The organism is Candidatus Glassbacteria bacterium (genome assembly GCA_019456185.1).
GTDB lineage: Bacteria > Gemmatimonadota > Glassbacteria > GWA2-58-10 > GWA2-58-10 > JAJRTS01.
The window spans coordinates 53,750-111,420 of record VRUH01000005.1 but is presented as its reverse complement, the minus strand read 5'-3'; the positions used below and the strand labels follow the sequence as shown (position 1 = coordinate 111,420).

The following is a 57,671-nucleotide window of genomic DNA, read 5'->3' as shown; positions in this document are numbered from 1 at the left end:
TCGACACGTTTTTTGAGGGCGCCGCCTCGCACGGATATCGCAGCATGGTGTGCAAACACTGCTCCACCACTTTTTTCACCCAGAGTGCTGAGCTTGCTCCGGCGGTGGTGTCGGCCGGTATACCCCAGCCGGCTTTTTGCGGCCCGGAGCACGAACTCGTCATGCTGCCGGGCTGATTTTCACCCCGCCTGTGCCGGATCGATAAATCAAGTAAAAGACCGCCGGTTTCCGGCGGTCTTTTCTTGTCCGGCCCCCGGGTTGAACTCTCCTGTCAACTTCCTTCAATCCGCTCCTGCCAAGGTTCTGCAATGCAACACCTGATGTTCCAATCACTTGGCCGCAAACACCGGTAAAACGGGAATTGCCTGCGGCCGCGCTCTGAAAAAAATAGGTTGTCAGCGAGACTGCTTTAGTGTATAACCTAAGAGAGAAAAGAGCCGGGGGAACTTGACAGCAACAATTATCTTAGTATATTAGAATATGGTTGTTGCATTATATATAATTCAGTTGGAGATGCCATGAAGAAGGTCGAGCGGGACATGGCCGACAGCCAGAAAGCGTATCTTGACCTGCAGAAAGCCATGGTCAATCTCGAATCCTCCAAGTACGTGGTCAATTTCAGCGATGACGTCCATGACAAGCTGGCCACGATCCGCCTGCTGTTCGACTATATTTTCACCAAGTACGGCAACTACGAGTTCCGCCGCGACTGTATCGTCGATTTCAAGGTCCGGGAAATCGAAAACATTCTCGAGGCCCTGGACAGCTTTCTCGAAACCTACCAGTCGCTGATCAAGGCCTACCGCGAGAAACCCTCCTCCAAGAATATCGAGCAGACCAAGCAGGCCTGAGCCCCCATCCACTTGTCGGTCAGTTCTTGCGAATAATATTGCGCCCGTCCGCTGCCGCCCCATATTTATACCCACGTCATTCATACCGCTCCAACCCCCAACCCGGGAAGCCGCTTGGGACTTTCGGCAGTCGACATCACGGTGATCTTGATCTACCTGGCGGTCATTACCGGATTCGGCATCTGGCTCAGCCGGTTCCAGACCGACAGCCGGGCCTATTTCCTGGGCAACCGTAACATCCCCTGGTGGGCGATCTGTCTCTCGGTGGTCGCCACCGAAACCAGCGTGCTCACCTTTATCGGCGTGCCCGCGCTCTCTTACGCCGGCGACCTCCAGTTCCTCCAGCTCGCCCTGGGTTTCCTGCTGGCCAGGATTCTGCTGGCCGCCTGGTTCCTGCCCGCGTTTCTGGAACGGGACACGTACACGGTCTACAGTTTCCTCTCCGACAGATTTGGCGGGGCGGTAAGGGGAATCGCTGCCGGGCTGTTCTTTGTCACCCAGGTGCTGGGCAGTGGAGTCAGGCTGTACGCCGGCGCGCTGGTGCTGGCGGCCGTGCTGGGCCTCGAACAGGTTGCCTGGGCGATCGTGGTGCTGGCGGTCGTGACGATAATCTACACCTGGGCCGGCGGGATCAGCGCGGTGATCTGGACCGATGTGCTCCAGGCGGCGATCATGCTCGGCGGCGGCGTGCTGGCGCTGTGGCTGCTGGTCGGAATGTTTCCCGGCGGCGCGGGCGAAGTGTTCACCACGGCGGCGGCCGAGGGCAAGCTGCGCCTGTTCGACCTCCGGTTCGACCCCGGCGACATGTATTCGCTCTGGGCCGGGCTGATCGGCGGGACGGTGCACGGGATGGCTTCCCACGGCACGGACCAGATGCTGGCCCAGCGGCTGCTGACCAGCCGCAGTCTGAGCCAGGGCCGGAAGGCGCTGATCTGCTCGGGGGTGATAATCATCCCCCAGTTCCTGCTGTTCCTGGTGATCGGTGTGCTGCTCTACTACTATTACCAGCTCAATCCCCCGTCGGTCGCCTTCGAAAACCCCGACCGGATTTTCCTGCATTTCATCATCAACCACTTCCCGCCGGTAGCCGCCGGGCTGGTGGTGGCCTCGATGTTCGGGGCGGCGATGTCAACGCTCGACTCGGGAATCCAGGCCCTGAGCAGCACCACCGTGATGGATGTTATCCGGCCGCTGAGCGGCGGCAATCGGCCCCGTGAGAACTACCTGGGGCTCAGCCGGGCGTTCACGGTGTTCTGGGGCGCGGCCCTGGCCGGTGTGGCCCTGATGGCCGGCGGGTGGGGCTCGGTGCTGGAGACCGGCCTGAAAGTAGCCAGCTACACCTACGGCCCCCTGCTGGCTCTGTTCCTGCTCGGCCTGTTCTCCCCGATCAAAGGCCAGCGCCCGGTGATTTTCGGGGCGGCCTGCGGGGTTGCCGGCATAGCGCTTGTGCTGGCGTTCACCTCTCTTGCCTGGACCTGGAACGTGTTCGTCGGCTGCTCGATCACGGTCGCTGCGGCGCTGCTGTTCGACAGGTTTTTTACAGTCAGCTCACGAAACAAAACTGCTTAACGGATCTAACGGGATGAGTCTCGAACTGGACAAACTGCAGAATATATTTTTCAGCGGAATCGGCGGCAGCGGGATGAGTGCGCTGGCCCAGCTGCTGGCCGGCGGCGGGACCAAGGTAAGCGGCAGCGACCGCAACCGCGACCGCGGCGGCAATCCAGCACTGTTCGCCAGACTCGAATCCCAGAATATCGCGCTGTTTCCCCAGGACGGCTCCGGCGTAACCGACAGCCTGGACGCGGTGGTTGTCTCGGCCGCGGTGGAGCCTGATACGCCGGACTTCGCCCGCGCCGCTGAACTCGGCATCCCGGTAATCGTCCGCCCGGAGCTGCTCCAGGCGATTGTCAACTCCCATCGGGGAGTGTGTTTCGCCGGCACGAGCGGGAAATCCACTTCCAGCGGTCTGGCCGCCTGGGTGTTGGCCGAACTCGGTTTCAGTCCCAATTTTATCGGCGGAGCCGCCCCGGTGAACTTTATCGGCGGCCCGACCACTGGCAATTGCCTCGCCGGCGACAGCGATCTTTACGTGGCCGAGACCGACGAGAGCGACGGCACGGTGAGTGGTTACACTCCCGAGGTCGGCGTGGTGCTCAATATCGACCGGGACCACCACGAGCTGGACAAACTTCTGCCGATGTTCCAGGCATTCTGCGCCAATACCTCCGGGGCGCTCGCGCTCAACGCCGACTGCCCCAACACCATGCGGCTCGATCTGTCCGCCGCCCCGGCGGAGAAAATCCTGTTCGGGATCGAAAACGACCGGGCTAATATCCGGGCCACAAATATCTCCCTGCGTACTTTCGGTTCGGAATTCACGGTCGGCGATACCACGGTAAAAAACCCGTTGCCGGGGCTGTACAACGTCTACAACGTGCTGGGCGCGCTGGCCGCGGTCGAGGCGCTGGGAGGGGAGCGTGACAGATTCGCCAGGGCGCTGCCGGAATTCCGCGGGGTCGAGCGCCGGTTCCAGCTCGTGGGTGAGCGCAAGGGAGTGCAAGTGATCGACGATTTCGCGCACAACCCGGCCAAGATCGAGGCGGTCCTGGGCGTATTCGACCAGTGGCCGGAGCTGGGGCGGCTGCTTGTGGTGTTCCAGCCCCACGGCTACGGCCCCACCCGCTTTCACCGCGACGAGCTGATCGAGACGTTCAGCCGCTGCCTTCGCCAGCGCGACCTCCTGATCCTGCCGGAGATCTACTACGCCGGCGGGACAGCAACCAGGGATATTTCCAGCCGCGAGCTCGCCGATGACATACGCACAAATGGCCGCGACGCCCGCTATTTCGAGCGCCGCGCGGATATTTTGCAGCTTATTGCCTCTGAGGCCTCTTCCAGCGATGTTGTTCTGGTTCTCGGCGCCCGCGACAGCAGCCTGCAGGATTTCGCCCGCGAGGTGCTGGAGAGTCTGTAGCTGAAAACCTCCCGGCTGAAACAAATGTACCGGCACTATCTTTTTCCGAATAAGTGACCTCCCATCCAATGGCTCAAAAATCCAACAATTAGATTGAACCCTGACGTCTTGATTTCCGTCTTTTAAATGAAACCATTCCAGGGATAACGCTTGCAAAGAGACCGCCGCACAATTCACAGTGAGCTGCTGGTAATCCGCTTCCGCAAGGGCGACCGGGGAGCTTTCTCCGAACTGGCAGCTCTCTGGGAGGACAAGCTGTTTTATTTCCTGCGGCGGTTTGTGGACAACGAGCAGGACGCCTGGGACCTGTTGCAGCAGACCTGGGTCAAAGTGCTCGGCGGCCTGGGTAAGCTGGAAAACACCGGCACTCTCACGGCCTGGCTCTACCGGGTAGCGCGCAACACTGCCCTGGATCATCTAAGGCGAAACGACAGGGATTTATCAGCCAGGGAAACAGATGGTGATACGGACCCGATTGTGGAGAACGATAACGACCTCCGCTTCGAGAACGCCGAGCTGGTCCACCGGGGGCTGGCCGAGCTGAGCCTGGCTCACCGTGAGGCGCTGACCCTGTTTTTTCTCGAAGAGTTTTCGATAGAAGAAATAGCAGTTATCCTAGGACTGGCGGCGGGTACGATCAAATCTCGCATGCATTATGCAAAGCGGGCGTTGAAGAAAATCCTGGAGCGTGAGGGGGGCGCCGATGGCTGATCGTGAGATGAATTTCGCCGACAGGCTGCTCTCCCAGCAAAGTCTAAACCCCGATCTGCAGGAAAAATACCGGAAGGAGCTGGACGACATGCTGGAAGTTAAAATTGAAGGCGGTAGAAAAGTTTTAGACATCGTTAAAGTTGCAATCCTGTACATAATCGGCCTGAGATGCCTGTTCCAGGTCATTTACAATCCGACCATAGTCGACATATATCGACTTTTTGCAGGTATTCTTGGTGTGGCATTAATTTCACTGAGCATATTGGGGACCATGGTCATCATCAAGGGAGTCTATAAATACAGGACTCATGGCAACATTGCAGCGGGTATCATTTTTTACGGCTGCATCGGAGCCTGGGCTGTGATGCTGACCAGTGGAACGGACAATCCCATTTTTGCCACCTTGGGAACTGCTATACTTGTGCTGGGTATAGCCAAAATGGTAGCCAACCTGATAAAGCAGTCAAAATTGAATTATCGTGAACAGCTTCTTAAACAGGAGTACAGGCTAGCTGAAATGCCGCCAGGACAGTGAAGGTACATAAAGAAACGGTATCTGTTGAAGCATGATCTCAAATTTCTATTATCCTTGCAAGGAGCGATCCGATGTATAAAACGACTGTAATTATCACGTTGGTATTGATCTCACTCCTGTCTCTGCAGTCCCTGATTATCCATGGCAGGATGAAGCCTTTAGTCATCCGGACAGTTACCGCGGAGCACAGCGAAGCAAGTTCAACCAGCAAACCTTATTCACTGGACTTCGTCCGGGATTCCGGCAACTTGTTTTACCGGCTCTCATCCAATTTTAAGCAGGGCAGAGTGGATATTGCACTTTACGATGACAAGGGTAAATACCTAAACACTATGGGTGCGGCGGGTAATTTTACATGCTATTTTCCTGTAAAAGACACTCCTTTCAAAGCGGGAAAATCATTTAAGATCGATGTGATCGAGAAAAGTGTTATCGGCAGTTACAAGTTCGAAGTTTCACAGCTACCGCCTTTTACTATGGGATGGTCGATACATTTTATGCTGTTTGCGGCGTTCATAACATCAAGCGTGGCACTGCTGATTCTCGGCTGGTTGATGTATAGCCGCCGGGGTGAACAGGGACAAGTAACCGCCCAACCTCTTGCATAATTATATTTGTACATCAGACGTAGCGCCTGGTTGAGAGGACTCAACCGGGCGTCAGTACTGAAACTCAACCTGATTAAGCAATCGGAACTGAATACCCGTGATCAGTTACTGGCACAAGATTACTGCAGTGCGGAGATATCAAATTAATGAAGGGAACATCAAATGAAAAAAATATTAAAGAGAACACTGATCGTATTCGCTTCCATCGTTGCTACATTTATTGTTGTAATAGTTGTGGGAGCGTGGTGGGAGTTGTCCCATCCACCCGAATACGGTGCCTATAATGTTGAGCAAAAAATAGTTGTGTTTAATCCAGCCGATTCTGCTTTAACACCTCAAGAATTATATATCCAAATACCTCTAAACAATGTTAGGCAGAAAGCACAGTTGCAAGATATCAAACCAGAGTCCCTGGATGTCGTAACAGCTGGTAACAATCGCTTTAAAGTACGCGGCTTTGAGTCTGTTGCCCCTGGAGAGGAACTTGAAGTCGTATATAGCTATAAATTAAAGATCAGGAAAACAGACAAATGGCGCGATCAGGTTGTAGTTTCCTCAGATTTGCTTCCGGAACCTGAGATCGAGTCCGATAACGCAATGATTCGCGAGACCGCTGAGGGAATCGTTTCAGGGATTGATAACCCGAGGGAAAAGGTGCGAGCTTTATTCAAATATGTATTTAACGAAATAGATTATGCAGGAATCATATCTTCCTCATCCAGGAGCGCACTTGAATGTCTTAAAAATAAATCAGGTGTTTGTGGACATAAAGCAAACCTTCTGACAGCGCTATGTCGTTCAGTCGGAATACCTGCCCGCTCAATTTATGGAATAACACTACCCATATCAGAAAAAGAAAGATTTCAATATTCGATTACTTCACATGGCTGGAATGAAGTATTTATTGAAGGCGAGGGTTGGTATTTTGCCGATCCGACAAATCAATTTAAACTGTTTTTCCTTAGTATACTATACTGGGATGAATATGCCATAAACAGGGCCTGTTTTGGAATAGGTACCAATCTGAGTGTGTTCTCCACTGAAATAGCAAATCTACCTCCAACAGTCCAACCAGATCAAGGCATGTCAGGACCATCTTGCTTCTTATTCACATCCCCAAAAGGATCGGTTACATTTCATACAATTTTTAATAAGTGTAGATCAAAAGCAGTCCGAATCGATGAAGAATGGGAAGACATGTGATACTTTAAGCATCAATCGAAAACTTCTTACACGTACTGCTGACTACATTCGCCATGCTGGACAGCTTGTACGCTGGCAGGTGAGCATACTGCTCAACTGCTCCCCAGCAGCTCCACGGCCCGGTTAAGGTTCTCCTCGCGCACGGCGAAACACAGCCGCAGCCAACTCTGGTCGTGGCCGCCGGAGAAGAAACTCGCCGCCGGCACACTGGCGATCTTGTGTTCGGTGAACAGGCGCTCCATCGCTTCGGTCGAGCTGATATCTCCGTAGATCCCGCCGTAACCGGCCAGCATGAAATAGGTTCCCTGCAACGGCAGGGGCCTGAACCCGGCTTTCTCCAGGGCGCCTGAAAGGAGTCGGCGCTTGGTGTCGTAGGTGGCCAGGGCGCTGAAATAGTCCTTCCCCAGCGCCTCCAGCGCACGCGAGACTCCCTCCTGCAGCGGATGGGGTGCGCAGATATAGAGCAGGTCGCTGATCAGGGCCATCTTGCCGATTACCTCCGCCGGCCCCGAGGCCCAGCCCAGCCGCCAGCCGGTCATCGCCAGGGTCTTGCTGAACCCGGAGACAGTCACCGTGCGCTCGAACATCCCGGGCAGCGAAGCCATGCTCACGTGCTCGTGGCCGTCGAACGTGATATACTCGTAGATCTCGTCGGTGATGACCCAGGCGCCGTATTCAGCACACAACTCGCCAATTTTCAGCAGTTCGTCCCGCGAGAAAACCTTGCCCGAGGGATTGGCCGGGGTGTTGATTACGATCGCCCGGGCGCCGTCGGCCAGCATCTTTTTCAGGCCACCGAAATCGATCTCCCACCCGGGCGGCTCCATGCGGCTGAACACCGGCTCGAACCCCAGGGTGCGCAGCAGGTTGACGTGGTAACCGTAGAACGGCTCGAAATTGATCACCCGCTCCCCGACCTCCAGCAGGGCCAGCAGCGCGCAGGTGTACGCCCCTGTCGCTCCGCTGGTGAGCGTGATTTCGTTCTCCGGGTCTGCGTCGATCCGGTTGAACGTTTTCGCGATCGCCGCGATCTGTTTTCTCAGGGCCGGCTTGCCGTTGAGCGGAGCGTAGGTGTTGCAGTCGTCGCGGATAGCCTGGCAGGCGGCCTCCTTGACCTCATCCGGCGTGGGCAGCTCGCAGAGGCCCTGCGCGAGGTTCACCCCGCCCTGCTCGACAGCCCGGATCGTCATCGCCCTGATCTCAGACTGCTTCAGACTCCGCGCTCTGGCGGCCAGTTGTGTGTTCATGTCACTCCCCTCTCTTTTTCACCGGTCAGGTTGTCGGCCCCATTGAACGCAAATATAACCTGCTCCCCTGCTCCCGGCCAAGACCGGCACCCCTGGAACTCTGTTCCTGCTTGCCGCTCTCAAAAAACTAGCTGCTCATTCAAATTACCGGCTGACAGCGAGGCGGGAAAAACGAGAATACCGCGGGAGGAGGGGGCGGCATGGCCACCGCTGCGGTGATTGCCGAGGAGGTATCTGAGGGCGGCCTTTACCTGCTGATAAACGCCTGATTAAAGGTTATCTCTGCAACAAATTCAACTGAAAAGAGGCGTGCGAATCGCACGTCCCTTGCTGCATCGATGGGGGGAGCCATCAGCCGTAAAGCAATATCAAATTAATTGGAGTGCATTTTTTCCAACGCTGCAATCGCCGGGATACACACGATATACCCGTCCCCCTCTGGTTTTCCGGACCCGCCGTCGGCCAGCCGCACCCCAACCGCGATCTCCCAGCGCACCTCGGGGCACTGCTGATCGCCCAGCCTGTTGGCCGCCATCGCCATCATCGTCAGTTTCATCTCAACCTCCGCCTCTTATGCTTCCGCCAACCGGCTCTCGAACTCCTGTAATTTATGAATAGCATTATCCGTGCCAGAGATCGTCTTGCAACCTATCAGTTTTATTTTCAACAAGTTATGGACATACATAATTTTGACGAGCTGATACCGATGTTATAAAACCGAACATTACGCAGTAACAGCTAAGTGATTTTAAGCTCAGTGGCAGGACCCGGAACGCTCAAACTTGTTGCCGGATTCCGGCCATCCGCGACAGGCAAAAAATAGCCTGCAAACCAAAACGGCGCTCCCGGTTTGTTTCCGAAAGCCGCATGGCTGCCTCATCTCACCGCTTCCCTGCCCGTTGACATATTTGGTACAACTGCCAACAATTCACAGCATTTCTGGCAAGAACTGGCAAGGTGCCGCCCCGCCGGGGTCCTCAGGGGGGTGCCGGGGGGCGTTGTATAAAAATATCAGTCTCGCAGCCCACCATTTTTCTCCGTCTTTATTCTTGACAAAGTTTTCTCATAGCGTATAATTGATATTAAATCCTAACAAAATTAGTTCAGGAATTAATTTGTACCCGTATTGCCATTCAATTAGCGTCTCCTGAATTCTTTTTGATGCAGTCCGCGTTCTAGACCAGACGATGAAATAGACATTGCAGAATAACTTTCTGCAATGCTCCATTGATGACAGATTTTCTCACCCCTTGCGTTTTTCTGCAGCTAGATAATTTGGACCGGGACTGAGCGATCAATCCTAAGGACATTCTGCTCAACATAAATTCAACGACGTATATCATGCCTTGCTCCAAATCAGCCCGGGGTCATTCGATGCTGAAGATTTGGTGCGTAATACGCCCTGAACTTATCACTTAGACCGTAAAGGATAGAGCACGGGGAACTTGTAAACTGCGAGCTGAAAAAAAGGAGGCCCATGAAATATCTTTATCCAACCGCTCTAGAAACAGCTTTTAACCATTTCCGCAATCTATACAGCCCCTATGGTCCGGGATTTATGGCTGTATTGCTTGTAGGATAGTCTTGAGACGATTTGTGAGTTGACAGGATTGCAGCAACGAAAACTGAAAGGGGACAAAAATGAGGCCCGTTATCGTCTGTGCATTAATGACTTTGGTCGCATTCCACCTAAGTGCTACAAATCTCGACGCCCAGACCTATAAAGGGGCGAGCTATTGCCTTAACTGCCACGCAGTTCCCCAGGGTGAGCACCCGGCAGTAGACGGTGCAATCCAGAGTTACCACAATACCTCGTTGAGGGACCCGGACTCAGCATCGGTCTACGGCCCGCCGGGTGTGGTTTCTCATGATCAGTGGGTTGCAGGGTTAGATCTGGCAACCACTTCCAGCTTTGCCCAATACGGTGAAAACGCACCAAAACTTTCTTTGGATCAAACCGTAGACCCCCAGGACCCAACGGATTTCCTCAGCGGCTACCAGGTGACAATCGGCGAGATTACATATCAAGTGAATGGGACCTATGGCGGCCACGGTAAGTGGAAACAGCGCTACATGACAAAGATCGGCGAGAGCCTCTATATCCTCCCTATCCAGTGGAACGAGAAAGACCAGGAATGGGTGACTTACCACACGGATCATTGGTACGATGGGGATGATTTGCCGCTTTACACCGACCAGGCCACCCTGGTGGCGGATGTGGTCCTGAAAAACTCATTCGAACGTCGCTGCATAGGCTGCCACTCCACCGGGATTGAGCTTGCATACGATGATTCCACTGGATACACAGCCACTTATTCAGAATTTAATACTCTTTGCGAGCGTTGCCACGGGGCGGGTGGCCCTAGCGCGGTTTCTTTTCACACTGATGGAACGGGATTGATGACCGGTGATTTAACCCAGGACCAGCGGCTGGAGCTTTGCGGCCAGTGCCATTCGAGAGGTTCGAGCGTGGGTACGGCCGGAGAAAACAAGTTCGATTTCCCGGTCGATGCCGATCTTTCCACCTTTACCGTGGGCGCAAGTTTACCTGATTTCTGGAGCGTCGTTAATCCGGTAGACAACGCGAGCAAGTTCTGGCCCGATGGCGTCCATTCCAAGAGCCATCATCAGCAGATGTTGGATTTCAAGAACAGCGGTCACTACTTAGACCCCGACGCGCAGATGGACTGCACTTTCTGCCACGACGTGCACGAGGCGCCAGGCGACCACCAGGTCAGGGATACGCTGATGATTGCCGTCGAAGGTGGTGATACATTGGCGATCGCCACCAACAATGACAACAATACGCTCTGCCTGGCCTGCCATGCTGCAACGGCAGGGCCTTTCAGCTCCATCAGCAAGGAAATGGTGGCGGATGCCGTAACCAATGTCGATTCTATCGGCACAATCGTTTCTGTCCACACCAACCACGCTTACGATCCGGATGGAAGTGGAGAATCGAGGTGCTCCAAGTGCCATATGCCGAAGACGATGAAGAGCGCAATCCCGCACGACATTCACGCCCATACCTTTCAGACGACCCTGCCGGAGAAGACCCTGAACCTTGCCTATCAGGCCGAGGGCGGGATGTTCAATTCCTGCGCCCTTAGCTGCCACAACAAGAGCAATCCATGGAACATCGTGGACGGTGACAATGCGGTCTGGAATGAGTCCAGCGACATTGAATTGGCAGCCGCGCTGAATGAGTACGCCGTCCAGTGGTGGGGTGAGGAGATTGCCCAGATTTGCGATTTCAATGATGATGGGAAACTGGCGATAAGCGATGTTGTTACTTTTATGATTCTCGCACGAGATAATCCGTTGGACCAGCGCCTGGACAGAAACATTGACGGCAGATACGATCTGGTCGATCTGGTCGCTCTGATTGATGACATCTGGCAGGGTGCCTGTTTTGAGAATGTCGGTAACTCGACAATGTTGGCATCAGCCTTTGGCGGAATAACAGTTGAAAAGGTAGACGGCTTAAACGCCGAGGAGATTGACTACATTGAGACGATCCTGAAACAGCTCGATCTGACGCCGGATCAGCAAGAGGCTTTCCGCATTGCCCTTTACGGCGACGGCACTGCGCGCAGCAGCCTGCCGAAGGATTTCGCCCTGAAGCAGAACTCTCCTAACCCGTTCAACCCGGCCACAACGATCAGCTACAGCGTTCCCGAGGGCCGGTCCGTGGACATCAGCCTCAAGGTTTACGACATCCGCGGCCGCCTGGTCACGACGCTGGTCAGCGAAGTCAAGAATGCCGGCACCTACACCGTCTTCTGGGAAGGCGCCAGCGATTCCGGCCGGAAACTCGCCAGCGGAGTGTATTTCTACCGCCTGCAGGCCGGTGAGTTTATGCAGACCCGCAAGATGGTGCTGCTAAAGTAAAGGGGAGAAGCAGGGTATTTTTAGAGGTGAACGAAGGTACAGCCCGGCCATCAGGTCCGTACGGTTTTCAAATAAGATTGATTTCACGGGAAACCGGGACGTCCTGTGATTTCAGTCTATCGATCCCGGGCTGTACCTTCAATAATTTAAAGCAAACTCAGCTGAAGCATTAATGGAAAAGCGGGCGTTCCCCACGGCTTGCCGCGGAGTTTAGCGAGCGAATAACAATAATTTTGCACCTTACTAATCGGAGACTCCCCGCAGCTTGCTGCGGGGAGTTTTTAGTGGTAAATTCTACTGGTAAAGCCATGGATTTAACATAAGCAGGGAGCCAAAATGTTGTTGAGGATAGGGAAAGTCGCTCGGGAGGTCGAGATGTCTGTAAAGAGGATTATAGAATACGAAAAGGAAGGATTGATAAAGCCGTTAAGGAAAAGATCGAGCAGCCACAGGCTTTTCAGCGAGTTTGAAATTCGCCAGATCAAAAGAATCAGACAACTCATTCACGAAAGAGGATTTACCCTCTCCAGCATTAAACATGTGCTTAACATGGCTCCCTGTTGGGTGGTACTTGATTGCGACAGTTGGGATTCTTGTCCCGCTTACAACAATCCTCATCAAAGATGCTGGGAATTAAAGAATGATGCGAATGAGGAGTGCAGTTGCATGGGTACGTGTGAACGTTGCCCGGTGTACCTTGTCAAAGATGTACAGTCGGAACCGCTTTTTGAAAAAACGCCATAACTATTCAATGATTTGCCAACAATAAGTTTTACCAACCATAGAAATCAAGCCGCCACCGCCTGAATCCGCTTAACCAAATCCTCCGGTATTTTCGCCAGAAAAGTTTTAAATAGAACCTGTTTCATAACTGGAGTTTTAATTCAAACTTTCGCCCATTGGCAGGTAATCCCAAAAACACAACCCCCTGTTTCCCCCTTTTCTAAGGGGGACTAAAACCGGATAACACCATCGGCCGTGCGAAAATGCCTGAGACCGGACAGGATTCCCCTCTTGAGAGGGGTGCCTGCGCAAGCAGGCGGGGTGTGTCCCGTTTTAGGCTATGAAACAACCTCCAGTCTCGGCGGGCCCGCCATTTATTCAAACGCTTAATTGAAGAGGGAGTGGATCAGGTAAATCTTGGGGTGCTGGAATTCTCTTACAATTAGTGGTACAGCTTTTGGAGCTGGTCATGTTGAGCAATGGTGAATTACTTTGCCCTGTCTTTTGGAGTGAACTTCCTGAGATAGTGAACCAGGTAGTTGATTTCGATTGGGCTGAAAGTCTTACCCCAGGCTGGCATTAAAACCGATTTATTTACTCCCGGTCCTCCTTCCCGTATCGCCTCTGCCACCCTGCGATCAGGAAGAGCATCCAGATAGTTACCATCGGTGAAATCTCTGGGCTGCGTTTCCAGGGTGTAAGAGTTAAAACCGTTTCCCTGACCTGTTTCTCCATGGCAGATCTGGCAATAATGCATATATAATTTCTTGCCAACACGACTGGAATATGGCTCTGCTTCAAAAGAGCCGCTATGTTCCCTGCCGGACTCCGCCGATCCAGAGGAAGTGGCCATGGCTTGGCGTGAGTTGGGCTCGAAACCAATCAGAAAAAACAACAGGGCGGCGCAAAGCAGAAATAGCCCGCTCGTTAACTTTCTCCTCTGATATCTTTTCATCGTCAATCACCTTTTGTGGTCAGCAAAAATGCGGTCAAGGCTCTTGCCTCATCATCACTCAAATCAAAATTCGGCTCAAGCACATCCGGATTAAACCGCCGCGGATTTTTAAGTCTTTGATACACCCAGCCTGGTTGCAGCCTTTGGGCCAGGTTATCCAGTGGAGGCCCGACATATCCGCCCTCACCGCCAATTTGATGGCATGCCTGGCAGCCATAGGTATTGAAATAGAGTTTCCGTCCGGATTCAATTTCTGCCACACTGAATTCTAATTCCGAATTCACTTCCAGGGCATCATCTCTTAAAACCATGGAAATGTAATCGCTCAATATTTCTATTTCCTCTTCATGCATGTAGAAATTCGGCATGCGTTCGGTCATTATGGGGCGCAGAGTATAGGGCAGTCGGAAATAGTTCTCGATCCACGCATGAGTCAGCTGGCTGCCGGCTCTCGAAATATCCGGAGCCATTGTCCCTCCGCGGCCGTTAATCCGATGACAGGTGAGGCACCGATACTTGCTCACTAGCATTCCAAATTCTCCCTGTGGCTCCCCCAGCCGGGCTCTTGGTTCTTTAACCCTGAATTTTTCATGCACAGGCAGTTCCTGAAAACTTAGTAGCGCGGTAGTGATTGCCATGATCTCCTGTTCATCAAATGTAAAAGTCGGCATAAGCGCATTGTCCAGAAAGCCGCCCGGATTTTTGATCTTTTCATACACATAATGTTCCCTGGTATGAGGGATGTCTTTCAATCCGAATTCCAGTTGATAAAGCGGCTTTTTTCTCATATTCGAAAGAGAAGGCCCGGTCTGCTCGCCTAATGCGATTCCACTTAGTGAGTGGCAGCCGCCACAGTTGTAGTTTTGAAATAATTTAAGACCCTTCTCATAATAATTCGGATCCGGTTGGTCCGTTGAATCATCGGTCTGTTCGGGTGCGTCCCAATCCACTAACTCCATCGCGATGTAGGCGGTGACGCTCTGGAGTTCCTCATCTGAAAAACTATACTGCGCCATCGGAGTTCCCGGCTGCAGGGCATGTGGATTTCTGAGGAAATTGTAGATCCATTCCAGGCTGGCTTTTGATGCGATCGTTCCAATTTCCGGCGCCACACTCCCGCCTTTCCCGTTGACAAGATGGCAACTGATACACCTCGCAGTGCGGAACAGGGTCTCCCCGGGCTCATAGAGTTCATCCAGGATTTCCTCCTGACGCAGCACCTCCGGAAGAGGTTCAAGCTCGACAGGAGTTGGATACTCTTTGAAAGTGAGCAGAAAATCGGCAAGCAGGTTTATTTCCTCCTCCGTAAGACGGAAATCCGGCATCAGTGTGGAGGCGACCACTTTGGCAGGTTCAGTAAGCCAGCGGACAAGCCATTGGCGGTTTACCTTGGACCCCAGGCCATCCAAGCGAGGTGCAAATTCCTTGTCAAGGCCTTTTATTTCATGGCAGCCTGCGCAATTGTATTCTTCTATCAACTCCAATCCCTCGTTCAACAGCGGAGCCTGGTTGTTCAGATCTTCCTGGTGGCAGGTGCCGCAGGAGGATTCAATAAACGGCCGGGAAAGGATCGGTTCTTCCCAGAATTCAACTTTACCTCCCGCGGATTTCATGTCGGTGGCCAACCCCTGACCCTGATGGCAAGGTGTGCAGCCAAACTCTTCGGGCTGGTGATAAATCTCCGGATGTGTGGCAAAGGGTACTGGAGCATCTTTCAGGGCAGGTTCGGTCGAGCCCAGATGACAGGTGGAGCAACGGTCAATGACACCCAAGTCCGGGATCCAGATTTGTTTCAATCCTTTTTTTACCGGAGAAAGCCGCTGCGGAAGTATTTCAATATACTTATTATATGAACGCTGCATTTGCCTCCACTGCCGGAAATGCTCCTTCACCGGAGAAACGGCCATGATGACCAGAAAGAGCAGGCTGACAAACCCGAACTGTTTTGATAAATCTTTCATAACCACCCAGCCTTAATAATAAATCCCATCGAACCAGGGCCAAACCCAGCGCCATTCCGGGCCACGGAAGAAAACCCCGATAACTGTCAATACTGTGCCGACCAATACAAACCAGATCATAATCCAGTCGGCAAGAGCGAGCCGCTTGAGCCCTGCGGAAATGCCCGTCTTGTGTGGCAAAACGATTGGAAGAAGCATCAAGGAATATATCAACAGACTGCAGATGTAAATCGGTACAGCGGCGGAGAGTAAGAACGGGATGTTTATAATTAGAACCGCCACACTGAGCAAGGTGAATTTCTTCTTCAGATCTCCCGTCCAGAAGGGTTCCCGTATCAGATTGATCTTGAAGTATGGAATAACCACCAGGCAGACGACTACAAGCCCGGGTAGAACTACTCCAGCCACTATCGGCGGGAAATAGTGCAACAATTCCTGTAGGCCAAGGAAGTACCAGGGAGCTTTGGCTGGATTGGGCGAGTGTTCAGGGTCTGCTATGCTCTCGAGCGGTGCGTCGAAAATCAAAGAGCAGATTGCCAGTACGATCATCAGAACCTCGAAGGCCAGCACTTCTCGGACTACCAGGTGAGGAAAGGTCATCACTTCTTCACCCTCTTCGCGCTCCACTATCAGAGATGTATCAGCCTTTACATAAGCCACCCTGGCCGGTGTTGTCCGGGCGTCATCTCCGTACTCGACATGTACCTTGGGTTGGTCGTTCATTCTGACTTGTCTTTAATTGAATGAGAGTTAAATTCAGCTTTTCGAGAAGTGAGAGTGCCTCCCATGATAATATCCCTCGACGCGGGTTCCGACTCTGAATTCGTTCCCAGGCCACCATCTTTGCGAATGCGCCAGAAATGGACCCCGATTAAAAGAGCCATAATCAGTGGCAGAATGACACAGTGGAGGACATAGAACCGCAGAAGAGCGTTTGCGCTGATTATATTCCCCCCGATCAGGAGGAACCGAATCTTTTCGCCGAAAACAGGCACCGCTTTCATCATGTTGGTGCCGACGGACACACCCCAGTAAGCCAACTGGTCCCAGGGCAACAGGTAGCCGGTATAACTGAGCAGCAGAGTAAGGGTCAGCAGGATTACGCCGATAACCCAGTTGAATTCCCTGGGAGGCTTGAAAGCGCGGGCAAAAAAGACCCGGAGCATGTGCAGGCTGACTAACAGCACCATCGCATGAGCCGCCCAGCGGTGCAGGTTGCGCAGGAATTTCCCATTGGAGACTACGAACTCCAGGTCTTTCATGTCCTGGAAAGCCAGGGGGACCGAGGGGTGGTAGTAAAACATTACAAATATCCCGGTGACAGTCAGGATCAGAAAAAGCGCAAAAGATAGACCACCAAGGTAAAAAGTTGTCGTGAATTTGATGGAACTTTTTTTTACTTTTGCTGAATGGATGTGCAGAAAAAAGTTGTTCAAGATCACCAGTGATCGGCGATAATTTGTATCGGGCAGGCCAGTGCGAAATATCGACCGCCAGATTCTTCCCCCGGTTATTTTTTTTAACAGGTTCATGCGGTTACCCAGCTTATACTTTGAGAATTTCGAAAAGATCTACGATTATTTCTTTGTCCACCTCCAGAAAACCTTCCTCGGTCAAATTCATGGCGAAGTGATTCAACGGCTCTGGCGCCGGGCCGTCGATCACCTCACCGATCTTGTTGAAGCGACTCCCGTGACAGGGACAGGCGATAAACTCATCCTGGAGTTTCCAGTTGACTATGCATCCCAGGTGAGTACAGACAGCCGAAAGAGCATAGAAATATCCGGCTTCATCGCGGATAATGAACACTTTAGCTTTAGTGAGATATACAACGGAACCGAGGGAGTATTGATCCGGTGTCCCAACCAGAAATCTGCTCGGTGGCTCGAAAAGCACGTTCGGGGTCAGAAATTCTCCGGTCAGCACCAGCCCTCCTCCCGTGGCAGCGGCCAAGGCTCCACTGCCAAGCGCGACAAAAAACTTGCGCCGGGAGTAAAAGGAGTTTTCTTCCTGAGGTCTATCGGACATCGGCAGTCTCCTCGAAGAATAATGCCTGCATCGTGATGCAACCGACCGGGCACCTTTTAGCGCACAGACCGCAGCGGATACACCGAGTTTCGTCTTTAATGATTACCGCTCCGGGGCCGGCCACGCTTGATTGTCGGTTTTTCCCACCAGGTATTTTCGCCGCGGAAAGCTCCTGCATCAGCTCCTCTTCCCCGCTGACCGCTCTTCCGGGGAGGATCTCAATGCATTTCTCCGGACAGACATCCTCGCAGCCCCCGCAGAGGATACACTCCGTGCCCTTCTCTTCCCTGCCTTCAAAGATTGTATTGATCCAACAGCGGAGGCATCTTTTGCCCTCACGCCTGGCCTGGTTTTCGTTGAATCCAAGTTCAACCTGGGCGATCCCGGTCCGTCTGTCGAGCGGCAGCTTGGGGGCCTTCTGCGGCGGGAGTCTGTCAAAATCCACTGTCGGCCGGTAGGAAAAGGTATCCGGCACGAAAATACGCACATGTTGCCTGGTCGAGGGAGCTGAATTCAACAAATACTGATGGATTGAAGTCGCAGCTCTTTTGCCATCGGCCACGGCGTGTATCACGTTACGCGGTCCGAAAGCCAAATCCCCCCCGGCCCAGATCCCCGGCTCTGAAGTGACCAGGGTTTTCGGATCCACCTGAATTGTACGGTTGGGCCCGATCTGTAGTTCCACCTCGGGAGGGAGGAAAGACAGGTCCGGTTCCTGGCCAATAGCGCAGATGATGGAGTCTGTCTCCAGTGTCTCTTCACTTCCCTCGACAAAAGAAGGGTTGAACTTTCCCTGCTCGTCGAAGACCGATGAGACGGAAAGTACTTCCAATCCTGTTACTTTCCCCTGGCGGGTCAGGACTCGCTTTGGCCCGCGTGAGTAAAGGATGCGGATCCCTTCCTGGGAGGCGTCCTCTATTTCTTCTGCATCAGCAGGGATCTCCTCCTCTGATTCCAGGCAGATCATCTCCACCTGTTTTGCACCGAAACGTATGGCTGAGCGGGCAACATCGAGAGCGCTTACCATATCGGAGACCTGCCGTTCTTCTTTGCCTATGCGTCGGGCGGCTGTACGAGCCACATCGAATGCCACATTGCCACCTCCGATTACCAGAATTTTCTCTCCCATCTGTACGCGGTAGCCGCGATTGGCATTGAGGAGAAAATCCAGGCCCTGGATAACGCCATCGGCATGGATGCCGTCGATTCTCAATTCCCGGCCTCCGTGGGCTCCCAGAGCGAGAAAAATGGCGTTGTAACCGTTTTCCCACAAGTCAGCCAGGGAAAAATCGACCCCCAGTTTTTTCCCAAGGTGGACATCGATCCCCAGATTTATGATAACATTGATTTCAAGACGGATCAGTTCACGCGGCAGGCGGTATTCCGGGATACCCAGGGTCAGCATACCTCCCAGAACATCCTGGGCTTCAAACAGGGAGACCTGATGCCCCAGCAGGGCCAGGTCGTGGGCCGCGGCCAGCCCGGCAGGTCCGCTGCCAATAACGGAGACCCATTTCCCGGTGGAACGTAATCGCTTACTTAAAATGTCCTGAACACTTGCCAGATCCAGCATGCTCTCCACACCGTACCGTTCACAGGTAAAGCGCTTCAAAGCCCGGATGGCGAGAGATGAATCAATTGTTCCCCTGGTGCAGACTTCCTCGCAGGGCGCGGCGCAGATTCTGCCACAGATTGAGGCCAGGGGATTGCTACGCCGGGCTACCCGGTAAGCTTCTTCATATCTCCCCTGGCCGATCAGGGACACATACCTGCCAGCCTCGGTCTGCACCGGGCAGGCCTGCCGGCAGGGGAAATTGGTTTCCCACCAATGGAGATTAATCCTCTCTCTCATCATGACTACCTTTTCAGATTCAGATCGGAAACCACTTTCCCCTCGGCCGGAACATTTACAATCTGTGGCTCGAAGTTCTTGAGTTTCTCATGCCACAACTTAAGAGTGTAGGTTCCCGCCGGTAGATTCTCAATGGAATAGGCACCTGACTTATCGGTTACGGCAAAGTACGGATTCTGCAATACTACTACCCATGCCTCCATTTCCGGGTGGACATTGCAGAGCATTACCGCCGTTCCCTGTTTCTTGAAGGTAAAGGAGCGGCTTTCTCCCTGGGGCCAGGTGCCGAGGTTGAATTTGTCGGCCACCTTGGAGGGAGTAAAAACATTATGCATCACGTTATCACTGTTCAGATAGTCCACGGTCGTACCGAGCAGAACCGGCAGCACATGGGGGATGAATTTCATGCCTTTCTGGTCCATTATGGCATGTTCTTCCGAGACAGAAAACGGACCTTCGGCTTGTTCGACGAACACTACTACATTGGCGCTGTTTCTGGCACCACGAACCGCGACAGTGCCGCTGATCTCCCCCCCCTGCGCCACAGAACTCCAGCCTATCAATAGTGTCACGGCGAGGGTAAAAAGATTCTTTGGATGCATGGTCTCTCGATCCTTTCTCCATCGCAATAATTTCTAAATACAATCTGTGGAGAAAAAGGCACTTACATCGCGAAATCCACCCCGATCACGTACTTATCCTTTTTCTCTCCCGCCTCATCCAGCCGCAGTTGCATCTCGAATGTAACTTTGACATTAGCCCGGATCATCGCGGTTAGCCCCGGGACCACGTATTTCGTTGCTTCTACGCCATCGCCCCGATAACTGTCGATGTAGTCGTAGCGGGCAAAACCGATCAGCCAGGGATAGAGAACAAAGTCGGCTTCGGTGCTGCTGGCCAAGCCTTTTCTTTCCATCAGGCTGTTGGCCTTGGGATTGTCATCGGTGTGGAACTGGGTGGCATTCCAGAGGTTGAGCCGACCGAGCCAGATGTCGGCGAACACTCCGAACACGCTGAAAGAGTTCTCGAACCCGTCGCCGTAAGTACTGTTCCCATTATAGGTATTAATCCCAATGGTGAAAGAGTTGTCTTTCCAAAAGGCAGAACTGGCGCTGGCGGCTTCCGTTCCGCCGGCACGCCCCAATCCGCCGAATTTGTAGGAGAAAATGGAGTAAAAGTCCTTGTCGCTGTCAACATCGTCGTTGCTGTCCGTATTTTGACCATTTACCATCCCAAACTGGTACTTGAAGCCGCCCCGGCCATTCGGTCCGTCCATCGCACCCCATAATTCCAATCCCGACTGGCCGTCACGCAGGCGCCATCCGCTGTCGGAAACACGCATGTTCAGGTAGCCGAAATGTGACGCTGTCAGCCGCATGTGATCCGGGATGGGTGCAGGATCGACCGTACCGACTTTAATGTTGAAACCGGGTTTGGCATTGTACTGCAGGTAAAATCCATAGGCGAATTCATCGGCATGCTCGTATTCCACTTCACCGAAAAAGGAGAACGACTCGCCCAGAGTACCGCCGAAAAGAAACTCGAGCTCATGGGGAAACTCGAAACTCGACTTGGGTTCGACTGGCCGGAAGTTGGTGCGGTTGATCAAACGAAGGCTTACCGGCCCGGTGCCGGGAATGTCTGAGGGCCAGATAGCATCGGGGAATACTTGTTTGTAACTATCCGCACCTAATTTTGTCGGTTCCTCTTTGGTATAGGAAGGGTCCTCTCCTTCAGGATAGCGAAAACCATTGTTCAAGAATGTCCTGCCAAACTTATTCAACTTGGGGTAAGCATAATGGCAGGTGGAACAGGAAGTCTGATACTTCCGTGAAAAAGTGGGGATTGCCGATGCATTGCTGGCAAACCCAAAAATGAAGAGCGTAACCGCGGCTAAAACCCCGCACAATGAACGAGTCACGTCGTCCTCCTTAGTGGAGATAGAGTAGAGAAGGTTTGGGGATTGTGAGAGTGAACGCCTGATCGGAGATTCGCAAAGACCATACCGCGAGGTGCTGCTTAGTTTCGTTTGACGGTCAATGTCACTTAAGTGTTTGGAAGACAACGGGTATGGAGGATTATGAGAAACTTCTGGCGGGAGGAAAAGAAAGGGATGAGTGAAACCAGTTAAGTTTCAGTTCTGTAACCGGGAAGGTGGCATCAGTGTTTAAAGTCCGCGGAAAACAAATGGTGTTTTTTCATGATCCTCTGGAAGCTCTGGCGTTCGATCCCGGCGACATGAGCCGCCTGGGTGACATTACCCCGACTCTGCTGCAAGAGTTCAGTAACAAACTGTTTTTCGAACTGTTGGATCATCTGACGGCGGGCATCCCGCCAGTTCATACTTTTTACTGGAAAAACGAACCTGGCCCGTTCAGGCGAGTCGTAAATATGTTGAGGCAGGCTGCCGGGGCGAAGAAGACCGCTTTTCTCCAGCATTGCCGCTCCTTTGATGATGTTTTCCAGCTCTCTGACATTGCCGGGGTAATCGTACTGAACCAGCAAGTCCTTAACCTTGGGGTCGATGTCAACAATATTATTATCCATCTGATCGGTATAGCGTTGTAAAAAAACGTTGGACAACAGGGGAATATCCGCTTTTCTCTCCCTGAGCGGGGGAAGATGAATGGTGATTGCGTTTAAACGGTAAAACAGGTCCTCGCGAAAACTTCCTTCTACTATCGCTTTAGGCAGGTCCTGATTCGTGGAGGTGATAAACCTGGCCTCAACCGGTATGGAGGTGTTGCTGCCGAGCCGCTCAAAGTTGCGCTCCTGAATCACCCGCAGCAGCTTCTGCTGCAGGTTCGGCGAAAGGTCTCCGATTTCATCCAAAAATATTGTCCCACCCTGGGCCACTTCAAATTTTCCGAGCCGTTTTTCAACCGCCCCAGTAAAAGCGCCTTTCTCATGCCCGAAAATCTCGCTTTCCATCAGGGATTCAGGCAGTACCGTACAGTTGATGGCGATAAACGGCTGGTCACGATTGGGCCCATGGCTATGAATAGCCCTTGCCACCAGTTCTTTCCCAGTTCCACTTTCCCCGTTGATAAGTATGTTAGTAGAGTTGGGCGTGCCGGTCACTGCTCCGATTTTTTTATATATTTCCTGCATCAGGGGGTGATTGCCTACCAGTTCGTATTGCTGCGGAAAAGATTGAATGGTGGATTCAAGCCCCTTCACCCGTTCTTTGAGATGAAATACTTCGATTGCTCTATGGGCAAGGATTCGGATTTTATCAACGTCCAGCGGTTTGGTGATATATTCGTAAGCACCCAGTTGGACAGCTTTAATAGCTGTCTGCATGGTGCCCACTCCGGTGATCATAATAGTCGGAATATCGATCTCCTGCTCTTTCATTGTCTCCATCACGCCAAAACCGTCCAGTTCCGGCATCGAATAATCCAGGAAGATTACCTGTGGATTTTCATTTTTCAATACCTGGATGGCTTCTTTCCCGTTTTGAGCCTGGAGGACAGAAACCTTTTCGGCTTCAAAAGTTTTAACGAAAGCATACCTGATATTAGGGTCGTCGTCGACAATGAGTATTTTATTATTACCCATCATTCACTGGGCGCCTTACTCGGAAGGTAAATAGTGAAAGTCGATCCTTTTTTCAGTTCACTTTGAACTGTTATTATGCCATCGTGGGCGTTGATAATTCGCTTCGTCAGAGAAAGTCCCAAGCCGGAACCCTTTGTTTTTGTAGTATAAAAGGGATCGAAGATTCTGGGAATGCTCTCCGGTGGAATACCTTCTCCGGTATCCGACACTTCAATTATAACAACCGGCTCTCCTTTATTTAGAACTATTTTCTGAACTGCGGCAGAAGATGAAACGTCGTTTTCATCGGCGGGGAGGGCGGCATAGTCATAAAGCGTATCTGAGAGTGTGCTAAGCTGGGTGGTAATTTTAACGCTGCCGGATTCTGCGATGGCATCCACAGCGTTGAAAAAAAGGTTTATAAAAACTTTTTCCATATGGTCCCTGTCTAGCAAGACCTTCTTGATATGAGGGTCCAAATCCAAATCGAGATGAATGGATTTAATTTGAAATTGATGCTGGGCCAACTGGACGCATTCCTCAATCAACCGATGTAAATTGTGAGAAGATTTCCTGATTTTTTCAGGCCGCGCGAATTTCAGCAGATCGTTGACTTTCTGTTCCATCTTCAATGTGGCATCCAAGGCAACCGCGACATCATTGCGCTCATTTTCCCGTACTTTTTCAAGGAGTAACTGCAGGATCATTTTTGTCGAGGTCAGGGAATTTCGAATTTCATGAGCCAGCAAGGCAGCGAACTTTCCTGTTGTAGATAACTTTTCTGCCCTGATGAGCCGATGCTGCATCTCGTACTTCGCAGATATATCCGTGATGATTTCCAGGACTCCATAGGGTTGATTTTCACGAAACAGGGGAATGGCCAGTTGCTCGAAGTGCTGCCCATAGAGAGATCCCGTTTTCTTGTGAATTAATCTGCTTTTTATTTCTCCATCCTCGAGGCACTCCTTGACTTTGCACTCATGAGTTCCAAGCCATGGACAAAGGCCCTCGGAACATTGCCTCTCAAGGAAATCCGTGGATGACCGCTTAACAATTGATTCGAACCTGGCGTTTACCATCTTTATTTTCAAGTTATTATTTAAAAAAATGACCGCGCTGGGAATATGATCAAGGATTGCCTGCAATTTGTCTCGCTCTTCGGCGAGTTCTCTTGTTCTTTCTTGAACCATTTCCTCAAGGTGACTTTTATGTTTTTCAATAACTGCTTCCCGTTCCTGTATAGCACCGGCCATCAGATTAAACGAGTTCCCCAATACTTCTATTTCATCTCCTGTACGGATTTCAACTTTTTCAGATAAGTCTCCCTCCGCCATTTTTCTTGTAACCCTAATCAAACGAGTCATAATATTTCTTAAGCGCCGGTCTATCGCCAAAATTACCAGCATACCCAATATTATTGCACCGACGGTTATCTGGATTCCCCGGACGCTTTCTTCAGCTAAGCGCTGGTTGATGCGTGCGGTATTTATGCCAATGTGAACTTTGCCGAGATAGGTTTGATCCCTTTCAAAAGGGATCAGGAAGTTAAAATTATGTCCTTCTCGATGGAAAAAACCGCTGGGATGGCCAATTTCATGGCTGCTTGCTTCCGTGGGGCGTTCATCCTGCTGTTTCAGGAATTCCAGATGCAAATGGTCCTTGAACTCGGCACGAGACCATTTATCCAGCAACATGTTGTTTTTATCGAAAATCGCAGCGTAGATGATTTCAGGATTGTTCTCCAGTCCAGCCAAAAACCATCTTATAGCATCCAGATCCTTATTTTGCACTGCTTCGACAACTAACGGAGCGAAGGTGGAATAGATGGATGTATAATGCTCTTTAGTGATCTCTTCCACCATGCGATGATGACCTGCAATTGTATAAAAAATCAGCGTACTGATCAGTATTGAATGCACAAGAATCAAAGTGATAATAGTTTTGAAGCGTAAGCTGAGAAACGCCTTGGATCTTGTAGTCTGTTCCATAAGTCCAGGCTCCCGGTTTACGAAAAAATCATCTCTTTGAACAAAATTCGCTTCTGTTAAGGATTATGGTACGATTGACCTGCTTTAGAAACTGTACCCGTAATGATTAAAGAATTCAAGTTTCATCTCGATAATCTTCCCGCCATCAAATTGTACGCTCAATTATCATGAGAAACCTGTCCCCGAAAAGGAGTCCAATAATCTAGAGAAATTCAAGCCGCCATCACTTGAATCTGCCTTACCAAACCCTCCGGCATCCCTGCCGGAAAAGTTTTAAAATAGTCTCGTATGCCCCGCCATTTTTTTGAACGTTTTTACAATAGCTAGTGGATTAGGCTAAATCCGCTGCGTTCGCCTGATCCTCTCCGCATAACCATCAGCTATCAACCTCATATTCGCGCTCTACCAAGCGATCTCTGTTTCGGCTCGATCTAGGGCTAAAGGTTGATCATTGGGTAGGGCGCGTTACTGCTCTGATCCTCTATACCGATTCATTTACGGGGGCAAGCTCATTGCCTGAATAATATCTACACCAATCGATTTATCTCATAAGTACTTGACATGCTGGTTTTTATATGATGAAATAGAATATAATACTCAAAAAGGATTTATCCATGAAAGAAACAAAGCCTTCAAACCGGGACTGCGAAAAACGGCTGAATTTAATTTTATCCGAGTCAAACCAGGAGAGAAGTAACGGGCATGCTTTTAAATCAAAAATTGATTTTCTGGATAAAATTATCAACGGCTCACTTAATATTATAATTGCCGTCGATCAAGAACGAAAAATCGTAGAGTTCAACAATGCTGCCCAGGTTGCATTCGGATACAGCAAAAAGGAGATTCTGGGCAAGCCTATCGATCAGCTTTACTCAGATCCATCAGAAGGCGAGAAAATTGCCGGACAAATCCGCAAGGATGGAGCTTTTCAGGGCCGGGTTGTCAATCGCCGTAAGGATGGAGAAGATTTCGTTTGCATGCTATCAGCTTCGGCACTCCGCTCCGATAATGGCGAGATAATCGGTGTTGTAGGAAATTCAAGAGATATCACCGAGGAGCTCAAAGCGGAGACAGCCCTGAAAGAAAGCGAAGAAACCGCGAGAATACTACTGAACTCCCCCGCCGATTCTATTGTCCTGCTGGATACTTCAGGTACAATTCTGGACCTTAACGAATCCGCGATCAGAGCTCTTGCCGCAGAAGACGAGGCTCCCATCGGGCAAAGCATATTCGAGCTGCTCGGCGAAAAGGAAAGAGAGATTCTGAGAGAGCTTGTTGAAAGCTGTGTGCAGTCTAATATGCCGGCCAAATACGAGTCGGAGAGAGATGTCCGGCTGCTGGGCGATGCAAAGTTCAAAGTCCGTTTTAACAATGCCTTGTATCCTATTCGAGATGAGAGCGGACGGGTAGGCCGCCTGGCTATGTTCAGTTCCGAACTGGCTGACGAAAGAAGCAGGATCCCCAGTGATTCAATAATTAAAAAATCGGGAGTTGAGGATGAGTTATTCAAAACCACGGTGAAGCAACTTCCCGGCATAATCTGGTGCGTGGACAAGGAACTCAGCTTTACGCTTTCCGATGGACTGGGCCTGGCCGGATTGGGCCTGAAACCCGGTAAAGTAGTAGGCATGTCATTGTTTGAGTTTTTTCAAATCTCAGATCCGAACCATGAGTATCTAGTCAAACACAGACAGGCGCTGGCAGGCGCGATTGTCAATATGGAAGCAACGTTTAATTCTATCGTGTATTCATGCAGCATTTCCCCGCTTAGAAACGAGCATGGAAAGATTATCGGAGCACTCGGGATTGCATTTGACATAACTGCTCGAAAGCAATTGGAGCAGGCTATTCGGAAAGAGAAAGAAACTTACCGGGAGCTGGTAGAAAATATTGACGAAACTGTTTTTTCGCTCGATTGCGCAGGGAGATTTACCTATATCAGCCCGGCAATTGAACCCTTGCTCGGATACACGCCGGATGAAGTGATCGGCCGGGAATTCTACAGTTATTTATTTGAGGAAGATTTGCCCGGGCTCGTTGAGCTTTATCGTGATGTGCTAAATGGACAAGCGAAAACCCATGAAATGAGGTTGCCATCAAAGATCAAAGAACCCAGGTGGGTGCGTATCTCAGCCAAACCCATTTATGGCGACGGGGGCGTAGCAGGTATCAGTGGCATTATCTTCGATATCACTGCTCGGAAATCCGCCCAAATTGCGCTGCAGGAGAGTGAAAGAAAGTACCTGAACCTGGTCGAAAACTTGCCGGTCGGGATGTTCAGGACCACTCTGGAACCAGATGGACGGTTTATCATGGCTAACCGGGCAACGGCGAATATGTTAGGATTTGATTCGACCGACGATCTGATCGGAACACTGGTTACCGACCGCTATTTCGATGCAGCGGAGAGATCAATATTTCTCGCTAAGGCAGTTAAGGCTGGAGAGGTGGTTGAACAGGAAGAGCAACTAAGGAAAGCCGACGGGACCCCAATCTGGTGCATGATAACTGGCCGGGCTGTCAAGGACAACACAGGCGTTTTCATGTATTTCGATGGAATAATTGTTGACATCACGAGCCGCAAAACTGCAGAGGAAAAGCTACTCATCAGCGAGAACAGGTTTGAGAGCATCGCCGAAGGCAGCGATGACTGGATCTGGGAGATTGGTGCAAATCTGCGGATCAGGTACACCAACGCAAGAGTCAAAGACATTATCGGTTACGAGCCGAAAGACGTAATTGGCAAGAGCCTGCTTGATTTTATGTATGAGAAAGACATGGACCCGGGCCGATATGAAAATGAATACACGCTGCTCAGCGAACAGATATTTTCCGGGCATCAAACCATTTTGCGGCACAAAAAAGGGAAAAAGGTCATAACCGAAAGTTCCGGTGTCCCCATTTTCAGGAGAGACCGGTCTTTTGTAGGTTTCCAGGGGCTTACCAAAGACATAACCGAAAACATACTGATCAGGGAAAAGGAAGAACTTCAGCGCCAGCAACTGATTCAGGCAGATAAAATGATTTCCCTCGGAATACTCGTCTCGGGTGTAGCGCATGAGATCAACAACCCCAATCAATTTATCATGATTAACATCCCTTTGCTCAAAAGGGCCTGGGAATCCATCGAACCAATTCTAGATAAATACTATCAGGATAACGGTGATTTCCCCTTGGGCGGAATATCCTATTCCACTATGAAACCAAAAATTCCGGAATTGTTCTCTGGTATTTACAACGGCTCCCAGAGAATAAAAAATATTGTCAAGAGCCTTAAAGGGTACGCCAGGGAAGGACAACCGGAAGAAAAAAACCAGCTATCGGTCAATGATGTCATCCAGTCCGCGCTGGTTATTCTCACCAACTTGACCAAGAATTCGACAGATAACCTGAAAGTAAACCTCGGAAATGCTATCCCGCCTGTTATGGGCAACTTTCAGCGACTGGAGCAGGTGTTGATCAATCTGATTCAAAATGCCTGCCAGGCTTTGGATAATCCGCAGAAGGGAATCGAAATAAAATCGGAGTATGTCCGCAACGCTGAAAAGGTTGTGATTGTTATCAGGGATGAAGGAGTCGGGATAAAAAAACGCAATATGAAGTACATTCTGGACCCATTCTTCACTTCCAGGAGGGATTCGGGCGGCTCTGGACTCGGCCTGTCTATTTCGGCCGGGATTATAAATGACCATAACGGTACGATGGAATTCAAGTCTGTGCCCGGAAAAGGTACGACGGCAATAATCAACCTGCCTGTTTTCAAAGCCGGCTCATGAACGTTCATGCTAAACCGCAGGTGGCTGGACCGTGACTACAGAAGGTAAATATCCGCTCATGCCAATACTTATTGTGGACGATGAACCCGAAATCCTGAACTTTTTCGAACTTTCGCTGAACCAGAACGGCATAACCAATACGATTACCTGCGGGAACGGCCGAAAAGCCCTTTCGATTATCAAGGAGCAGGATCTCGAGATGATTCTGCTGGACCTGATGATGCCAAAAGTATCCGGGGAAGTTATCCTCAATCACGTCATGACAAATCTTCCGGATATCCCGGTAATCATGATTACGGGCGTATACGAAGTCGATACCGCGGTGAGGTGCATGAAGCTGGGAGCGTTCGATTACTTGCTTAAACCCATCGAGGAGGAAAACCTGCTGATGAGTGTCAGCCGCGCGATGGAGGTGCGGGAGTTACGGCACGAAAACACGATGCTGGTCCACAAGTTTCTCAGTGACAAGCTGAAACATCCGGAGCATTTCAGCGATATAATCACCAATAGTTCAAGAATGAGATCCATATTCTATTACTGTGAAGCAATCGCAGCAGCGCATTATCCCGTGTTGATTACCGGCGAAACCGGCACGGGGAAAGAGCTTATCGCCAAGGCGATCCATGCCTCAAGCGGCAGGCGGGGTGAGTTCATTGCCGTCAACGTGGCCGGTGTGGATGACAACGTTTTTTCAGACACCCTGTTCGGCCATACCAGGGGGGCATTTACCGGAGCCGATCAGAAAAGGAGCGGATTGATCGAGAAAGCGGAAAACGGGACACTCCTGCTTGATGAAATCGGCGATCTGAGCATGGCTTCGCAGGTGAAACTGCTGCGACTGCTCGAGCAGCGCGAGTATTTCCCTATCGGTTCGGATATCCCCCGGATTGCCAATGTCAGGATTCTGGTGACTACGCATAAAAATCTCGAAGACTCAAGGCTGAAAGGAGAGTTCCGCACCGACCTGTATTTCCGCTTGTGCAACCACAAAGTTACCCTCCCGCCCCTGCGCGAACGCAAGGAAGACATTCCCCTCTTTCTCGACCACTTCCTGGCGGTTGCCGCCAGTGAATGCCGCAAGAAAATACCCGCCTACCATCCCGAGTTGATCACCTTGCTGGAAAACTATAATTTCCCCGGCAATATCAGGGAATTCAAGGCGCTGGTGGCGGATGCCGTGAGCAGGCATGACGGCAGGATGCTGTCTCACGCAGCATTCAAAAACGTAATCCAGCTACCGCTTAAGTCTCCCACCATTGATCCGGTGAAAAAGCATGCGGATGAATCCGGCGACGATACCTGGGCGACGAACCTGGACCCTCTCCCGAAATTGAAAGAGGCGGATCTCGAGTTAATCCGCGAAGCGCTGAAAAGGTCAGGCGGAAACCAGACGGTCGCGGCCATGATGCTGGGCATCAGTCCGCAGGCGCTCAGTAAAAGACTCAAAAGATTGAACGGCCCAATCTGATTTTGCCCATGCCGAACTCCTTCAACTTTTGTCCGGTTTCAACAAAAGTTGAAAGGGATGCAAAGATGCGGCGCACAACGGTTTGCTGAAATTAAAGATTAGATCCGAGTAAAAACATATCCCATCGGCATCCCTCATCTGCGCTTCATCAAAATTGCATCTTCTTTAATTTCAATACTTTATAAGCTTCATTCCGGTTGACACGCTTTTTGCACTGTATTTCGCGTCTAAACATATTACGATCAACTTCAAGATTGGTTATCCAGTCGCTCCATAAATTCATCAAACATGGAAAGTATGTCTGACAACTCCGTCCGTATCTTCAAAATTATTCTCATCTCAATCCTGGCCATACCCTCCATCGCCTTTGCCGCCACGGATATCGATTTGCCCGTCACGGCTCTGGACCTTGGCAGCGTCCCGGTCGGCACAAACAATAGCGCAACATTCGACGTCAGTAATGTCGGTGACGCAGGACTTAGCGTTTCGTCCATTACCAGCGACAACCCGGAGTTTACCAGCAATAAAAGCTCGTTAAATATCCCGGCTGGACAGACTAAGACGGTAACGATCACTTTCACACCCCTGACAACCGGGATTAAAAGCGCCACAATTACCCTCCTCAGCAATGACCCGGACGAGCCCAGTGTAACGGTCAGCCTGTCAGGTACGGGCACTCCAGGGCCTGAAATTAATTTAACGCCCACGAGTGTCCCAATCGGTGACGTTCCTATCGGGGGATCAGCATCGGGTACATTTACTATCGAGAACCTGGGTACGGGTAACCTGACCGTTAGCGCGATTACGTCTGATGACGGCCTCTTTACGGTCAGCCCTGCCAGTGCAACTATCCTTCCCGGCCAGAATCAGCTGGTTACGGTTACTTTCAGCCCTACGAACGGAGCCAACAATAGCGCTACTATTACGGTTGCAAGCGACGACAGTGATGAGCCCTCGCTGACGGTCTCGGTTACCGGCAAAGGTGTAAATGCTCCCGAGATCACCCTGTCAGCCGCTTCGGTCGCTGCCGGCAATGTGAGTGTCGGTGGCTCCGCTACTGCTACTTTCGATATTACCAATGACGGTAACCAAGACCTGGTAGTCAGCAGCATTTCCAGCGACAACGCCGTCTTTGCGGTCAGCCCGGCCTCGGTAACGCTTATTCCGGCGCAGACCCAGACTGTCACCGTCACTTTCGCACCCGTAGCTTCCGGAGCCCAGAGCGCCACGGTCACTGTCGCCAGCAACGACAGTGATGAGCCTAGCGTAACGGTCAGCCTGTCAGGTACAGGGATTGCCCCGGAAATAACTCTATCGGCGGCCTCGGTCGATGCCGGTGATGCCAGTATCGGTGGCTCCGCTACTGCAACTTTCGATATTACCAACGACGGGACCGCGGACCTGGTGGTCAGCATTACTTCCAGTGACATCGCCATTTTTAGCGTCAGCCCGGCCTCGGTCACCCTTACTCCGGCGCAGACACAGACCGTAACTGTCACTTTTGCGCCCGTCGCTTCCGGAGCCCAGAGTGCCAACATCACAGTTGCCAGTAACGACAGTGATGAGCCGTCCCTGACTGTAACCGCCGATGGTAGCGGTGTCGTTCCCGCTCCAGAAATAACCCTTTCTGCGGCCTCGGTCGATGCCGGTAATGCCAGTATCGGTGGCTCCGCAACTGCTGCTTTCGATATTACCAATGACGGTACCGACGACCTGGTGGTCAGCAGCATTTCCAGCGACAATGCCATTTTTAGCGTCAGCCCCGCCTCGGTCACGCTTACTCCGGCCCAGGCCCAGACTGTTACCGTCACTTTCGCGCCCGTCGCCGTCGGAGCGCAAAGCGCCACAGTCACTGTCGCCAGCAACGACAGTGATGAGCCGTCCCTGACTGTTACGGCCAGCGGCAACGGTGTCGTTGGCGCGGCCCCGGAAATAACTCTATCGGCGGCCGCGGTCGATGCCGGTAATGTGAGTGTCGGTGGCTCCGCTACTGCTGCTTTCGATATTACCAATGACGGTACCGACGACCTGGTGGTCAGCAGTATTTCCAGTGATAACGCCGTCTTTACGGTCAGCCCCGCCTCGGTAACGATTATTCCGACCCAGACCCAGACTGTCACCGTCACTTTCGCACCCGTAGCTTCCGGAGCCCAGAGCGCCACGGTCACTGTCGCCAGCAACGACAGTGATGAGCCTAGCGTAACGGTCAGCCTGTCAGGTACAGGGATTGCCCCGGAAATAACTCTATCGGCGGCCGCGGTCGATGCCGGTAATGCCAGTATCGGTGGCTCCGCTACTGCTGCTTTCGATATTACCAATGACGGGACCAGTAACCTGGTGGTCAGCAGCATTTCCAGCGATAATGCTATTTTTAGCGTCAGCCCCGCCTCGGTAACGCTTACTCCGGCCCAGACCCAGACTGTCACCGTCACTTTCGCACCCGTAGCTTCCGGAGCCCAGAGCGCCACAGTCACTGTCGCCAGCAACGACAGTGATAAGCCGTCCCTGACTGTAACCGCCAGCGGCAACGGTGTCGTTGGCGCGGCCCCGGAAATAACTCTTTCGGCGGCCTCGGTCGCTGCCGGTAATGTGAGTGTCGGTGGTAGCGGCACAGCCAGTTTCGATATTACCAACGACGGGACCGCTAACCTGGTGGTCAGCAGCATTTCCAGCGACAACGCCGTCTTTGCGGTCAGCCCGGCCTCGGTTACGCTTACTCCGGCGCAGTCTCAAACCGTAACTGTCACTTTCAGCCCCCTTGCCGCCGGCAGTCAGAGCGCAACGGTCGCCGTAGCCAGCAATGACGGCGATGAGCCTGTACTCAACATTACAGCCATGGGGAATGGTGTTATAGGGGATGGTGCTATAATAACAACCACTCCGGAAATAGAGTTGTCCGCCACGAACATAAATTTTGGTTCGATAAATCTTGGCTCATCATCCAGCTACGAAATCCTGATCAGCAATACAGGTACCGCTGGATTGGACGTGAGCAGCATTACGGTCGATAACGGCAGCTTTTCCGTCAGTCCCGTCAGCCTGTCGATACCGGCCGGACAGTCGCGCAAGGTGACATTGAGATTCCAACCGTCAGAGCTGGGCGCGTATGCCGCTACAGTCACGGTTAACAGCAATGACGAGGATGAGCGCACGTTAAGAATCAGTACGACCGGCGATTGTGTTGTGCCTCCACTCGAACCTCAAATTTCAGTGTCCACGTATATTCTTGACTTGGGGGCAGTGGAAGTTGGAGCATGCGCGTCATCCTCATTCTTCATTAAGAACAACGGTAACGCGGACCTGGTTGTGAGCGGCATCAGTGCGGAAAGCGCTGAGTTCAGCGTCTTCCCGGACAGCGCTACGATTCCGCCCGGCGGCACTCTGGACGTGACGGTATATTTCAAACCTGTTGGGACAGGCCCACTGAGCTCTGCAATCGTGATTATCAATAACGATCCGGACGAGGGAAACCGAACCATTAAAGCCACAGGCGACGTGTTTGATAAAATTGCCGACCCTGCGGTTTCTTTTTCGGTCCAGACGGTGGAACTGATGCCGGATTCCGCAATTACGAGCGGCAGCACAACGTTCTACATCAACAACACAACAAGTGAATTGCTAAACATCGGCTCTATTGTGTGCGACCTGCCGGGGGTCGTCATTTCGCCCCTGACAGCTGATATCCTCCCCGGTGACAGTTGCGCGGTTACAGTTACGTTGGATGTCGAGATTCCAGGCATATACAGTGGCCTGATGTCGATCGCGGTAAGAAGCGAAACCATTGGGACGCAAACTTTTGCACTCGAATTAAACGCCCATCTGGAACCTCCGCAACCGAGCATTCAGCTTGCCAGCTATCTTCTGGATTTCGGTACGGTAACCGCCGGCCAGTCGGTATCCAGGTACCTGACCATCGGCAATACCGGGACGGCGGAATTGACGGCTGATTTCATGGTTCAGGGAAGTTACGCGTTCACGTTGTCACGCGAGTCATTGTCCGTGCTTCCCGGGATGATGGATAGTATCGAAATTAGTCTTGATCCCGATACAGTTTGTACTTTCGAGGCCAGGTTGGAGATCAGCAGTAATGACAGTCAGCATGAAACATTGTCGGTGGATTTAACCAGTAGTTGCCTGCCGACATCTGGGCCGGCTATTGCACTGGCTGTCGTTCCCGGCGGCGAGGTTATTGATTATGACCGTGAGCTTAACCTTGGACAGGTTTATTCCGGTGAGCTGGCTGCATTTACATTCGCTGTCCTGAATGAAGGAAATGACACCCTGCGCGTAACTGGAATCAGTACGGATAACCATCTTTTCAGTGCACCGGAACTTGACAGTGAATTATCGCCCGGCGATCAGCTGGAGGCCCGAATCGTATTTCAGTCCATGGAACCGGGGAACTTCAGCACTAAGGTCATTGTTGCCAGCAACGATAATGACGAAAGCGAATACCGGTTTATCATATCAGTTACCACTCTAGAATCCCCATCAGGTGGAATAGTTATCTCAGCGGAAGAAATTCAATTCGGAGAAACAGTGGTTGGAGATACGACGAGCCGGCAACTGCTGGTTACGAATACCGGAAATGCCAGCATTGTAATCCGATCGATTATAACAGGACCGCTTTGCTTTGCAGTAAGTCCTGATTCGCTGGCCCTTGCACCCGGTGACAGTTCGACTATCGATGTTCTGTTCATTCCGGGGGGTTCCATCGGCAGTTACGACGGTAAACTAAACATCATTGCGGCGGAATTTGACGAGAATCCCATTGAGATAAAACTTACGGGACGCGGTATCGGGATACCATCTCCGACAATCGCAACTTCTCAGGACAGCGTTGTTTTCGACAATGCCTGGGATGGTGGTGTAACCACGGCAGAACTGGAAATATTCAATTCCGGAACGGACGTACTACGGATCTTTAATGTAACGACTGACAGTGATGAATTTTCGCTTTCTGGACTTCCAGATTCAATCGCAGCGGGCGAATCCTGCACTTTGCTGATTTCCTACAGTCCGGCAGAGGACAGGGCGAAAACAAGAAATCTCATAATTTACTCAAATGATTCGGACACACCTGAAAAGCGAGTTATACTCATAACCAAAGCTGCATACCAGTTTATACCAGCTATCAGGCTCTCCGCCAGCAACCTGGTTTTGAATGATTTCGACATCAGATCCGCCAGCAGTACCTCATTTAAGATAGCAAACGCGGGGACTGGTGATCTGATAATACATAAAATTCTTTCCCCCCACCCGGACTACATAATTGAACCTGCTTCGGCAGTAGTTAAGGCGGGACAGGAGATAGAAATAAAGATATTGGCCAACGTAAAGCTTAGTGGAATATACCAGGATACGCTGCTGATAATCAGCAATGATTCCGATCAGGATACCTCGGTCATCCTCCTCAACGTCAATGCCACACAATCAGTTGATGAGTGCAGTCTGCAGCAGAATTTCCCTAATCCCTTCAACCCATCGACAACCATCAGTTACGCTGTTTCCTCAGAGTCACTGGTAGCCCTGAACATTTACGATATCCGCGGCAGATTGATTTACGCACTCGTTAACAGAAACCATCAACCGGGTAACTACTCAGTCAACTGGGACGGAAGAGACAGAGCAGGCCGCGCTGTTTCAAGCGGAGTGTATTTCTACAGATTGCAGTCTGGAGAATTTACTCAAACTCGAAAAATGATGGTGTTGAAATAACCGGCTCTGAATTCTGCTTCGTTACGAATCCTTCTCTAGTGGAGATATCAGGATGCTAAAAGATGATTATTCCAGGATAAACCCGGAAGTTGAACCGCATGAGCTTGTCAACTTCAACCTGTTCAGGAAATTATCACCTAGCGGCGGCCGTCCTGTTTACGTTCAGTTCCATCGAAAAGGCACTCCGTTTGGATCCTGCGTCCCGTCGCAAATCTACATCCATGCCGATGAAATTGAAGAATTACTCAAAACAGTACCTAAGGCAAAAATATACCAGAAAAAACTGCCCTGCGGGAAAATCGCCTTTATGCTGATGACAAACTGGTATGAAAGCAAAGTGTTAAAAAATCCAGACCTTGATCCTAGAGCTCAAATTGAATTCACGGTTCATTGCCTGAACGAATCTCTTCGGTTTCTGCAATCCAACGCTCATTCGGTCAATGGCCTTAACGATTCACTGCGGAAAATTTCCGCCAACCTGGTATTATTAACATACAATCTGTTGATAACCGATGAAATCAGAAACTACCTGCTGGCTGAGGTCTTTTACAGGAACAAAAACCACCTGCCCCATGCAATGAGAGTCTGTATGTATACCTGCTATACGGTTGCGGTTATCAGCAGTTTAAAATCAATCGATTTCGAACCGCAATTGGTCGCGAATACGATCTGGGGCATCTTGATCCATGACGAGCGGTTTTGGCGGAATAATTTCGCTAAACAGTTGGAAAGCGCCAGATCAGAATGGCCCGCTGAAGTGGGTGATTTGGACCAGCATTTAAAATACGTGTCCGATCTCGATTATTGCGATGACCGGCCTGCGGCGCCAATGCTGAGAATTGCAACAATAACGGATGCATTCGATGAATTGACTGCCTGTACTCACAACACTTATGTTTCCAGCCATTCGGATGCATTCACGTATTTAAGGCAGCGAATGACTGATAATCTCTACCGGCCTTACCTCGAAATGTTCATCGGGGCATTCTGCTCGTCCGCCTCCGAAAAAACAATCCATGTCGGTTAGGCGAAGGCCCTGACGTTCAGTTTCATCCTGTCATCCTTGCTTGATACATGCTACAGCAGCCCCTCCTCTTTCAGGATCGCTTTCTGCCGGGCTATATCCGCATCCACCTCTGCCATCATCTCCTTGAACTCCGGCGTATCCCGCAGAGACTCCAGAGGCGGGTCGAGCTTGGCATACCAGCTCTGTCGCCAGCCGCGGTCGATGGCCCGGCGCAGCGCGGCGAGCGCCTTGTCCTTTTCTCCTGCAACCGCGTGCAGCCAGGCCACCACGATGTAGAGCGCTGCCACCCGAATAACCTTGCGGCGCTTGAGTTCTGCAAAAAGGTTGGTCAATGTTGAAACAGGTTTGAACAATTGGCTGGCTCTGGCGCGGAGTTACTTATTTCAATGCTTTAGAAAACCAACCGGCACGCTCTTGTTTTTCCCAGTCCTTGTTCCGCTTGCTAGCTATCGTGATTGATTCTCATTTATAATTGTCAATATATCAATTTAACCGATATTCACCAAATCAAAATTGAAATTTTAAAGATGGCCTACTCTTTCGATTCTGAGCGACAACTTTCGTCCTTTTCAGCTTGCATCGAGAGATTCCCGTTGTTTATTCAATAAAAAATCCGTCCTCATCAGGAGTATCAATGATTTGCTTGGCCTGTGGACGAAAAGACCTGCATCTAAGGTAACTTTTAAACCATGAAATTAAAGCCTTAGACTGCTGTGTTAAAACCGACCTGCAAACCAAAACGGCGCTCCCGGTTTGTTGCCGTAAGCGCCGTCTGCTGATAACAGGATTGTCAGGACGCCTCAGGCTTTCTGACGTTTGACCCGTACCGGCTCGTAGGTGCAGTAAGGCTCCTCGGCCAGAAAATTGCCGACCTCGCCGAACGAGCGGGCGCGGCAGCCCATGCAGACATTCTTGTATTCGCAGAGTCCGCATTTGCCCTCGAGGTTGCCCGTGTCGCGCAGTTTCTCGAACAGGGCAGACTCGTTCCAGATACCCTCGAACGCCGTTTCCTTGACATTGCCCGCGCTGAGTGGCAGGTACCCGCAGGGAAACACCTCGCCGGTGTGGCTGACAAAACAGACCGCGGTCCCGGCCAGGCAGCCGCGGGTCATGGTGTGCATCGTACCGTGGCCGTGGCCCTTGCTCAGCATCTCCTTGCCGCCGCGCTGGAGGATAATCCGGAAATAGTGCGGGGCGCAGGTGGCCTTGATCTGAAGTTGCGGGTTCTCGATCGTCGTCTCGTAAACCCAGTTCAGCACTTCCTCGTAGCGCTCGGGACTGAGCTGCTGTTTCTTGCTCAACTCAACGCCGCAGCCTACGGGCACGAGCATGAAAAAATGCAGGGCGTCGGCGCCCAGGTCCTTGGCCAGCGTGACAATTTCCTCGAGCTGATGGTCGTTGTGGCGCGCCACAGTGCAGTTGACCTGCATGCTCGTCCCGCGCTCGCGAAGGGCGCGGAAACCGGCGACCGCCTTGTCGAAGGAGCCTTGCAGCCCGCGGAACTCGTCGTGGACAGCCGCGCCCGACCCGTCGAAACTGATCGCGACCCTCCGTACGCCGGCGGCCACCACCTTGTCCGCCACTTCGCCGTCAATCATGGTCCCGTTGGTGGCCAGCGCCACGGGCAGCCCCTTATCGGCTGCATAGCGGGCGATCTCGAAAATATCCGGGCGGATCATCGGTTCTCCGCCCGAGAGCACGAGAATCGGCGTGGCGAACTTGACGATGCTGTCGATAAACCGCAGGGCGGTTTCCGTATTCATGTCGCCGGGTGCCAGGCCGTCCTGGGCCAGGTCGAGCCGGCGGCAGTGCTGGCAGGTCAGGTTGCAGCCGGCAGTGGTTTCCCAGAACACCAGCCGCAACTGGTTGCCCAGCGGTCCCGGACCGGCGTCGCCGCTGGTCGGCATGCCGCCGTGGGGATGTCCGCCGCCCGGGTGGCCGGCCGAATGGGGGTGGGGGTGCTTATCCATCTATCTCCTCTGATCCGTTGTCATATTTTCGGTAAAGTGGAGCGGAAAGTCGTGTTACAAATATGGGCAAAGGGGCGGGGCATGTCAATGCAGCGCAGCTCAGCGCGCGCGCAGCTCCCGGGCGAAATCCCCCATTTTCAGTGCCCTGGGCGAATCCGGCGCCAGCGCTATTCCCCGCTCGATCAGCATCAAAGCCGAATCCGGCAACTCCAGCCGCTCGGCCAGCAGGATACCGTAGTTGAAACAGGCCTCAGCGTAGTCCGGCTCGATCTCCAGCGCGCTGCTGTATGCGGCCGCGGCTTCGTTCGTGCGCCCGGTGGCGGCCATGACATTGCCCAGGTTGTTCCATGCCGGGGCGAACGAGCTGTCCGCATCCAGCGCGGCGCGGTACGCCCGTTCGGCGCCCTCCCGGTCCTGCCGCGCCGCGCGCACCACTCCCAGGTTGTTCTGCACTTTCTTGTCCCCGGTGAAATCAGCTGCCACCCGGGCCAGAACTTCCTCGGCCTCCTCCAGCTCGCCCAGCCGATAGCGGGCGATCCCCAGATTGTAGAGGGCCAGCGGGTAGTCCGGGTCGACCGCCAGCGCCTCCTCGAAACTTTCCGCCGCAGCTTCCGGCTCGCCGCGCTCCAGCAGCAGACTGCCCAGGTCGTTGAGCACCCTCTTGTCCTGGGGAGCGAGCCTGCGGGCGGTCTCCATGTGTTCCACCGCCACGGCGGTTTCGCCGCAGTCAAGCAGTATATCGGCCAGCATGGCGTGGGCCCGTGCGTGGCCCGGCTGCATCTTGACAGTCCGCTCCAGCCATGAGCGAGTTTCCCCGACCGATCCCAGTCTGCTCCAGGCCAGCGCCAGCATGAAATTGGCCGGACTTTCCGGCTGGAGTTCAACCGCGCGGGTGAACTGCTCGATCGCCAGCCGCATGCTGTCCTGCTCCATCAGCACGAAACCCTTGTAGCGGATGGCGTACAGGTTCTCGGGATCGTCGGCCAGCACGGAATCGAACGCGGCCAGGGCCGCGGCGTACTCACCCTCGGCCTCGGCCATCACCCCCTCCATGAACCGGCCCAGTGAACCGATCATCAGCTTGGGGTCCGGCAGCGAATCGGGGGAGTGCGCCGCCGCGCCGCCGGAGATATAACCCAGCGCCCGCAGGCGTTCGGCTGACTCGCTGTCCAGTTCCATCCGGCCGGCGAGCTGACGGCTCTCGCGCTCCAGCTCCCACTTTAACGCCGCCAGGCGCGAAGACATCCGCTGCGCCCGGTCTGGTTCGCTTTCAACCAGATTCTGTGTCTCGCCGGGGTCGGCGGTGAGGTCGTACAGCTCGGGGACCGGTGCATCGACGTACTTCATATTGCCCTGGACCAGCCCCTCCAGCCTGTGCCAGCCGAATGTCTGCTCGGGCATCAGGGTTTCCAGGTAAACCGCCCGCTCACCCGGACTGTTATCATGCAACAGGCTGCGGCCCTGGATCGAGCCGGGCCATTCGAGTCCCGCGGCTTCCAGTACCGTGGGAAACAAGTCGACCAGACTGACGTTCCCCGAGACCCTCTTGCCGGCCAGTTCACCGCCGGGATACTTGACCAGCAGGGGAATCCGGACAGTGGGATCGTAGATGAATATTCCGTGGGTCGGCTCGCCGTGCTGGCCCAGGGCCTCGCCGTGGTCTCCCACCGCCACGATCAAGGTTCGCTCGTATTCGCCGCTTTCGCGCAGGCAGTCCAGCAGACGGCCGAGCTGGCTGTCCATGTAGGCGACCTCGCCGTCGTAGGGACGGCCCGGGCAGAGCGAGTCGTACGGTGCGGGCGGGCGGCAGGGCGAGTGCGGATCGAAATAGTGGACCCAGAGAAAGAACGGCCGCCGGTGTCCGAGACCGTTAAGCCATTCGAGAGCCGCATCGGTAACCTCACCGGCCGAGCGCTCCACGTAGAACGCCGCCTTCGCGCCGGGTTGGCCTTTCAGGCGCTCATCGTAATGGTCAAAACCCTGGGCCAGTCCGAACCGCGAGCTCAGCACGTAGGCCCCGATCGCCGCGCCCGTATTCATCCCGGCCTCGCCCAGCACCTCGGCCAGGGTGACAGCCTCATCCTCCAGGCGGTAGATTCCGTTGTCGCGGACCCCGTGGACCGGCGGGTACAGGCCGGTGAACAGGCTGGCGTGGGCGGGCAGGGTGATCGGCGAGGTGGTGAACGCGTTCTCGAACAGGACTCCGTCGACGGCGAGACTGTCCAGCGACGGCGTATGTGCCCGCTCGTAGCCATAGCAGCCCAGGCGGTCGGCGCGGGTCGTATCGAGCGTGACTATGATAATGTTGAAATCCGGCGGGCTGGCGCAGACGGCGGCCAGCAAAGTCAGCGATACGGAGTAAAACCGGATCAATCGCGGCAGATTCATCGGATCACCGGCGGATTAGCGTGTGGCGGCAAGCAGGCACGGGATCGGACCTGCCGGCGGGGAACCAGCGGGGAACGGGGCGGTCTCAGCCCAGGGCCGATGTTTTCTTCATCATGCTTACGGTACGGTAATAATTCAACTCCAGCAACAGCAGGAAAAACTGGGTGAACAGGTCCGGGTAGCGCTGAAGGTGGCGCACCAGGCTCTGCACGGCCATCCTGTAACCGAACACCTTGTCGATAACGTCCACCTGGGTCACGCTTACCGAGCCGAGGTTCAGCAACGAGGACTCGCCCAGGATGGCCGGTCCGGCGATAATGCTCAGTTCGATTCGTACTTTCTCCTCGGTAAGCGCATCCTCGACCTCCTTGCTGATTTTGACCCTGCCTTCCTGCATGAAGATGATTTCCGAGTTCGGCTCGCCCTCCCGGACCAGAGTCCCCCGCAATTCGTGGGGCACGACATTCAGCTTGGGGATCGAGCGCATCTTTTTCAGGAACGCGTTCAACGAATCAAGCAGCCGCACGGGGTATTCGGTTTCCTCGGCTTCCTGCTCCAGACCGTAGCCTGTCAGGATCTGCACGAAATTGTCGTTAACCCCCATCAGCTTCCGGTACATAATCCGGTTCAGGCTGATCATCACCTGTACCCGCACGCCGCGCAGTTCCGGGTCGGGGTCCTTGAGGATTTCAACCAGAGCCGAGTAGTTGAACACGATCAACTTGAGGTCCTCCTCGGCGTAGACATCGGCGCTGCGGCTTTCGATATTCACGGTCTCGTCCAGCGCATTGAGCACGGTGCTGACCATGCTCACTTCGCCGACCGTGTTTTTCTCCTCGATGATTATCCGCTCGGGCTGGCCGATATCCACCCCCGCCTGGCCCTCGACAATGTAGTACAGGGCATGGCCCGAGGCGTCCTTGCGGATAAACGGGCGGTCGTCCGATGGTTTGACTTTCCGGACAATCAGCGTGGCGCTGGGTTTGAAATCCGGCACCTGGCCCGTATAGATAATCCGGGTGACTATCTGCAGGTCTTCCAGTACCTTCTGTGCTTTTGCCTTGTCCATCCGCCTGGTCCTGAATACGCTGAGGTTGTCCGGCGGCCGGCCGCCGGCGAGATAATGAATCGGTGTAAAGTTCGACCAATTCTACACTCTACTTTTTCAAATTGCAAGGCAAAACGGGAGCTGCCTGCCGATGGACACACCCGGCCGGCTTGCGCACCCGCCCGCGGCTGGATATTTTGGAACAGGCGAATTGAACCGGAAATCACATTCGATGCAGGGAACCGGACCGGGATGAAAGCAGCCCAGACGACAGCGGCGTTGAAAATAGAGTACCGCGAGGTGGCCGATCCCTCGCCGGGACCGGGACAGGTGCTTATCGCGCCGGCCTACGTGGGAATCTGCGGCAGCGATATCCACGCCTACCGCGGCGAGTTCGAGGGCCGGGTTACTTTCCCGCGCACCCAGGGCCACGAGTTCGCCGGCCGGGTGGCAAAGATCGGTCCGGATGTCGAGAGCCTGGCCGTGGGCGACCGGGTCTGTATCGACCCGATTATCTCCTGCCACAACTGCCCGGCCTGCCACAAGGGCCAGTACAACGCCTGCCGCAGCCTGCGGCTGCGGGGAATCGATCTCGACGGCGGCCTGGCCGGGCTGGCTGTGGCCGACGAGGGCCAGTGTTTCCGGCTGCCGGATGAGATCAACTATTGCGACGGCGCGCTGGTGGAACTCTACAGTATCGGCATGCACAGCACCACGGTCTCCGCCGTGGAGCCCGGCGACCGGGTGGTGGTGATCGGCGCGGGGCGGGCAGGCCTGGCCGTGCTGCAGAATATCCTGCTGACCGCCGCCGATAAGGTTTGCGTTATCGACCTCAGCGGCTACAAGCTGGACCTGGCGGACAAAGTGGGGGCGGATCTAACGATCAACTCCGTAAAAGAGGATGCGGTCGAAGCGGTGCGGGAATGGACCGGCGGCGATGGGGCCGACCTGGTGATCGAGGCGGTGGGCGAGGCGGAGCTTGAGGTGGTCGGCGGCAAAGCGCCGGTGGCCCAGGCGGTGGAGATGATCCGCAACGGCGGCCGGATCACCCTGCTGGGCCAGGGGCCGCACTCCTACGGCGCGCACTGGAAAACCCTGGTCTGGAAAGAGGCGGTTATCCGCACCAGCCGCGTGAGCAAGGGCGAGTTCCCGCGGGTGATCGCCGCGATGGCCGCCGGGCGCTACGACACCGGGGCGATGCTCTCGGCCGAGTATGAACTGGCCGATACAGCCGAAGCGTTCGAGCTGGTCAACACCGAGCCGCCGGACGTGCTGAAAGTGATGGTGCGGGTGCAGGAGCGAGAAGGCGACCCAAGCGATTTGCACTTTTGAAAAACGGAACAACTAAGATTGATTGCTATAGTAAATTTGCGAACAGCGGATGGAGCGCAAAGCCATAAACGCCTTGCAGATATTATTCTATGGATATAATACAGTTATTCTCTCAATAAAACGCGAATATATCTCATCTTTTTGATCGTAGGCTTGACAATCACCCCTATTATCGATTATAATCAAAATAGACAACCTATTGCCCACTGATAAAAACTATTGCTTGCCAGTGCAATCAAGCAAAATATAAGTTTTATCAGGATATATACAAAAAGCTCACGCCGCGTTGTCCGCCAAGACCAGCCACGGCATGAGCCAAAGCGACAATCCACTGGGGAATTGTCTTTTTATTATGGGTGGTAACCCCAGGGATTGTCAACCTTTTTTAATGCAACGAAAGGAGGTTGGCATGAAGCATCCTGAATAATTCCATTTTTTTAACCCTTGTAACTCCCTGGAGGAAAAATGAAAGTACGTAAAGAAGCATTGCTTATCGGTGTGGCATTATGTTCGGTTATTGCCACAGTCTTACTGCATGCTAATATGAAATCAAATTTTTTCCCTTTTCGCAGCCCTACCATCGGGATTGGTAATAATGAGCGAGACCCCAGCGTTTATGAGAAAATGAACTATTACGGTTTTTCCGGGGGTGCTACAGTAACAAGCTGGTTTATTACAACCGGGCTCGATAAAGTTAAAGAAGAACTGCAAGATGCGGGCAATGCAACCGCCTTTGACACCTATGCCCAGGCTGCTATTGATAGCTTTGTAAACTATCTCGATACCCATACCCAGGATTTACCCCCCATAACCAGCCGATTTGAGCCGATGTATGATAAGTTTTTCGTGCCCTGGAATGCCAATGTTATTTACTGCTATCTGGTCGACAGCCTGATAACCTACACAGGTGACGCCACTGTGAAACGCAACAAGGCTGTCGAGGTAACTGCCAACGCCATTGCCGCAACGGATTCAGTTTTCAGGGCCTGGTATGCTTGTGATATGATCATTCATCAGATTTGCGAGGAGGCGAAAACTCAATGGAAAGAAGCCACTAGTGATTATATATTTCATTCTGATTTTCGTGATTATACAAGTGGAGATTCCACTGCAGCTTACAGGCTGTTCTTCTCTGTCTTGAACCAGTTGGCGGATGAAGTTGAGCAAGAAATTTCGGATTCGCTGCTGACCGCAGTCGAAGTGGCATGGAATGGTGTTACCGATTTTGAATTGGATTTTGAATCCGAATTCGTTGACTCGCTGGACAACGTTGATGCCTTCTTCTTTCAAGTGCAAAACACTTATGCAGTTTATAAGCTCCAGCAGGCCAACGCACTTAACAGCGGAAGGCTGCTAGGTGTCAGGTGCACCCAGCATGAAAATCCTGGCCCCTCTGATCAATACGAGGACCTGGCTGATGCATATTCAATTTTCACCAATGCCGATTTCCTGACTTTTTGGGCTGGAGACCATTTCGATGGACGTAGCGCATATTGGGATTATGATGGCGATAGTTTGGTGGTTTTAACTTATGATGCATCAACCACATTTAAAGCTTTTTCCGAATGGAAGGCTAAGGACTATCTGCACGTGGTGGACAAGTTCCACGAAACGTACATAGATACGGTCCAATGGACCAAGAGCGGCACGGTTACGGGAAACGGCGACAGTACGGCCACTTTGTCCCCCGGCGCCTCGCTCGAGAGCAAGGTCGATTTCAACAAAGCCGCTGTCAGAGCGGTTTTTAAAAGATTGAGCGGTAGCCCCAACCCAACTCAGGAATTGGGCCTCCATTTGACCGGGGACCAATGGGTCAAGTTGTATATCAAAAAAGATACAGCTTATACCGTCGTAAAGAGCGGCTCAGCCCCTGTTACAACCAAGCATGGCGCATTCGGGACAATCACCGCCGGGTCTTATCATGAGTTTAAAATCGTGACAGACGGGATTGTGGCGGCATTCGTTATCGATGGAGATTACGTCACGGACGAAGCTTTCAATCGCGACCCGGACTTGCAGTTAAAGCTTTATAACAGCGCCGGAGATACCAACATGGTGATGGATTCTGTCACCGTGCTGGATCAGTATGCCGCAAGTGCCCAGATCATTATTGGGACCGAGGCAGTTGACACCAACACGACATACGCGGAACCGAGCCTGACATTTAGCTGTCCTGAAGCAGCTAACGTTACAGCATGGTTAATGCGCCATAATGAATCTATTTATAACACTAGAGTCAGACAGGTATATACCTCAAATGGCGCAGTAACTTACGGCACTATTTCATGTAGTGTAACATCTTCCGATCCAGATAGTTATTGGTATCATCTTAGAGTTATTGCATCCAACGCCGCGGGAACCGACAGCGCAAGTACAAATTCATTTTACTTCCTTTGGGACGGTGAGTCTGTAACAGTCCTGGCTGGTGTCGAGGAAGATGCACCGGTTGCAGTCACCGCACCGGTTCTGCCCAGGAGCTTTTCCCTGGCCCAGAATTTTCCGAATCCGTTCAATCCCTCCACTACGATCAGTTACGATATTGCTGAGAACGCAGAGCCGGTAACTGTCAATCTGGATATCTTCAACACCCGCGGCCAGCTTGTGGCTAAACTTGTGAACGGCGCCCGGCAAATTCCCGGCAGATACACGGTAAACTGGGACGGCAATGATCCCTCCGGCCGTAGAGTACCCTCGGGCGTTTACTTCTACCGTCTGACCGCGGGAGAGTTCGTGACCACCAGAAAAATGGTGCTGTTGAAGTAACAGTGGTTCCGCTGAAGTGCGTTTTATCCGCTAATTAATCTCAATATACTGGAGATTGTCATGAACAGGATCAAAATCTTTTTCTCAACGGTTGTTTTTCTGACCGTACTGCCTGCACTGGTGTTAGGACAGGATAACCTGTTGAAGATACAGGGGACTGTCCCTTCCAACACGGATGTTGAGCAAATTCAAAAGATAGTTCTACGGATGGTGATGGGCGTTAAATATCAGCGCCCATACCTGGTTTACAAGCATTTTCATCCCGATCCAGATGACGCATCTCCTGCTTCCTGGGAAGAACTGGATCAATTCAAGACCACCCTGGCTGGAATATTTCAAACTCTTGATCGCAGATCCTCCGCGGACAAATCTTTGCCCGGCATGTCTAACACTTTTGACTTCGAGAACTCTCGGAAGACTTTGAAATTCAAGCGGAACGGCACTGAAGCCGAACTGCAAACCTCGTTTGGTTTCTACAAGCTGCCCGGTGATCCCGCTGTTTTGGAAAAACTGCCTGCTGAGGAAGTTAACGCCTTGTCAGATATCCAAAGAGCGGACAGGGCTAAATTCAGGTCTGTCAAGCTGGAATTCCATAAAATGGACGGGAGCTGGTACCTGTCATCCCTGAAAGACCTGGACTCAGTCTTCAATAATATGGTTGATTATTATGGAAAGATTGATCTGTCACCGGCCAAGATTAAAGATTAGCATGCTTTTTGCGTGATGTTCAAGCGGCACTGGGTACGCAATGGTGCTTACCCAGTGCCGCTAAGTTATTTCAACTCCATACAATTTTTATTTTCCCCTGCTTACTGGATAGAAAAATGGGTTCTAAAGGCTGTTTTTTTACTCTCGCTGTTGCTTTTCTTCTTTCTTTTTTTTTCTCCTGCGGCTCGGACCCGGCGGCGCCCGTGGTACCAGATCAACCTGATGAACCCAAAGTAATACCACTCCACATCGCCGATTTCCTGCCGCTGGAGGAAGGATACAGCAGGAGATACGGTTACTATTATAAATTTGCAAGATATATCCCCACAGATATTGGAATATATGTTTCGGGAAACTGCGAGTTAAAAGTGAATCAAGTTATTGCGCATAATTCTGTTACCTCTGCTTCCGTAGAGGTTACCTTTGACATGACAAAAAGTAATCTTTATGGTTTCAGGGATACCACATTTTCAAGGACATTCGATATCCTGCAAACTCAGGATTCGATCTGGTACGTTACCGGCGCCCCCTCGCTGGAGCGGCTCAATGAGGGAACCCGTATCCCGATGATGTTCACCCCTCAGGGGGAGAGCAGCTTTTTGGACCTCAGGTTGTTCGCCCTCGACCTCGGTGAGCTTTTTAAATACCAGGACGAATTGGTGTTCGAAGATTTATCATTCGAAGCAACCGGTGAAAACTTAAACTACAATATTGACACTTTTGTCCCTAGTTTTGGCGTTATTATAAACAGTGTAAGATCAACCGTTATCCTGGTCCGTGGCGAGGGGATACAATCAATCGATCAGTGGGTGGTGGGGCGGCTGACTTCCATACATGGTGACTATGTACAAGTCCGGCTCGAACTGCTGGAGTAATTCCTTGCCCCTCCCTATTGCCTTTCTTTCCCTCCTAGTGCAGATTCTAATTCATTCCCCGCACACAAATCGCACACACCGGTTCCGGGAGCCAGTCATGTTCCGCCACTGCCTGCCTGTGTTGGCGCTGTCTCTTTTGCTTCTTACCCGCACCTCCCCCGCCGCCGAACCCTGGGCCCCTGTCGGGCCGGACTCGGTGGTGGTGTTCGAGGATGATTTCTCCACCTACCCGGTCGGCGCGCTGAGCGAGCCATATACCGCGGTCCAGGAGTACCACTGGACCCCCAAGAAACCGGAGTGGGGTCCCTGGGCCGAGGCTGTCTACTGGGGGTTCTGGCCGTTCGATGAGGGCCTGGCCTGGCATATCCGCGAATCAGCGGGGCAGAAAGTGCTCTGGCAGAAACAGGAGATCCTCGAGGAAGACAAGAACGCGGTCGTGCTCACCGGCGACCGGCTCTGGACCGACTACGCTTTCGAGGTCGAGTTTGTCCCCCTGTCCTGGGAAAACCCTGTCGGGATAGTCTACCGCGTAGAGAACAGCCGCAACTATTTCATGCTGGCCCTGGGCGAGGGCGACAAGTGGTTCTGGATCCGCCGTCAGCACGACGCCTGGGTTAAATCGAAGGTGCGCGAGATACCCTACGAGCCGGGCCGGCCGGTCACTTTCCGGGTCCAGGTGGAGGGGGTCAACCACAGCTTCTTTGTCAACGGCGAGCAGGTGGATATCACCCGCCGCGACTATCACCACCCCGCCGGCAAGGTCGGGCTGATCGCCAACAGCCCGGCGGACTACCGCCGCGTGCGCGTGATCATGAGTAACGAGGCCTACCAGGAGTTCAAGCGCCGCAAGGCCGCCTGGCGCGACGAGCAGGAGCGGGCAGCGGCGAAATACCCCCGGCCGAAGCTCTGGAAAAAAATCGACCTCCGGAAGCTGGCGGTCAACGGCCGTCAAATGCGCTGGGGCGACCTGGACGGCGACGGGCAGCTCGAATTCGTGATCGCCCAGCGTCATTTCGGCTCCGAGGGACTGCTGCGGCGCTATATCGCCGGGCTGACAGCGTTCGACCTGAGCGGCGAAATTCTCTGGCAGTGGGGCGAGAACGACACGATTCCCGAGCTGTTCGCCACCGACCTGCCGTTCCAGGTGGTCGATCTCGACGGCGACAGCAGGTGCGAGGTCGTGTTCAGCCACGATTTCAAGATCGAGGTGCTCGACGGGCAGACCGGCAAGCTGATCAAAAGTGTCCCAACGCCTCTTCACGGCCCCAAACACCCCGACAGTTTCTACCCCGAGGACGAGTGGGAGCGGATCCCGGCGGGCGTGCTGCATTTCGCCGACCTGACCGGCTCCGGAACAGTGGGCGATTTCCTGATCAAGGACGACTACAACAATATCTGGGCCTACGACCGCAATTTCGAGCAGCTCTGGACAGCCTGCCTCAACGCCGGGCACTACCCCTACGTGGCGGATCTCGACGGCGACGGCCGCGACGAGGTGCTGCTGGGCTACACGCTGTTCGACCACGACGGCTCGGTGATATTCGATCTCGGCTTCCAGGACCACTCCGACGCCGGCTTTATCGGCGCGGTGGGCGGCGAGTGCTACCCGGGCCTGCACGCCTATTTCTGCGCCGGCGAGGAGGGCGTGATAGTCAGCGACCTGAAAGGGAAGGTGCGTTACAAGGAAGTCCTGGGCCACGCCCAGCGCGCCGCGGTCGGTGATTTTATACCCGATATCGACGGCTGCGAGTTCGCCCAGGCGACCTACTGGGGCGAGCACAACATTATCACGGTCCACGCCGCCGACGGCCGCAAGCTGGGCGAGTACCAGCCCCACTACGTCGGCTCAACCCTCTGCGCGGTTGACTGGGCGGGCGACGGGACCGCGCTGCTGCTGGTCTCGGGCAACGCGGCAAAGGGAGGGATGATCGACGGCCGGGGCCGCCAGGTGGTGAAATTCACCGAGCAGGGACACCCGGAACTCTGCTGCGATGTGATCGATATCACCGGCGACAGCCGCGACGAGGTTGTGCTCTGGGACCGCGACAAACTGTGGATCTACACCCAGGACGACAACGTGGCCCCGCCCGCGGAGATCGTGCCGATGAAGAAGATGCCCCTGCACAGCCGCAGCAACTACCAGATGTACGTGGCGGTGCCCGAAAAGTAACTATCAGCCCGGAGCAGATCAGATGAAAAGTCTTACCGTACACATCGTTATCACCCTGGCCGCTGTCCTGCTCGCCTGCGGGCAGCAGCCGCAGCAGACCGCCGCTCCGCAGGTTTCGATCCCGGAGCTGACCCCCGCGCTCGCCGAGCAGGGCCTGGCCTGGGTTGACTCAAGCCTTCGTAAAACCCTCGAGATAACTGGAGAAAAATTCCCGATCTCCACCGAGGACGGAGTCTGGGAACTGGGCCACGACGGCTGGACCGGGGGTTATTTTGCCGGCATGCTCTGGATGATGTACAAGCACACCGGTGATGATTATTGGCGGGAAAAGGCCGAAAAATACACCTGGCTGCTGGAGCACCACAAGGACAATGCCGACAACAGCGACATCTGCATCCTGCTCTGGCCCGCGTTCGACCTGGGCTACCGTCTGACCAGCGAGGAGGCCCTGCGCGAGGTGGGCCTGACCGCCGCGCGCACGATGATGAAGCGCTATATCCCCGCCGGCGGTTATTTCCAGAACTGGGGCCGCCTGGGCGATGAAGATCAGATGGGATTCGTGATTATCGACTGCCTGATCAACCTGGACCACGTCTTCTGGGCGGGCAGGCAGACCGGCGACCCCTCGTTTGGCGAAGCCGCTGTCAGCCACGCCCACCGCACGCGCGAGGCCCACGTGCGCGATGATTTCTCCAGCTACCAGGTGGTGGAATTCGACCCGGAAACCGGACAAATGCTCCGCGGGTTCCACAAGCAGGGCGTGGGCGATGAGACCACCTGGAGCCGTGGCCAGAGCTGGGGGATCTATGGATTCACCCGCGCGGCCGGCAATTCCGGCGACCCGGAGTTGCTGGCTACCGCCAGAAAAATGGCCGACTGGTTTATCGAGCGCCTGCCCGACGACCAGGTCCCCTACTGGGATTTCGACCTCCCGCCCGGAGAGAACCACCCGCGCGACACCAGCGCCGGCTCGATGGCCGCCAGCGGGATGCTCGAGCTGGCCTCGCTGCTGGACGACCCCGCCGAAGCCGAACGCTACCGCGACGCAGCCGGGGAAATCCTGGCCTCGCTGACTGTCAACTATCTGACCCGCGGCCTGCCCGGCAGGCCCGATGGCGTGCTCACCGGCGGCACCTACTTTTTCGAGATCGGCCGCGGCGTGAACCAGGCCAATATCTGGGGCGATTTCTACTACCTGGAGGCCCTGCTGAGGTGGCTGGAGCCCGATTTCTGGCTGGATGAGAGGGGCTGAAAAAATGCTGCCGGCGGGAGTGGGAGCTGTTCAACCTCCCCGGCGGAGCGGGTTTCTTTGTGTTCCTGCATTTCCCGCTCGTGTTCGTGGTGCTTTACGGCCTGGTGCTGGTCCGCGAGGGGCTGACAGCGGGGCTGGTTATCAGCTTAATGCTGGCCACCTCGGGGATTTTTGCCTTCGTGGCCCATCTGTTTTTTATTGCCCGCGGGCACAGCCAGTTCCAGACCCCGATGAGCCTGTTTATCCTGCTGGCCACCCTGTTCGCCTCGCTGGCCCAGGCGGTGGTCAGCGTGAAGCTGCTGGCTGCCTGATACAGAACTTCCTGTATCCAGTATTTACTACATTCATGGTCTATGTATGGTATCAACTTCCCCGCCGCCCTTGTTTTCCCCGGCCTCACCCATTACAATTGATAGTCAGTCTCTAATTCAGCGCCGATTGATAACAAGTACGCACCATAGTAAGTATCGGCGAGAGTATGTACCTCGCAGAGTCAAAGGAGTTGCCATGATCGGTTCGATCCTGCAGGCGGGCAAACCCCTGCTGGTCGTTGCATTCGGCACAGCCGCCATGCTGGCCGCCTGCTCGGGCGGTGGCGGCGGTAAAACCGGCGGGTTTACCGTACCGGTGGAATACCATAAGCTGGCCAACGGCCTCAAGGTGGTGCTCAGCGAGGACCACACCGTACCTACAGTCACGGTCGCGGTTTATTACAATATCGGTTTCCGGATCGAGCCGCGGGAGCGCACCGGGTTCGCCCACCTGTTCGAGCACATGATGTTCCAGGGGTCGGAGAACCTGGGCAAGATGGAGTTCGTGAGGCTGATCCAGACCAACGGCGGTACGCTCAACGGCTCCACCCGCTTCGATTTCACCAACTATTTCGAGATTGTCCCCAGCCACAAGCTGGAGACTATCCTCTGGGCCGAGGCCGACCGGATGAGCGGCCTGGCGATCGACCAGGACAACCTGACCAACCAGCAGGGCGTGGTGATCAACGAGGTCAAGGTCAACGTGCTCAACACACCCTACGGCGGATTCCCCTGGCTTGATATGCCCCAGTACGCCTTCAAAAACTGGTACAACAGCCACAATTTCTACGGTGATCTCGACGACATCGAGGCGGCCGACCTGGGCGACGTGCAGAGCTTTTTCGATACGTTCTACTCGCCCAACAACGCCGCGCTGGTGATCGCCGGAGATCTCGATCCGGCCGAGGCGCTGGAGCTGGCCAAAAAGTATTTCGGCCCGATTTCCGCGGTGGACCTCCCCGACAAGCCCGATCTCAGCAAGCCGCCCCAGACCGAAGAGCAGCGGTTCAGCAAGACCGACACCCTGGCCAGCCGCCCGGCCCTGGCGTTCGCCTACCGGGTCCCCGAGCGGATGACGCCCGAGTGGTACGCGTTCGGCATCCTGGACCAGATCCTGGTCCAGGGCGAGGACAGCTACCTGCACAACGCTCTGGTCAAGCGTAGCGGGCTGACCGGATCGGTGAGCGGCGGGATCAATTTCGCACTGGGCAACAAGTACAACTACAACGGCCCGATGCTCTGGACAGTCTCACTGTTCCATGACTCGGAAACGAGCGTCGACTCGATCATGAAACTGGTCGACTCGGAGGTGGACAGAGTGCGCGACTCGATAGTCGGCGCCGATGAGCTTGACCGGGCGCTGATCAAACTGCGCTCCGGGTTCTACGACTACCTGGAATACTACAGCGGGATGGGCAGGGCCGACCTGCTGGCCTGTTTCGCGCTGTTCGATGACGATCCGGGGCTGATCAACCGGATCGAGGAGGGCTTCCGCGAGGTTACCCCGGAGCTCCTGCAAAAGACAGCGCGCGAGTACCTGGCGCCGTCACAGCGCACCGTGCTGGAACTTCTACCGGGCCGGGAACTCGAGTACCGATAATCCGGAAGGGGAACAGTGTCAATGTTCAAGATAATCATACTTGCCGTAACGGCCCTGTGCGCGATGGCTGTCTATGCGCTGCCCAAAGAAACTCCGCCGCCGGGCGGAGAACCGAAAAAGTTCGTCCTGCCGTCCAGGCGAACCTTTACGCTCGAGAACGGCCTGGCGGTGACCCTGGTGCCGTTCGGCAGCACGCCGAAAGTGGCGGTGGAACTGGTGCTGGCCGTGGGCAATATCAACGAGAACGAGGACCAGGTATGGCTGGCCGACCTGACCGGGATGATGCTCGAGGAGGGCACCACCTCCCTCGGTTCCGAGCAGATCGCCGAGAAAATAGCCGGCATGGGCGGCCAGCTGGACATCGGTGTCGGGCCGGACCAGACTACGGTCATGGCCGACGTGCTCGCCGAGTTCGGCTCCGAGGCGGTGCGGATAATCGCCGATGTGGTCCGCAACCCGCTGCTGCCCACCAGCGAAATCGAGCGGCTGAAAAACGACCTGATCCGTCGCGCCAGTATCCAGCGCAGCCGCGCCCAGAGCCAGGCCCTGGAGAAATACCGCGAGGTGCTCTACGGCAACCATCCCTACGGCCGCGTGTTCCCCTCGGAGAATATTCTGCAATCGTTCACTTTGCAGGATGTAAAAAACTTCTACGGGGAAAACTTCGGCGCGGCGCGCGCCCGGCTCTACGTGGCCGGAGTGTTCGATCAGAAGTCGATGGAGGCATCTATCCGCGAATCGTTCTCCGGCTGGGAGAGCGGCCCGGCGGCCACGGCCAATATCCCCTCGCCGGAATCGAAACGCGAGGTGCACCTGGTCAACCGTCCCGGCGCGGTGCAGAGTACAATCTACATGGGCCTGCCCACAATCGGCCCCAGACACGAGGACTGGCTGGAGCTGAACGTGACCAATTTCCTGCTGGGCGGCATGTTCGCATCGAGGATCACCGCCAACATCCGCGAAGACAAGGGCTACACCTACAGCCCGCGCAGCAGTATCTCCGTGCGCTACGGCGACGCCTACTGGGCCGAGACAGCCGATGTCACCACCGAGGTCACCGGCGAGGCGCTGAAAGAGATTTTCTACGAGATCGACCGCCTGCAGGGCGAGCCGCCCTCGGCCGAGGAACTCCAGGGCGTGCAGAACTACGCGGCCGGACGGTTCGTGCTGCAGAACTCCGACCGCGGCGGGATTATCGGCATGCTGGCCTATCTCGATCTCCACGGCCTGCCGGTCAGCTACCTGGAAAATTATACGGCCAACGTGATGAAAATCACCCCGGAGCAGGTGCAGGCCGCGGCCAGGAACTATATCCGCGACACCGAGATGACTATCGTGGTGGTTGGTGACAGCGCTGCGATTGCCGAACAGATCAGCCGGTTCGGGCCGGTGGTTCAGTAAGCTTTTTTATTCACGCGTGGCCTGCCCCCTGCGGCCCGCCGCGCGCCAATTGCAACCGCCGGGATTTTTGCAAACAAAACCCCGGTTTCTATAAATGGGAGGTGGAACGATGGATGCCATTTCGATTCTGAGCCTGATTCTCGGCATGTTCGGGCTTTTAGCGTACACCAAGGTAAAAAACCTGAGCAAGCAGGTTTACCTGCTGCGCTCGGACCTTAAGCTGGCCGCCGCTGGCAAAAGCAGTGACGGCGGCTCCTGCGGGTGTGGCGGGAATTGCTGAAGCGTTAATTTATACCACTAAACCACGTAGGGGCGACGCATGCGTCGCCCCTACATTTTTCCAGCTAATTTAGTGTGCCCCCCCTCACACCACCGCCGCGCTCATCGCGGCATCCAGCAGGTCGATATTCTCGGCGATCATGTTCTGCTTGTCAGCCGTATAGACCCCGATACAGACCGGGTCGTCGGGCCGCAGCTTGCCGGCCACGTAGCCCAGCGCCTCGGCCGGGTCGTTGCGCCCGGCGGCCATCACCTTGTAGTGGATCGCCGGCGCGGGCAGGGTCTGGATCAGCCCGGTCACCCGCTCGCGGTGCGCCTGCTCGTAGACCTCCTCCTGGCCCGATACGTGCCGGGGGTCCCTGCCGCGCGGGATCGGGTTGTAGTAGGAGCACATGAAATAGTCCAGCTCCAGGTTTTCCGCGGCCCACTCGAACACCTCGGGCTGATGGGCGGCGATCGCGGCCAGCATCCCGCGCTCCTTGATCATCGCCACCAGCGGCTTGAACTCGTCGAGGCGGCCGTTGAGGTACAGGTGGTCGGCCACGCCGCCGTGGAGATGGCAGGCCGGGGCGTTCATCGCCGCCGCCCGCTCGATACACATCTCCTGCGGACCCACCTCCGGGCAGGTCTGGGCGAACCATTGCAGGCTGCCGCCCTCCTGCTCGAACTCCATCAGCATCCGGATCACGAAATTATCCGTCCGGGCGATAACCGTGTTGATTCCCAGCCGCTGTGCCTCGTGCATGGTGTCCAGCACTTTTCTTGCCGTGTAAAACCTTATCATTTCCCGATCCCTGTCCAAGCCCTGATGACTGAAACCGCTGAACGGGTTGGTGCCCAGGATTATCCGGCTCACCTTTTTCCCGCTGATATCCACGTAGTCCATTGCATTCCTCCGGCGGAGCTAAGCCGCCACCTTGCCGTTTGTTCCCTGCTCGTGTAAACTCGCTTTTAATCCAAATGTTTAGATCAAAAATTACACACCCCGCCCGCTTTCAGCGGGCACCCCTCTCAAGAGGGGAATTGAAGGTGTCAGAGAGAGTTTATCTTTCCCGCTCCATACCAAACAATATGACGTAACTGCCGCGCTGTCAATCGAGTCAGTTCACTCGTATGCGTCATAGAGCACCACATCGTCCACCAGCAGGGTGAACTCCGCGGCTTCGTCCGCGGGCCAGGCCAGGTAAAAAATGTCGTCCACCCGGCTGCCGGCCTCGAACGGCGTCTGGTTGCCGTCGTTCCTGATCCCGTCGGCCGTAAAATCAACCGTTTCGGTGAACCATTCTCCCTGTGGCTGGTGCTCCAGGCCCACGTGACGGTTGTCCATGTCGGTCAGGTCGAATATCATCGGCTGGACCCGGCGGACATTCTCCAGCCAGCAGTTGTAACGCAGCCGGGAATGTTCGCCCACCTGCTGCGGCGGGTCGATAATCAGCCTGATCCGCTTGACTCCCCGTTGCTCGCGGTCGAGCGCCTCGCCGGCGCCCCAGCCGCGCGAGAGCGATTCGTGCTTGTGGTTGACCCTGAAGTCGGCATGGGTCCACGGGTGGTAGGATTCCACCGGGTCGAACCCCCAGAGCGCGATCACCCGCCGCGGGAATTTTTCTCTTGCTCCATCTGCTCTACTTCCACCCGCAAAGCAGATGATGTCGTCGATCAGCAACTCACCGTCGCCGTGGAGCACGAACGCCGCCTCGCTCACCCGCTCACCGGATTCGAGCGGCCCGCCGCCTCGCTCATCGCCCACTTCGCCGAAATCCGCCGCCGCCTCGGCCCACTCGCCCCTGGCCAGACCGGTCAGAGTCAGCCGGTGCCAGGCCTGGCGGTCTTGGTTGAACAGGCGGAGTTCCAGCTGGCCCTCTCCACCGAGATAATAGCGGAAATAGACTTTGCTCCCGGCTTCGGCGCGGGGGTAGCGGGTGAAAATCACGCTCAGCGAACTGACTCCCGGCGCTAGTTCCCGCGCGGCGGCGGCAAAATTGTTGGCCGGATAAGGCGGGACATTCTCCCCCTCGTGGCGAGCACTCCAGACAACATCGTTGCGCAGCAGCTCGAAATCACAGGCCGCCCAGATCCGTTCCGGAAACAGCTCGGGACGGGCTTCCGCAACCTGCGGCGACGGCAGGTTTTGCTGCTTGGGCTTTCCGCAACCAGCCAGCAGTACCAAAAGGGCAGCCACTGTAAAAATTCTCACAGGTGCTTTTCCCTGTAGCCGGCCATGTACTTTTTCAGGTCGGCCAGGTAGTCCTCCAGGCCCAGCAGCTGCTCATCGTAGATCATGAACGACAAATCCGGGCGGCGGTTGGCGAAATTGCGCTGCTGGTCCCGCCCGTGGACATATTTCTTCTCCGGCGTGGACATCCCGCGCGGCAGCTGCGATTTCTCCCAGGTGGCGACAATCGATTTAAATATCCTCTCGCGCTCGGCCAGATTGACCTCGATAATCTCCGCCGCCCTGCCGAGCGCGGCGTATGCCCCCGCCGGGTTGTCGAAATGCGCCCGGTGGGCCTGGGTG

Annotated in this window: 41 protein-coding genes and 1 pseudogene (2 of these 42 running past the window's edge); 23 read left to right on the top strand and 19 right to left on the bottom strand. The window is 53.9% G+C overall.

Features of this window, described 5'->3' with window-relative positions; genetic code table 11:
- The 8 genes from FVQ81_03445 to FVQ81_03410 form a co-directional block, all read left to right on the top strand.
- Positions 1–176, top strand: the 3' portion of a protein-coding gene (locus tag FVQ81_03445; protein ID MBW7995630.1) for a hypothetical protein. Its footprint begins 43 nt before the window's first position; only the last 176 of its 219 coding nucleotides appear in the window; its start codon lies off the left edge, out of view; the stop codon is at positions 174–176.
- Between the two features lie 342 nt (positions 177–518).
- Positions 519–851 (top strand): hypothetical protein, encoded by a 333-nt coding sequence (locus FVQ81_03440; GenBank protein MBW7995629.1) that lies wholly within the window; start codon positions 519–521, stop codon positions 849–851.
- 51 nt (positions 852–902) lie between these two features.
- Positions 903–2,420 carry a sodium/solute symporter gene (locus FVQ81_03435; GenBank protein ID MBW7995628.1) on the top strand — a complete coding sequence of 506 codons (1,518 nt, stop codon included), beginning with the start codon at positions 903–905 and terminating at the stop codon, positions 2,418–2,420.
- A 13-nt stretch (positions 2,421–2,433) separates the two neighbouring features.
- Positions 2,434–3,828 carry a UDP-N-acetylmuramate--alanine ligase gene (locus FVQ81_03430; GenBank protein ID MBW7995627.1) on the top strand — a complete coding sequence of 465 codons (1,395 nt, stop codon included), beginning with the start codon at positions 2,434–2,436 and terminating at the stop codon, positions 3,826–3,828.
- A gap of 150 nt (positions 3,829–3,978) precedes the next feature.
- Entirely contained in the window at positions 3,979–4,539 is a 561-nt protein-coding gene (locus FVQ81_03425; GenBank protein ID MBW7995626.1) for an RNA polymerase sigma factor, read from the top strand.
- Positions 4,532–5,074 (top strand): hypothetical protein, encoded by a 543-nt coding sequence (locus FVQ81_03420; GenBank protein MBW7995625.1) that lies wholly within the window; start codon positions 4,532–4,534, stop codon positions 5,072–5,074. The genes FVQ81_03425 and FVQ81_03420 overlap by 8 nt, the downstream gene beginning before the upstream one ends.
- A gap of 71 nt (positions 5,075–5,145) precedes the next feature.
- Entirely contained in the window at positions 5,146–5,682 is a 537-nt protein-coding gene (locus FVQ81_03415) for a hypothetical protein (GenBank protein MBW7995624.1), read from the top strand.
- A 162-nt stretch (positions 5,683–5,844) separates the two neighbouring features.
- Positions 5,845–6,885 carry a transglutaminase domain-containing protein gene (locus FVQ81_03410; GenBank protein ID MBW7995623.1) on the top strand — a complete coding sequence of 347 codons (1,041 nt, stop codon included), beginning with the start codon at positions 5,845–5,847 and terminating at the stop codon, positions 6,883–6,885.
- Between the two features lie 92 nt (positions 6,886–6,977).
- On the opposite strand, the gene FVQ81_03405 is transcribed toward FVQ81_03410, so the two are convergent.
- The gene (locus FVQ81_03405; GenBank protein MBW7995622.1) at positions 6,978–8,132 is read right to left on the bottom strand and encodes an aminotransferase class I/II-fold pyridoxal phosphate-dependent enzyme; all 1,155 of its coding nucleotides are present in this window, start codon (positions 8,130–8,132) and stop codon (positions 6,978–6,980) included.
- Between the two features lie 373 nt (positions 8,133–8,505).
- Positions 8,506–8,688 (bottom strand): hypothetical protein, encoded by a 183-nt coding sequence (locus FVQ81_03400; GenBank protein ID MBW7995621.1) that lies wholly within the window; start codon positions 8,686–8,688, stop codon positions 8,506–8,508.
- Positions 8,689–9,773: 1,085 nt separating this feature from the next.
- Here FVQ81_03400 and FVQ81_03395 point away from each other — a divergent pair.
- Together FVQ81_03395 and FVQ81_03390 are read left to right on the top strand one after the other, a co-directional pair.
- A complete protein-coding gene (locus FVQ81_03395) occupies positions 9,774–12,023 on the top strand; it encodes a T9SS type A sorting domain-containing protein (protein ID MBW7995620.1) in 2,250 nt (749 codons plus the stop codon).
- A 336-nt stretch (positions 12,024–12,359) separates the two neighbouring features.
- Positions 12,360–12,767, top strand: coding sequence for a MerR family transcriptional regulator (locus FVQ81_03390; protein ID MBW7995619.1), 408 nt, complete (start codon positions 12,360–12,362; stop codon positions 12,765–12,767).
- Between the two features lie 466 nt (positions 12,768–13,233).
- Here the strand turns inward: FVQ81_03390 and FVQ81_03385 are convergent, their stop codons facing one another.
- The 10 genes from FVQ81_03385 to FVQ81_03340 all read right to left on the bottom strand — a co-directional run bounded on the left by FVQ81_03385 (position 13,234) and on the right by FVQ81_03340 (position 25,070).
- On the bottom strand, positions 13,234–13,701 hold the full coding sequence (locus FVQ81_03385) for a cytochrome c (GenBank protein MBW7995618.1): 468 nt from the start codon (positions 13,699–13,701) through the stop codon (positions 13,234–13,236).
- A gap of 2 nt (positions 13,702–13,703) precedes the next feature.
- The gene (locus FVQ81_03380) at positions 13,704–15,662 is read right to left on the bottom strand and encodes a c-type cytochrome (protein MBW7995617.1); all 1,959 of its coding nucleotides are present in this window, start codon (positions 15,660–15,662) and stop codon (positions 13,704–13,706) included.
- A gap of 12 nt (positions 15,663–15,674) precedes the next feature.
- Complete coding sequence (locus FVQ81_03375) at positions 15,675–16,385, bottom strand: hypothetical protein (protein MBW7995616.1); 711 nt, start codon at positions 16,383–16,385, stop codon at positions 15,675–15,677.
- A complete protein-coding gene (locus tag FVQ81_03370; GenBank protein MBW7995615.1) occupies positions 16,382–17,194 on the bottom strand; it encodes a DUF4405 domain-containing protein in 813 nt (270 codons plus the stop codon). The genes FVQ81_03375 and FVQ81_03370 overlap by 4 nt, the downstream gene beginning before the upstream one ends.
- 13 nt (positions 17,195–17,207) lie before the next feature.
- Positions 17,208–17,690 carry a Rieske 2Fe-2S domain-containing protein gene (locus FVQ81_03365; GenBank protein MBW7995614.1) on the bottom strand — a complete coding sequence of 161 codons (483 nt, stop codon included), beginning with the start codon at positions 17,688–17,690 and terminating at the stop codon, positions 17,208–17,210.
- Positions 17,680–19,545 (bottom strand): NAD(P)-binding protein, encoded by a 1,866-nt coding sequence (locus FVQ81_03360; GenBank protein MBW7995613.1) that lies wholly within the window; start codon positions 19,543–19,545, stop codon positions 17,680–17,682. The genes FVQ81_03365 and FVQ81_03360 overlap by 11 nt, the downstream gene beginning before the upstream one ends.
- A 2-nt stretch (positions 19,546–19,547) precedes the next feature.
- A complete protein-coding gene (locus FVQ81_03355) occupies positions 19,548–20,144 on the bottom strand; it encodes a hypothetical protein (protein ID MBW7995612.1) in 597 nt (198 codons plus the stop codon).
- A gap of 62 nt (positions 20,145–20,206) precedes the next feature.
- Positions 20,207–21,463, bottom strand: a complete 1,257-nt coding sequence (locus FVQ81_03350; GenBank protein MBW7995611.1) for a hypothetical protein — start codon at positions 21,461–21,463, stop codon at positions 20,207–20,209.
- A 239-nt stretch (positions 21,464–21,702) separates the two neighbouring features.
- A complete protein-coding gene (locus tag FVQ81_03345) occupies positions 21,703–23,106 on the bottom strand; it encodes a sigma-54-dependent Fis family transcriptional regulator (GenBank protein MBW7995610.1) in 1,404 nt (467 codons plus the stop codon).
- Complete coding sequence (locus FVQ81_03340; protein MBW7995609.1) at positions 23,103–25,070, bottom strand: HAMP domain-containing protein; 1,968 nt, start codon at positions 25,068–25,070, stop codon at positions 23,103–23,105. The genes FVQ81_03345 and FVQ81_03340 overlap by 4 nt, the downstream gene beginning before the upstream one ends.
- Positions 25,071–25,684: 614 nt before the next feature.
- Between FVQ81_03340 and FVQ81_03335 the strand changes: the two genes are divergently transcribed.
- The 4 genes from FVQ81_03335 (at position 25,685) to FVQ81_03320 (ending at position 37,059) form a co-directional block, all read left to right on the top strand.
- The gene (locus FVQ81_03335) at positions 25,685–28,846 is read left to right on the top strand and encodes a PAS domain S-box protein (GenBank protein MBW7995608.1); all 3,162 of its coding nucleotides are present in this window, start codon (positions 25,685–25,687) and stop codon (positions 28,844–28,846) included.
- Positions 28,847–28,904: 58 nt separating this feature from the next.
- The gene (locus FVQ81_03330; protein ID MBW7995607.1) at positions 28,905–30,314 is read left to right on the top strand and encodes a sigma-54-dependent Fis family transcriptional regulator; all 1,410 of its coding nucleotides are present in this window, start codon (positions 28,905–28,907) and stop codon (positions 30,312–30,314) included.
- Positions 30,315–30,602: 288 nt separating this feature from the next.
- Positions 30,603–36,032, top strand: a complete 5,430-nt coding sequence (locus tag FVQ81_03325) for a choice-of-anchor D domain-containing protein (GenBank protein ID MBW7995606.1) — start codon at positions 30,603–30,605, stop codon at positions 36,030–36,032.
- Positions 36,033–36,084: 52 nt separating this feature from the next.
- Complete coding sequence (locus FVQ81_03320) at positions 36,085–37,059, top strand: hypothetical protein (protein MBW7995605.1); 975 nt, start codon at positions 36,085–36,087, stop codon at positions 37,057–37,059.
- 50 nt (positions 37,060–37,109) lie between these two features.
- Here the strand turns inward: FVQ81_03320 and FVQ81_03315 are convergent, their stop codons facing one another.
- The 4 genes from FVQ81_03315 to FVQ81_03300 all read right to left on the bottom strand — a co-directional run bounded on the left by FVQ81_03315 (position 37,110) and on the right by FVQ81_03300 (position 42,414).
- Positions 37,110–37,346 (bottom strand): hypothetical protein, encoded by a 237-nt coding sequence (locus tag FVQ81_03315; GenBank protein MBW7995604.1) that lies wholly within the window; start codon positions 37,344–37,346, stop codon positions 37,110–37,112.
- Between the two features lie 513 nt (positions 37,347–37,859).
- A complete protein-coding gene (locus FVQ81_03310) occupies positions 37,860–38,966 on the bottom strand; it encodes a radical SAM protein (protein MBW7995603.1) in 1,107 nt (368 codons plus the stop codon).
- Positions 38,967–39,128: 162 nt separating this feature from the next.
- A complete protein-coding gene (locus tag FVQ81_03305; protein MBW7995602.1) occupies positions 39,129–41,417 on the bottom strand; it encodes a sulfatase-like hydrolase/transferase in 2,289 nt (762 codons plus the stop codon).
- A gap of 85 nt (positions 41,418–41,502) precedes the next feature.
- Entirely contained in the window at positions 41,503–42,414 is a 912-nt protein-coding gene (locus tag FVQ81_03300; protein ID MBW7995601.1) for a hypothetical protein, read from the bottom strand.
- On the opposite strand from FVQ81_03300, the gene FVQ81_03295 reads away from it, so the two are divergent.
- From FVQ81_03295 to FVQ81_03255, 9 genes and pseudogenes are all read left to right on the top strand, one after another.
- Positions 42,322–43,797: an alcohol dehydrogenase catalytic domain-containing protein gene (locus tag FVQ81_03295; GenBank protein ID MBW7995600.1), complete on the top strand. Its 1,476-nt coding sequence runs from the start codon at positions 42,322–42,324 to the stop codon at positions 43,795–43,797. The two genes, FVQ81_03300 and FVQ81_03295, sit on opposite strands and share 93 nt — an antisense overlap.
- A gap of 465 nt (positions 43,798–44,262) precedes the next feature.
- Positions 44,263–46,560, top strand: a complete 2,298-nt coding sequence (locus FVQ81_03290) for a T9SS type A sorting domain-containing protein (protein ID MBW7995599.1) — start codon at positions 44,263–44,265, stop codon at positions 46,558–46,560.
- Positions 46,561–46,620: 60 nt separating this feature from the next.
- Positions 46,621–47,268, top strand: coding sequence for a hypothetical protein (locus tag FVQ81_03285; GenBank protein MBW7995598.1), 648 nt, complete (start codon positions 46,621–46,623; stop codon positions 47,266–47,268).
- A 116-nt stretch (positions 47,269–47,384) separates the two neighbouring features.
- Complete coding sequence (locus FVQ81_03280; GenBank protein MBW7995597.1) at positions 47,385–48,143, top strand: hypothetical protein; 759 nt, start codon at positions 47,385–47,387, stop codon at positions 48,141–48,143.
- Between the two features lie 97 nt (positions 48,144–48,240).
- On the top strand, positions 48,241–50,313 hold the full coding sequence (locus FVQ81_03275) for a hypothetical protein (GenBank protein MBW7995596.1): 2,073 nt from the start codon (positions 48,241–48,243) through the stop codon (positions 50,311–50,313).
- A gap of 22 nt (positions 50,314–50,335) precedes the next feature.
- Positions 50,336–51,565 carry a glucuronyl hydrolase gene (locus tag FVQ81_03270; GenBank protein ID MBW7995595.1) on the top strand — a complete coding sequence of 410 codons (1,230 nt, stop codon included), beginning with the start codon at positions 50,336–50,338 and terminating at the stop codon, positions 51,563–51,565.
- 59 nt (positions 51,566–51,624) lie between these two features.
- On the top strand, positions 51,625–51,876 hold the full coding sequence (locus FVQ81_03265) for a hypothetical protein (protein ID MBW7995594.1): 252 nt from the start codon (positions 51,625–51,627) through the stop codon (positions 51,874–51,876).
- A 239-nt stretch (positions 51,877–52,115) separates the two neighbouring features.
- Positions 52,116–53,476 (top strand): annotated as a pseudogene (locus tag FVQ81_03260) (insulinase family protein).
- A 21-nt stretch (positions 53,477–53,497) separates the two neighbouring features.
- Positions 53,498–54,877, top strand: a complete 1,380-nt coding sequence (locus FVQ81_03255; protein MBW7995593.1) for an insulinase family protein — start codon at positions 53,498–53,500, stop codon at positions 54,875–54,877.
- A gap of 364 nt (positions 54,878–55,241) precedes the next feature.
- Here the strand turns inward: FVQ81_03255 and FVQ81_03250 are convergent, their stop codons facing one another.
- The 3 genes from FVQ81_03250 to FVQ81_03240 all read right to left on the bottom strand — a co-directional run.
- Positions 55,242–56,042: a hypothetical protein gene (locus FVQ81_03250; protein ID MBW7995592.1), complete on the bottom strand. Its 801-nt coding sequence runs from the start codon at positions 56,040–56,042 to the stop codon at positions 55,242–55,244.
- 219 nt (positions 56,043–56,261) lie between these two features.
- Complete coding sequence (locus FVQ81_03245; GenBank protein MBW7995591.1) at positions 56,262–57,350, bottom strand: hypothetical protein; 1,089 nt, start codon at positions 57,348–57,350, stop codon at positions 56,262–56,264.
- 210 nt (positions 57,351–57,560) lie between these two features.
- Positions 57,561–57,671, bottom strand: partial view of a family 20 glycosylhydrolase gene (locus FVQ81_03240; protein ID MBW7995590.1) — the final stretch only. It continues 1,815 nt past the right edge of the window; 111 of the gene's 1,926 nt are visible here — the last part of the coding sequence; its start codon lies off the right edge, out of view; it ends in the stop codon at positions 57,561–57,563.

Excerpts from the sequence above, each read along its gene's own strand:
- FVQ81_03440 (MBW7995629.1), top strand. The coding sequence starts at position 519 with ATGAAGAAGGTCGAGCGGGACATGGCCGACAGCCAGAAAGCGTATCTT.
- FVQ81_03430 (MBW7995627.1), top strand. The coding sequence starts at position 2,434 with ATGAGTCTCGAACTGGACAAACTGCAGAATATATTTTTCAGCGGAATC.
- FVQ81_03420 (MBW7995625.1), top strand. The coding sequence starts at position 4,532 with ATGGCTGATCGTGAGATGAATTTCGCCGACAGGCTGCTCTCCCAGCAA.
- FVQ81_03415 (MBW7995624.1), top strand. The coding sequence starts at position 5,146 with ATGTATAAAACGACTGTAATTATCACGTTGGTATTGATCTCACTCCTG.
- FVQ81_03410 (MBW7995623.1), top strand. The coding sequence starts at position 5,845 with ATGAAAAAAATATTAAAGAGAACACTGATCGTATTCGCTTCCATCGTT.
- FVQ81_03405 (MBW7995622.1), bottom strand. The coding sequence starts at position 8,132 with ATGAACACACAACTGGCCGCCAGAGCGCGGAGTCTGAAGCAGTCTGAG.
- FVQ81_03400 (MBW7995621.1), bottom strand. The coding sequence starts at position 8,688 with ATGAAACTGACGATGATGGCGATGGCGGCCAACAGGCTGGGCGATCAG.
- FVQ81_03395 (MBW7995620.1), top strand. The coding sequence starts at position 9,774 with ATGAGGCCCGTTATCGTCTGTGCATTAATGACTTTGGTCGCATTCCAC.
- FVQ81_03390 (MBW7995619.1), top strand. The coding sequence starts at position 12,360 with ATGTTGTTGAGGATAGGGAAAGTCGCTCGGGAGGTCGAGATGTCTGTA.
- FVQ81_03385 (MBW7995618.1), bottom strand. The coding sequence starts at position 13,701 with ATGAAAAGATATCAGAGGAGAAAGTTAACGAGCGGGCTATTTCTGCTT.
- FVQ81_03380 (MBW7995617.1), bottom strand. The coding sequence starts at position 15,662 with ATGAAAGATTTATCAAAACAGTTCGGGTTTGTCAGCCTGCTCTTTCTG.
- FVQ81_03375 (MBW7995616.1), bottom strand. The coding sequence starts at position 16,385 with ATGAACGACCAACCCAAGGTACATGTCGAGTACGGAGATGACGCCCGG.
- FVQ81_03370 (MBW7995615.1), bottom strand. The coding sequence starts at position 17,194 with ATGAACCTGTTAAAAAAAATAACCGGGGGAAGAATCTGGCGGTCGATA.
- FVQ81_03365 (MBW7995614.1), bottom strand. The coding sequence starts at position 17,690 with ATGTCCGATAGACCTCAGGAAGAAAACTCCTTTTACTCCCGGCGCAAG.
- FVQ81_03360 (MBW7995613.1), bottom strand. The coding sequence starts at position 19,545 with ATGATGAGAGAGAGGATTAATCTCCATTGGTGGGAAACCAATTTCCCC.
- FVQ81_03355 (MBW7995612.1), bottom strand. The coding sequence starts at position 20,144 with ATGCATCCAAAGAATCTTTTTACCCTCGCCGTGACACTATTGATAGGC.
- FVQ81_03345 (MBW7995610.1), bottom strand. The coding sequence starts at position 23,106 with ATGATGGGTAATAATAAAATACTCATTGTCGACGACGACCCTAATATC.
- FVQ81_03340 (MBW7995609.1), bottom strand. The coding sequence starts at position 25,070 with ATGGAACAGACTACAAGATCCAAGGCGTTTCTCAGCTTACGCTTCAAA.
- FVQ81_03335 (MBW7995608.1), top strand. The coding sequence starts at position 25,685 with ATGAAAGAAACAAAGCCTTCAAACCGGGACTGCGAAAAACGGCTGAAT.
- FVQ81_03330 (MBW7995607.1), top strand. The coding sequence starts at position 28,905 with ATGCCAATACTTATTGTGGACGATGAACCCGAAATCCTGAACTTTTTC.
- FVQ81_03325 (MBW7995606.1), top strand. The coding sequence starts at position 30,603 with ATGGAAAGTATGTCTGACAACTCCGTCCGTATCTTCAAAATTATTCTC.
- FVQ81_03320 (MBW7995605.1), top strand. The coding sequence starts at position 36,085 with ATGCTAAAAGATGATTATTCCAGGATAAACCCGGAAGTTGAACCGCAT.
- FVQ81_03310 (MBW7995603.1), bottom strand. The coding sequence starts at position 38,966 with ATGCCGACCAGCGGCGACGCCGGTCCGGGACCGCTGGGCAACCAGTTG.
- FVQ81_03305 (MBW7995602.1), bottom strand. The coding sequence starts at position 41,417 with ATGAATCTGCCGCGATTGATCCGGTTTTACTCCGTATCGCTGACTTTG.
- FVQ81_03295 (MBW7995600.1), top strand. The coding sequence starts at position 42,322 with ATGGCCCGAGGCGTCCTTGCGGATAAACGGGCGGTCGTCCGATGGTTT.
- FVQ81_03290 (MBW7995599.1), top strand. The coding sequence starts at position 44,263 with ATGAAAGTACGTAAAGAAGCATTGCTTATCGGTGTGGCATTATGTTCG.
- FVQ81_03285 (MBW7995598.1), top strand. The coding sequence starts at position 46,621 with ATGAACAGGATCAAAATCTTTTTCTCAACGGTTGTTTTTCTGACCGTA.
- FVQ81_03280 (MBW7995597.1), top strand. The coding sequence starts at position 47,385 with ATGGGTTCTAAAGGCTGTTTTTTTACTCTCGCTGTTGCTTTTCTTCTT.
- FVQ81_03275 (MBW7995596.1), top strand. The coding sequence starts at position 48,241 with ATGTTCCGCCACTGCCTGCCTGTGTTGGCGCTGTCTCTTTTGCTTCTT.
- FVQ81_03270 (MBW7995595.1), top strand. The coding sequence starts at position 50,336 with ATGAAAAGTCTTACCGTACACATCGTTATCACCCTGGCCGCTGTCCTG.
- FVQ81_03255 (MBW7995593.1), top strand. The coding sequence starts at position 53,498 with ATGTTCAAGATAATCATACTTGCCGTAACGGCCCTGTGCGCGATGGCT.
- FVQ81_03250 (MBW7995592.1), bottom strand. The coding sequence starts at position 56,042 with ATGGACTACGTGGATATCAGCGGGAAAAAGGTGAGCCGGATAATCCTG.